Here is a 57156-nt window from a genome sequence, read left to right on the forward strand (position 1 = left end):
GCGGGTGCCCGCGGTCGCCCAGGCGAGCGGCCGGTCCTGCTGGTGGCTCGGGCCGAGAGCAGTGACGAGCCGGGGGTTGGAGCCGTCGACCCAGGGCTGCGTCGTGTCGTAGCGGAAGATCTGAGCGTCGGTGTACGTGCCGAGGTACTGGGTGGTGCCGTGGAGGATGGTGCCCTCGACCTCGCCGATGACTCCAGTGCCGAAGGGCACCTTGGGGTACTGCTCGCCCGACAGGGTGCCGGGGTCGAGGACGCTGAGGCTCGAGCCGCCGTACCCGCCGACCCAGACCGTGCCGCCGGCGCCGGTGCCGATGGACTTGATCCGCATCTTGGTCGGCACGAAGCTGATCGGGTAGGTGGCCTCGCTCCGGTCCGCGAGGTCGATCGCGGCGAGCTCGCCGGACGTGTCGTAGGCGAGGACGTAGTTGCTGGTGCGGCCCCCGATCGTCGTCCGTAGGGCGAGGCGGTCACGTCCCGGCAGCGAGCTGACCGGGCCGACCTCCGTCATCGCGCCGGTCGAGCCGCTCACGGCCCACAGGCGGTTGTAACGGAAGTAGTAGAAGCTCCCCCACGAGCCGAGCGAGGACGGCTTCTGCGCCGAGTAGTTCGAGGTGACGTCCCACGAGCCGGTGACAGTGTCGTAGAGCCGACGCTCGCTCGACGTGGTCAGACCAGTGGCCGTCGTGCCGGCCGGGAGCCGGACCTGCAGGTAACGGCCGAGCGAGTCGAGCTCGACGATGTTGCCGCTGGAGACCGACGTGGGAAGCGGCACGATGACGCGCTGCGACGGGTCGGCCAGGGAGACACGCATGATCGCGGGGTCCGTCGAGCCGAGGCCGACCCAGGCGTAACGGGAGTCGACGGCGAGGCTTCGGGCGTACTCGTGGCGCGAGCTGAGCCTGCCGACGTTCGTGATGTGGTCGGTCGTGGGGTCGAGGACCCAGAGCTCGGACGCGGGATAGGACACGCCCCAGATGCGTCCGTCGGGAGCGGCCTCGACGTCCCAGACGAAGGTCGCCGTCGGTGTGACCTTGCCGAGATCGGTCAGGCTCGCGTCGCCGGGCCGCCAGCGCTGCAGGTGCCCGTCGTTGCCGCCCACGTAGATCGAGCCGTCGACGGCGGCGGTCAGGGCCCAGCCGACGGTCGAGGTGCCGAGCGGCAGCCGGGTCTCGACCGTGCCCGTCTCGACGTCGGCGAGCTGGAACTCCGCCGGGCTGCCGTTGACGACGGTGAAGACCTTCGCGCGGCCGGCGATGGTGGTTGCTTCGACGGTCATCGTGTTGGTGAAGGAGTCGACCGGTTGCACGGCGGCAGTCGGCGCGAGGGTGCGGATCGCGGCGCCACGGGTGGGCCGGAGGTCGAGCACGTCCCAGTACGCCGAGCCGGTGGCGGCCGCGCCCGAGGACAGCTCGATCGTCGCCCAGTGGGCGTCGGTCGGTGCCACGAGCTGGGTCGCCACGAGGCTCCACGTGTCGCGCGCCTTGGAGACCTCGATGCGTTTCGTCGCGCTCAGGCTGCGGTCGGCGCGGAGCCAGCGGACGGTGACGGCGTGCGTGCCGCCCGTGGGTCGGATCCAGGCGCGCAGGTCGTGCGTGACGCCCGGGAAGACCGGCGAGGGTGTGCTCGTCGTGCGGACGTAGCCGGTCGTCGAGCTGTCGACGAGACGGACGCTGCGGCGTCCGGAGCGGGCCGCGCCCGTGCTGAGGTAGGCGCTGGTCCCGGATGCCGCGGCGATGGTCCAGCCGGGGATGATCCCGACGAGGCCGACGGTCTCGAAGCTGCTGTTCGTGACGTCGGGGCGGATGAGGGACAGGGTGTCCCACGTGACCTTCGAGATGCTCGTGCTGTAGGACGAGACCTCGATGGCGGCGCTGGTGGCGCCGGCCGGGGCGACGGCCCTGACCTCGACACGTGACCACACGGAGACGGCTCCCGTGGTGGGCGTGACGGTCCGGCCCAGCTGCCGGCCGAGCACGTCGTAGAAGCGGATCCCGAGGTTCTGGGTGCCGGACCACGTGAACGTGTAGGCCTGTACGTGGTACTCCGCTCCGGCCACGACACCGAAGCCCTTGCGCAGTGCGGTGACGGACGCCGTCGACGACGAGTCGACGAGGTGCATGGCGCGGATGCCGGTGAAAGCGGTGCCCGTGGAGACGTACGCGCGGTTCGGTGTCGGAGCGCTCACCGTCCAACCGGCAGGAGCCGAGCTCGTCGACGACTCGAAGTCACCCCACGTGGCGTTGGACGTGACCGTCTGCAGCGCGGACGTCGGTGTCGCTGGCTGGACCAGGACGGTCAGCAGCGCGCCGATCGCGGTGAGGACGGCGACCCTGCGGCGCCTGCCGCGGCCCTGGACGGTGAGACGGTCGATCAACACGGCATACCTTAGGAAAGGGACATATGCCTCTTAGGGTACGTCGATCGTTGACCGATGTGTCCGTTATGGGATATGGGGTCGATCAGCCCAGGGTCAGTTCCGCGTGCCCATCCTCTGCAGGCGTGTCTCGAGGGAGGCGCGCCGGTGGGCGTTGCCCTCGAGGTCGAGGTAGCGGGTGCCGAACGTGGCGAGGAGCGCGTCGTCGAGCCGGCGCACGGCACCGGGCGGATAGGTGTAGCCCAACCGCTCGCTGAGCTCCGCGCTGTCGACAGGGCTGATGACCTCGGCCAGCGCCTCGACCGTGGTGATGCCGAGCTCGAGGAGCAGGCCCGAGACCCACGTGTAGTGGTCGGTGCGGGACCAGCCGGCGTCCTCGTAGGTGGCGGCGAGGAACTTGGCGAGGTCCTGCGCCCCGATGCGCGAGTCGGGCTCGCTCGGCTGCTGCCCCTCCTCGGGCGGCGCGGAAGGGACCGCCATCTGGAGCCGGTCGCGGATGGCGGAGAACTCACGGTCGGCGAGCTCGATGAGACCTGCCGCGAGGGTGAAGCGGCGGTCGAGGTCGCTGGCGTGCTCCTCGGGGACGCTGCCCTTGTAACGGATGTCGTGCTCGAACTCGGCCCAGGCGTGCTGGAGCACCGTGCGGATCTGGACCGAGACGCTACGTCGCCGCAGGGACTCGTAGGCCGCGGGAACGGTGCGGCTGGCGTCGACGGCGACGAGCAGGTGGCGGCTCGCGTAACCGAAACGTCCGGCCCGGGCCGTCTCCATGCCCATGTCGCGGTCGTCGAGGACGGCGAGCTCCTCGCTCAGCAGGTCGGCGACGGCCGCGACGTCGTCGTGGACGTAGGTGATGACGCGAACCCCGATGAGGTCGGTGATGTCGGTGAGGGGGTGGGGGTAGATCAGCTCGCCGTCGCGCCGGCGCTGGGCCTTGGACGCGAACGAGCCGACCGACTTCGTGCGGCCCGTCACGCTGAGATAGGTGATGCCGGCTTCGTCGAGGAGCGCCGTCACCATCTCGACGAAGAGGGCGGTCGCGTTCTCGAGCTCGGGGCGGAGCGCGGCGTACGCCTCGGCCGGGGTTTGCGCGGACATGCCGTCATCCTGCCGTGCGAGCAGCTCGGGCGGCGACCGGTGGTCCTGCTGCCACCACGTGTCGCCGCGCTCCGAGCGGCCCCAGCCGTGGCGCGCGCCCCACCACGTCGGGTGGTTTCCGACGCGCAGCGCCCCGTGCGCGGGGAAGGCGCGCCAAGCGGCGTCGACGTTGGCGACGGCGCCGTCGTCCTGCCACGTGGCGCAGCGCGGCGTCACGTCCGCGCTCGCAGCGCAGGGGTGGACGTGCGAGAGGCCGACGCTGAATCCGAGGGCGCGGTAGAGGCCGATGGCCGACTCGAGCGTGATGCCGAGGTGCCCCGCCTCGAGGCGGGAGATGCGGCTGGGCGGCACGCCGAGCCGGTCGGCGAGGGCACGCTGGCTCAGCAGGTGCGTCCGTCGGATGTGGCGCAGCGCGTCGCCGAACGCATCGGCGCCGTCGGCGTGTGTCATGGGTCCACGGTGGCTGCCGAGCGGTGCTATCGCCATGCGGATGCCGTCCCTGTGGAGGGCCCCGTCACGACCCCGGCGGGTGTGGACGACGGCGGCTCCAGGTCGAGCCGCGTGCTCATGCCACGTGCCCCCCGCGACTGTGCACTGCGTCGCGACGTGACTCAGCGGACGCTCCCAGCGCCTCGGGCCGGAGTGAGTCACCTGGCGACTCACTGCACAGGGACTGAAGGCACAGGGACTCGGTAGCGCGTCTACCGCACGACTTCCGAGCGCTGGGCCGACCGAGCCTGAGCGCGGGACTGGTAGAGCAGCGAGAGGGCAACGAGCCCCAGCGCCCACAGCGCGTGCAGGCCGTTGACCACGAGCAGCACGACGACCGACGCGAACGCGATGACCGCCGTCCACCAGCCGCCGCTGCCGCGGGGGAGCAGGCGCAGGGCCGAGGCCGTGCCGAGCACGTAAACGAGGGTGAAACAGCCCGTCGCGAGCAGCATGAGCGGCGTCAGCCCGAGGTCCAGCGCGACGGTCAGGACGAGCGCCAGGGTCGAGGAGGTCGTGATGACCACGATGCTGCGGCGCGGCACCTGGCCCGCCTCGCCGCCCTTCGCCAGCCAGTGCGGCAGCGCGCCGTCGCGGGCCAGCGCCGCCCCGAGGCGTGAACCGCCGGCGTAGTACGCGTTCATGGCGCCGACGGTGAGCAGCACCGCCACGACCGCCGTCACGACCCGGGCCTGATCGCCGAGCGCGACCGCCATGAGGTCGGACAGCGGAGCCTGGCTGCTGCCCGCCCGTGCTCCCAGCACGAGGACGCTGGTCGCCGCCAGGCCCAGGTAGAGGACACCGACGACGGTCACGGCGATCGCCGTCGCACGCGGCACGTCGTGACGTGGGTTGCGGTAGTCGCCGGCGAGCGAAGCGACCGCCTCCCAGCCGGCGAACCCCCACACGAGGACGGCGGCGGCCGTGCCGACCGCAGCCCAACCATTCGGGGCGAACGGCGTCAGCGACTCAGCGCTGCCATGCGGCAGCGCCACGGCCATGGTCGCCGTCATGAGGAGTGCCAGGACCGTGGCGAGCCCGAGCTGCACGCGCCCGGAGAACCGCAGGCCCGCGAGGTTCATCAAGCCCGTGCCGACGATGAGCGCCGCCCCGACGGCGACGGTTGTCGTCCGGCCGCCGCCGACGACGTCCGCAACGTAGCCGCCGGCCATCATCGACGCCGGCGGAGCACCGACCGGAATCGCGAAGTAGAAGCACCACCCGACCGCACCGGCAGCCCGCTCGCCGAAGGCACGGCGGACGTACGTCGCGACGCCGCCGCCGTCGGGGTGACGCGCACCGAGCGCCGCGAACGTGCTCGCGAGCGGGACCGAGAGCAGCACGAGCGCCGCCCAGGCCACGAGCGAGGCCGGTCCGGCCACCTGCGCCGCGAGTGCCGGCAGCGTGATGACGCCCGTGCCGAGGACCGCGCCGACCGACAGGGCCGAGCCCTGCGCGATGGTGAGCGAGCCGCCCCTCGGATGCGTGGGGCCGGTGGTCGTGCCAATCGTCGTGGTCGTCGCGCCCAGGCCGCTCGGGCCGGCGGGAGTCGCTGCGGTGGGGGCCATGGCTCCAGCGTGGCCGTGGAGTGGACTGGCCAGAAGTGCCACTTCTTGCCGGTCAGTTTGGTCCAATCTAGGCTGGCCACGTGGACCTGCATTTCACCCTCACCGGATCTGGGGACCTCACCGCCCAGATCTACGCCCAGCTGCGGGCCGCCGTTCTCGACGGTCGCCTCACCGGTGGTGACCGCGTGCCGGCCACGCGCGACCTCGCGACGACGCTCGACGTCGCGCGTGGCACCGTGACCGCTGCGTACGACCGTCTCATCGCCGAGGAGCTGCTCGAGAGCAGGCGCGGCGCGGGCACGTTCGTCGCCGCCGGCTGCGTGCCACCAGCCCACGCGACCGGCCGGCGAGCCCGCGCCGGCGCCGTGAGGCCGGTGCCGCTGTGGGCCACGCCCACTGCGCCTGCCCCGGGGCCCGGCCGGACGGCATACGACTTCTCCGTCGGCGTGCCCGACGACTCGCTCTTCCCGCTCGCGACGTGGCGCAGGCTCGTCAGCGGCACCCTTCGCAGGGGCCGACTGACCGCGGGGACCTACGAGGCGCGCGGCACGAGCCGACTCGAGGTCGAGATCGCCAGGTACGCGGGTCTGTCCCGCTCCGTGGTCGCGGCCGGTGACGACGTGGTGACCACCGCCGGTGCGCAGCAGGCGCTCGACCTCGTGGCACGGGTGCTCGTCGAGCCCGGTGACGTCGTCGCCGTCGAGGACCCCGGCTACACCGCCGCTGCCCGGCTCTTCGCGACCCACCGTGCCGTCGTCCGCGGCGTGCCGGTCGATGGTGAGGGGATCGTCGTCGACGCGCTGCCCCCGGCCGCTCGCCTCGTCTACGTCACGCCCTCACACCAGCACCCCACGGGCGTCGCCATGTCTCGCGCGAGGCGGATCGCCTTGCTGGAGTGGGCGGTGCGGCACGGAGCGGTCATCGTCGAGGACGACTACGACAGCGAGTTCCGCTTCGCCGACCGGCCGCTCGAGCCCCTCCAGAGCCTCGACCGTGACGGCCGGGTCGTCTACGTCGGGTCGTTCTCCAAGTCCCTCCTGCCGTCGTTGCGGGTGGGCTACGCCATCGCACCCGCCACGCTCACCGCCGCCCTGCGCGAGGCCAAGCGGGTCACGGTGTGGGACGGCGACACCGTGACGCAGGGAGCCCTCGCCGACTTCCTCGCCGAGGGCCACCATGCTGCCCACGTCAAGCGCGCGACGAAGGTCTACCGCGCGCGACGAGAGGCCTTGCTCGCCGGCCTGACCAGTCCCGGTGGCCTCGCCGACTGGCTCGAGGTCATCCCGTCCGCGGCCGGGCTCCACCTCTGCACGCTGCTGCGCGACCCGGTACTCGACGACGTCTCGATTGCCGAGGCCGCCCTGGCCGCAGGAGTTTTCGTCGAGCCTCTGTCCGTGCGACACCTCGAGCAAGCACCTCACCATGGACTCGCGTTCGGCGTCGGCGGCATACCCCTGGAGCGCATCGGTCCGGCGCTCGCCGCGCTCCGGCAGGTCCTCAGCGCGAGCCGACCGGCACGCCGCGTCGACGGATGATCGCGAACTGCGTCGCGAGCGGGACGATCCCGAGGATCAGCACCATCGGCACCGCGAAACCGAGGCGCAGGTCGTCGGAGCCGACGGCGCCCGTGAGCACCGCGCCGAGGAGCGCTCCGACGTAGTTGAACTGGTTGAAGCGCGCGACGACCTGGTCGGTCTTGTCGATGCGCTCGCCGGCCGAGTCGTCATCACCGCTCGCGATGGCGCCGGCTGCCGAGAAGCTGAGCGGTGCGATCGTCGCGACCGCGCCACCGAGAAGGGTGAACCCGATGACGGCGACGACCCACGTCGGCGCGAAGACGATGACGGCGAGCGCCGCGGCCGCGACGACGCCGCTGATCCGCAGCAGCGACACGGCGCCGTGCCGGTCGACGAGGCGGTCTCCGACGGCGCGGGCCAGGAGGGTCGCCCCGAGGTACGGCAGGGTCGCGAGGGCTGCCAGGCCGGAGGGGGCGTCGAGCGTGCCGTCGAGGTAGACCGGTCCCCACGTCGTCGCAGCGGTGTCGACCATGTAGAAGAGCACCATCGCGACACCGAGCAGCGCGATGCGGCGCCACGGCACATCGACCGTGGCGTCGGACTCGGCGAGCCGGTCGCGGCGCACGAACGGGGCCGCGATCGCGGCGACCGGCAGAATGAGGAGCGGCAGCAGTCTCGGGCCGAGCTCGACGCTCGCGGTGGCGAGGGTGACGATCGTGGCGAGGATGCCACCCGCAGTCCAGAAGGCGTGGAACGACGGGAGGATCGGGCGGCGGTAGAGGTGCTCGACGGTGACCGCCTGCATGTTCGAGGACGCGTCGACGAGACCGAGGGCGAGGCCGTACACCGCGAGGCCGGCGACGAAGACGGCGAAGGCCGGCGCGACGAGAAGCGTCGCGAAGCCGACCGTCGCGGTCACGAGGCCGACCCGCACGACGACCGCGCTCGACGACCGAGCGGCGACGAGCTCGGCGAGGACCGATCCGACCCCCGCGAGCAGCACGACCATGAGCAGCAGACCGCTCGTGGCGAGCTCGTCGATCGACCACTTCTCCTGGATCTGCGGGAGCCGGGTGGTCAGGGTGATGAACAGCAGTCCCTGCACGAAGAAGGCGGTGCCGGCGGCGAGCCGGGCGCGGAGCAGGGGAGAGGACTCGGCCCGAAGTGTCACGGTTGGTCACACTGGCGGTCGCGGCCCACGCCGTCAAGAGACCGGGCGGTCAGCAGCAGGCGTCACCGCGCCAGCTGGACCCTCCCTCCCGGACTGCGACCCCGGCGATGACGAGAGCGGCGACGGCATCGAGCCACCACCAGCCGAGCAGCGCGTTGGCGAGCAGGCCGACGAGGAGCACGGCGGACAGGTAGGTGCAGAGCAGCGTCTGCGTGCCGTCGGCGACCACGGCACCCGAGCCCAGCTCGCGGCCGGTGCGCCGCTGCCACCGCGAGAGCAGCGGCATGACCGTGAGCGACAGGGCGGCGAGCACGATGCCGACGAGCGAGGTGTCGGGCTGCTCGCGCAGGACGAGCGCGCGCACCGACTCGACGGTGACGTAGGCGGCGAGCGCGAAGAACGACACCGCGATGAGGCGACGCGCCTGGTGTTCGCGGTCCTCGGGGATGGCGTGCCGGAACTGCCAGAGGATGACGAGCCCGCTCATCACCTCGACCGTCGAGTCGAGGCCGAAGCCGACGAGGGCCGTCGAGTCCGCCGCGCGCCCCGCCCAGATCGCGATGACCGCCTCGGCGACGTTGTACGCCACCGACGCGCCGGCGAGCAGCTGGGCGCGCCGGAAGAGCGCGGTCCGCCGCGAGGGCGCCAGGATCGTGAACACCGGCCGGTTCGGCGCGCTCACCAGTCCGCCCCCGTGCATCGGCCCCGGTCGGTCGTCTCGACCTGCAGTGTTGCGTGGGCCACCTGGAACTGCTCACGCAGCATCCGGCTCGCGGCGGCGAGGACGTCGGGTCCGGCATCGGCCCGCGACGTCACGAGGTGCGCTGTGGCGACGTCCATGCCGGACGTCAGGGTCCAGACGTGCAGGTCGTGCACGCCGGTGACACCGGGCACCTCGCCCAGTGCCGCGAGCATCGCGGTCGGCTCGATGCCCGTCGGTGCGTGCTGACCGAGCACGGCGACGACCTCGCGGCCCAGGCCCACGGCCCGCACCGCGACGAAGACGGCGATGGCGAGCGCGACGCCGGTGTCCCACCACGCGCTGCCGGTCGCGCCGACGAGGAGCGCGGCGACGATGACCCCGAGGGAGCCGACGGTGTCGGCGACGACCTCGAGGTAGGCGCCCCTGACGTTGAGGCTCTCGCCCGCCCCGCCGCGAAGCAGGGTGAGCGCGACGAGGTTGACGACGAGCCCGATGACGCCGACCGCGAGCATCGTGCTGGAGGCGACCTGGGGGCTCGAGCCGATGCGCCCGACCGCCTCGACGGCGATGTAGGCGGAGACGCCGAGCATGAGGAGGACGGCGAGGCCCGAGGCGAAGACCTCCGCGCGGTACGAGCCGAAGGTGCGGCGGCCCGTGGTGTCGGCGCGGGTCGCGATGCGCGTGGCCACGAGGGCGGCCCCGAGCGTCACGACGTCGGCGGCCATGTGGCCGGCGTCGGACAGCAGCGCGAGCGACCCGGACACGAGACCTGCGACGAGCTCGACGCCGAAGTATGCCGCGACGAGACCGAACGCGACCGCGAGCCGCCAGCGGTGTCGTCCACCCGCGTGGGCCGAGGTCGGACCGTGGTCGTGGCTCACCGCGCGGTCCCGTCGTGGAGGGCGTGCTCTCGTGTCACGTCGAGCAACAGCCGGACGTGGGCGTCGGAGAGCCGGTAGAAGACGTTGCGGCCCTCGCGCCGCCCGGTGACGACGCGCGAGGCACGGAGCAGCCTCAAGGCCTGCGACACGGTGGCCTCTGCGGTCGCGGTGGCGGCGGCGAGGTCGCACACGCACAGTTCGCCGGCCTCGAGCAAGGCGTAGAGCAGCCGGGCACGGGTCGGGTCACCGAGGAGCTTGAAGACGCTCGCCACACGCGAGAGCTCTTCTGCGCCGGGGGCGTTCGCGGTCGCCAGTGCGACCTTCTCGGGGTGCACGCATGATGTCGCGCAGCCGTCCAGGCCCGTGACGGTGCTCATCGTCGCCCTCTCATCTGACCGAATGTTCAGATGTCACTGTCGTCCGGTCTGCGCCGGTATGTCAACCCGGGCCCGTCCACCGGGCGGCAGACTGTCGGCATGCTGAGACTGACCGTCACGGTGCCGAGCGAGCTGACCGAGCAGGTCACGCAGGTGCTGGCCGACTCGACCGCCGTGAGCAGCCTGACGCTCATGCGGGGCGTCGCCATCCGGCCCCGGGGCGACGTCGTGCAGGCCGACGTGGCCCGCGAGGGCGCCAACGCGCTCGTCGACCAGCTCCGCGAGCTCGGTGTCCACCAGGGGGGCACCCTGCAGATCGAGCCGGTGAGCACGTGGGTGTCGCGGGCGGGCTTCGAGGCCGACGAGGAGACCCCGGGCAGCAGCGCCGACGCGGTCGTGTGGGCAGAGGTCGCACAGCGGTCCTACGACGACAGCGAGCTCAACTGGACGTTCCTGTCGTTCATGTCACTCGCGACGCTCATCGCCGGCATCGCGATCGTCCTGGACTCGCAGATCCTCGTCATCGGCGCGATGGTTCTCGGTCCCGAGTTCGGGGCCGTGGCCGCGCTCGGCGTCGCGCTGGTGCGCAGGCGGGCGCTCCTGCTCGGCGTCGCCGCACGGGCGCTCGTCGTGGGGTTCGCGGTCGCCATCCTCGTGACCTGCGGCGCGAGTCTCGTAGGCCGCGCGTTGGGCTGGGTGACGCTCCAGGACGTCACCGGCGAGCGCCCCGCGACCGACTTCATCTACACGCCCGACCGGTGGTCGTTCATCGTCGCGGTGCTCGCGGCCGCGGCGGGGGTCCTGTCCCTGACGTCGTCGAGGCTGGGCGGCCTCAGTGGCGTCTTCATCTCGGTCACGACGATCCCCGCCGCCGGCAACGTCGCGCTCGGGCTCGCGTTCGGGGCGTGGCACGAGGTGCGCGGCAGCGGTCTGCAGCTGGTGGTCAACCTGGCCGGCATGGCCGTGGCCGGGTGGCTGACCCTCCTGCTCCAACAGGCGGTCTGGTCGCGCGTGCCGGCTCCGCGGTCGCACTCCCGGCTCAACCGGCACGTCCACGCCGAGCCGCCACCGCGCCGCCGCTGAGGCCCGCTCACGCGCCGCCGACGCCAGGCCGGGTCGATGTACTTCCGAGGGCCTGGCGCCTCGGTCATACATCGACCCGGTGGTGGTGGGGTTCAGGAGAGCTGGCCGCGTACGGCTCCGCCCGGGAACTCGAGCGTGTGCACGTTGACGTAGTAGGCCGAGGGCTGCGACACGATGGCGACGGCGAGGTCCCTATTCACGGAGACGCAACCGCCGGAGGAGCCGCTCGTGGGCGCCTGGAGCGGGACAACGACAGGCCCGTTCTCGGTGGCGGCCCCGACGTGGATGTGCGCGAGAGTCACGTCCGCCAGGCCCGTGACGGTCAGGTCGTAACAGATCTCGTCGAGTCCGGGAGTGACCCAGACGTGAGCGGTGCCCGCCCCGTCGGGATCACCGCCGCCGAGCTCGTTCGCGCCCAGCAGCTGCGCCGTGAGGGGGCGACCCACGGCTGTGGCTGTGCTCGGGACAGAGAGTCCGGCAACGGCGAGGAGCGCTATGGCGACGGACGCGGTACGGGTGGTGCGCTTCATGGCTTGGTCCCTTGGGTCCTGGACGCGAGCTGGCGTCGGGTGGGTGATGGCTGGTCGCGGCGCACCCGCCGACGAACGCGCCCCCCGGGCCGGTGTCGCCGCGGCCACGACCAAGGACGCCCGGGCGGTTCGACCGGTTCAGAGGAGCGTTCGCCGGATAGCCGACACGGGGAGGACAGGGGGTTGACACCGCAGTGGGCGCTCCATATGTTAACGCTCACATCACGCGCTCGGACTGGGTAGGGGGACGGCCGGAGCGCTTGCGGTGCCACACCCGGACGCACTGCCCTCGCTCGCGGCTGCCCTGCCGCGCGCCCGACAAGGAAGTCACCGGCATGTCCGACTCGTCGAGCCCCCACGCCCGAACCACGACGCGCGAGCGCAGGACGCGGCGTCCGCTCGCGGCCGTCACCGCGCTCGCCGTCGTCCTCACCACGGCCCTCACCGCTCTCACCATCGCGGCGCAACCCTCGGCGGCGGCCTCGCTCGACGACGGCCTGGTGGCTCGCTACGCCCTCGACCAGACGAGCGGTTCGAGCGTCACCGATGCCTCGGGTCACGGGCGCACCGCGACCGTCAGCGGCGACACGACATGGCTCGGCGCCGACGGCCTTCGCCTCGGTGGCACGAACGGTCACCTGCGCCTGCCCAACGACCTCATGAAGGGCCTGACCGACATCACGGTCTCGACCCAGGTCCTCATCGACCCGGCCCAGGCGACCCCCTACTTCATCTGGGGCCTCGGCAACACGACGAACGGGATGGGCAACGGCTACCTCTTCACGACCGGCAACGCCTACCGGACGTCGATCGCGAGCGGCAACTGGTCGACCGAGCAGACCGCGTCGGCCGGCCGCAACGTCGACCGTGGCCAGTGGCGCACGCTGACCTACACGCTCTCGGGTGGCACCGGCATCCTCTACGAGGACGGTGTCGAGGTCGGCCGCAACACGGGCATCACGATCACCCCCGGGTCGATCGGCGGGGGCACGACGACGGCCAACTACCTTGGCCGCTCGGTCTACACGGCCGACAGGTACCTCAAGGGCCAGGTGCGCGACTTCCGCGTCTACGACCGGGCCGTCACGCCGGACGAGGTGAAGCAGCTCGGCGCCCAGACGGCGGCCGTGCGCGTCACCTCCGACGCCGCCGCACTCGACCTCGGCGACACGTCCGCCGTCACGGACAACCTGCCGCTCGCGGCGAAGACCGCCGGTGGCTCGACCGTCACGTGGGCCTCGAGCGACGAGTCCGTCGTCGCCACCGACGGCACGGTCACCCGTCCCGCGCCGGGCGCCGGCAACGCGACCGTGACCCTCACCGCGACGGTGTCGTATGCCGCCGCGTCCGCCACGAGGACCTTCACCGTGACCGTCCTGCAGGACATCACCGACGACCAGAAGGTCGCGAACGCGCTTGCGGCCGTGAGCATCCCGGACGCCGATGCGGTCCGCGGCAACGTCACGCTCCCGACGTCCGGCGCGCGTGGGGTCACGCTGACGTGGACGACGAAGGACCCGGCCGTGGTCACGGCGACCGGCGAGGTCCGCCGGCCGGCATACGGCAGCACCGCGGTCAAGGGCCGCCTCACGGTGCGCGCGACGCTCGGCGCCGCTTCGGGCACCCGCACCATCACGCTGACCGTCCTGCCGCTGCCGAAGAAGGAGGCCCTCGAGGGGTACGCGTTCGCGTACTTCACGGGTGAGGGCACTGCCGACGGCGAGCAGATGTACATGGCCGCGAGCCGGGGCAACGACCCGCTCCACTGGGACGAGCTCAACGGCGGGCGCCCGATCCTCACCTCGACCGAGGGCGAGCAGGGCGTGCGCGACCCGTTCATCATCCGCAGCCCCGAGGGCGACAAGTTCTACCTGATCGCCACCGACCTCAAGATCTACGGCAACGGCGACTGGGACCGCAGCCAGCGCCACGGCAGCCGCTACATCGAGGTGTGGGAGTCGACCGACCTGGTGAACTGGGGCCAACAGCGGCACGTCCGCGTCTCGCCCGACGAGGCCGGCAACACGTGGGCACCCGAGGCGTACTACGACGACTCGATCGGCGCGTACGTCGTCTTCTGGGCCTCGAAGCTCTACGCGTCGAGCGACCCGCAGCACACCGGCAACACGTACAACAAGATGCTGTACGCGACGACCCGCGACTTCCGCACCTTCAGCGCGCCGAAGGTCTGGGTCGACCCCGGCTACTCCGTCATCGACTCGACCGTCATCAAGCACGACGGCGCGTACTACCGCTTCACCAAGGACGAGCGGAACAACACCTCGACGACGCCGTGCAGCAAGTTCATCCTCGAGCAGAAGTCGACCTCGCTCCGCTCGACCGACTGGGGCTTCGTCAAGGACTGCATCGGCAAGGCGACCACCACGAGCCCGGGCATCAACCAGGGCGAGGGCCCGACGGTGTTCAAGTCGAACACCGAGGACAAGTGGTACGTCTTCATCGACGAGTTCGGCGGGCGCGGCTACGTCCCGTTCGAGACCACCGACCTCGACTCGGGCGCCTTCACCATGTCGCAGAACTACGAGCTGCCCGGCCGGCCGCGCCACGGCACCGTCATGCCGGTGACCAAGGCCGAGCTCGAGCGGCTCAAGGCCGGTCCGACGAAGGCCCCGGCGACGAAGGACGGCGTCATCGCCGACTACGCGCTCGGCACGCAGGCCGGGACCGGCACGACGGTCCTCGACCGGGCCGGCCAGGCCGGCCCGGCGACGATCAAGGGCGGCGCGAAGCGCACGACCGACGGCGTCGAGCTCGGTGGGGTCGACGGCTACGTCGACCTGCCCGACAACCTCCTCGCCGGGCTCGACGCCGTGACGGTGTCGACCCGGGTGTGGATCGACCCGAACCAGCAGACGGCCTACTTCATCTGGGGCATGGGCAACAGCCTGGGCGGTGCCGGCTCCGGCTACCTGTTCACGACGGGCAACGCCTACCGCACGGCCATCGCCTCGGGGAACTGGTCCACCGAGCAGAGCACCGGATCCGGGCGCGACGTCTCGCGCGGCGCGTGGCACACCCTCACCTACACGCTCTCGGGTGGGACGGGCGTGCTCTACGACAACGGGGTCGAGGTGGCGCGCAACACCGGCGTCACGACGACACCCGGCGAGCTCGGGGACGGGACGACGACGGCCAACTGGATCGGGCGCTCCCTGTACTCGGGCGACCGCTACCTCAAGGGGACCGTGCGCTCGTTCACCATCTGGGACCGTGGTCTCACCGCGCAGCAGGTGGTCTCGCTGCCCGGCAACGAGACCCAGGTCGGGTCGGTGAAGCTCGACGAGCTCAAGGTGCCGGCCATCATCGACACCGCCGGCGGCAGCGTCGTCCTGCCGGTCAAGCCGGGCACGGACGTCACGCAGCTCGCGCCGGAGCTCGGAGTGCCCGACGACGCCGAGGTCACGCCCGCCAACGGCTCGACGCAGGACCTCACCTCCCCGGTCACCTACCGGGTCACCGGCGTGGACGGCTCGACCCGGGCGTGGACCGTGAAGGCCGTCGTCATGAACAGCCCCGTGCTGCCGGGCTACAACGCCGACCCCAACATCGTGCGCTTCGGCGACACGTACTGGATCTACGCGACCACCGACGGCTTCGACGGCTGGAGCGGCACGACGTTCAAGACGTGGTCGAGCACCGACCTCGTCCACTGGACCGAGCACCCGGTCATCCTCGACCTGGGTCCCGACGTGACGTGGGCCGACGGCAGGGCGTGGGCACCTGCTGCCATCGAGAAGAACGGGAAGTACTACCTGTACTTCTGCGCCGACGCGAAGATCGGCGTCGCCGTGGCTGACTCGCCGACGGGCCCGTTCCGGGACGCGCTCGGCAAGCCGCTCGTGGCCAGCAACCCCGACGGTGGGCAGGCCATCGACCCGGCCGTCTTCACGGACGACGACGGCCAGAGCTACCTCTACTGGGGCAACGGCAACGCCTACGTCGTGCCGCTGAACGCCGACATGACCTCGTTCGACCCCGCGAAGGTCAAGCGGCTCACGGGCCTCACCGGCTTCCGGGAGGGTCTGTTCGTGCACAAGCGCCAGGGCACGTACTACCTCAGCTGGTCGATCGACGACACCCGCAGCGAGAACTACCGCGTCGGCTACGCCACGATGACGAGCCCGCTCGGCGCCGGCCTGACGAACCGCGGCGAGATCCTGACGAAGGACACCTCGCTCGGCATCCTCGGCACGGGCCACCACTCGATCGTCCAGGTGCCCGGCACCGACGACTGGTACATCGCCTACCACCGGTTCGCCATCCCGGGCGGTGACGGCACCCACCGTGAGGTCACCATCGACCGCCTCCGGCACAACGCCGACGGCACGATCGCGCCGGTCGTGCCGACGCTCGAGAGCGTCCCGCCGCTGTCCTGAGCGGCGCCGCCCACGTATGCCGCCGGGCCGGGGGCGCACCCCTCCCACGCTCCCGGCCCAGCGGCATACCCCTTCGAAAACCCTTGCCATCCCAGGAGATCCTTCATGCCCGCGTCCGCTGTGACGACCAACCCTGCCTCGGCACCCGACCGCGCGCCTGCCCCGGCGACGTGGTCCGTGCGGCCCTTCGCCCTCGGCGACGTCAGCCTCGGTGACGGCCTGCTGGCCCGCAAGCGGCAGCTCATGCTCGACCACGGCCGCGGCTACGACGTCGACCGCCTGCTGCAGGCCTTCCGCGCCAACGCCGGCCTGCCGACGCTCGGTGCCGTCGCGCCCGGCGGCTGGGAGGGGCTCGACGGCGAGGCCAACAGCAACCTCCGGGGCCACTACACCGGTCACTTCATGTCGATGCTCTCGCAGGCGTACGCGAGCACGCGCGACGAGACGTACGCGGAGCGGCTGCGCCACATGGTGGGGGCGCTCGTCGACGTGCGCGCCGCGCTGCGGGCGGAGCCGTCGGTGCTCTCAGCTCCCGGGCGGGTCGGCGGAGGCGTCGAGCTCCAGCGCGGTGCCCACCACTTCATCGACCTGCCGCCGACTGCTGTGGGCGCCCCGGTGGACTTCACGTTCGCGGCCTGGGTCCGGCCGACGCACGACGCGCGATGGACGCGGCTGTTCGACTTCGGCACCAGCACGTCCCGCTACGCCTACCTGACCACGGCCGACGAGGCCGGGGTGCCCCGCTTCGCGATCACGACCTCTGGGGCGGGCGGCGAGCGCGCGGTCAACGGCACGGCGCCGCTGCCGGTCGGGCAGTGGAGCCACCTTGCCCTCACCATCGCGGGGACCACGGCGACTCTCTACGTCGACGGGCTGCCCGTGGGCGCCGACACCGCGATGTCCGTCAACCTCGCGACCCTCGGCCAGCTCGCCCACCACTGGATCGGGCGGTCCCACTACCCGGACCCGACGTTCGCGGGCGTCGTCGACGAGGTCAACCTCTGGTCACGGGGTCTCTCGGCGACCGAGATCGACTCTCTGGGCAAGGGACCAGCGGCAGCGTCGCTCGCGGGGCGTGGCGACCTCGCCTCCTACGACCTCGACGAGACGACCGGTGCGACGCTCGCGGACGCGTCGGGTCGCTCGCAGGACGCCACCCTCCGTCGGACCTGGGGCCAGCCGAGCCACCGCGGTTTCCTCGCCGCCTACCCCGAGACGCAGTTCATCACCCTCGAGTCGATGACGAGCTCCGACTACACGGTCGTCTGGGCCCCGTACTACACGGCGGACAAGATCCTGCGCGGCCTGCTCGACACGTACGTCAACATCGGCGACGAGCGCGCTCTCGACCTCGCCGAGGGCATGTGCGACTGGATGTACTCGCGCCTGTCCACGCTGCCGGCCTCCACCCTCCAGCGGATGTGGGCCCTGTTCAGCTCCGGTGAGTTCGGCGGCATCGTGGAGGCGATCTGCGACCTCCATGCGGTCACCGGCAGGCCCGAGCACGTCGCGCTCGCACGCCTCTTCGACCTCGACCGCCTCATCGACAGCTGTGCCGCGGGCACCGACATCCTCGACGGCATGCACGCCAACCAGCACATCCCGATCCTCACGGGGCTGCTGCGCCTGCACGACGAGACGGGGGAGCAGCGCTACCTCGATGCGGCGCGCGGCTTCTGGGGCATGGTGGTGCCACCGCGGATGTACAGCATCGGCGGCACGAGCACCGCTGAGTTCTGGCGGGCGCGCGGCAGCATCGCCGGCACCCTCAGCGAGGAGACCGCCGAGACGTGCTGCGCCTACAACATGCTGAAGCTGAGCCGCATGCTCTTCTTCCACGAGCAGGACCCGACCTACATGGACTACTACGAGCGCGCCCTCCTCAACCAGGTGCTCGGCTCGAAGAAGGACCAGCCCGACGCCGAGAAGCCCCTCGTGACCTACCTCATCGGCCTCACCCCGGGGCACGTGCGCGACTACACGCAGAAGGAGGGCACGACGTGCTGCGAGGGCACCGGTCTCGAGAGCGCCACGAAGTACCAGGACTCCGTCTTCTTCGCAGCCGCAGACGGCTCAGCCCTGTACGTGAACCTCTATGCGCCCGCCACGGTCACGTGGGCCGAGCGGGGGGTCGCCGTCGCGCAGGCGACCGACTTCCCTTACGAGCAGGGCACGACGTTGTCGGTCCGCGGCTCGGGTGCCTTCGACATGCTGCTGCGGGTGCCGGCCTGGGCGCGCGGAGGGTTCACCGTCACGGTCAACGGTGACGCGGTCACGGGCACGCCCACGCCGGGCACGTACTTCCGACTGAGCCGCACGTGGCGCTCCGGTGACACCGTCCGCGTCTCGATGCCGTTCACGACACGCACCGAGTCGGCTCTCGACGACGCCACCCTCCAGACGGTCCTGCACGGCCCGCTCGTCCTGGCCGCCCGCGATCCCCGGCGTGAGCTCATCCCGCTCAGCCTGTCGCGCAACATCGGTCTCTCGGGCGACCTCGGCCCGTCACTGGTCCCGGTCGCCGGCAAGCCGCTTCACTTCACCGTCGGCGACGTCGAGCTCGCGCCCTTCTTCGAGGGCACCGAGGACCCGACGCACGTCTACATCCGCCGCTCCGAGCCGACGATCGTCTTCGCCGGCCTCGACTCCGGCGTGCCCAACACGGCCCGTGGCGATGGCGTCACCTTCCTCGACCTCGCGTGGGAACCGGCTCCGTTCGTGGGCGAGGCCGAGCTGCGCGAGCACGTCGAGACCCTGGCAGCCGTCTGGGTCGCCGACGGGCTCATGACGTCGGCCCAGCGAGACGGAGTGCTCGACACGGTGCGCGACGCGACGTTCGCGGTCTAGGGACCCCTCTGGCGGCACACGCAGCCGTTCGCGTGCCCCGCGGAGGTGTCGCTCGGTAGCGTCGGCTCCGTGATGTCGCCGTGCTGACCCCGCCGCCGGACTTCTCGACCGGCCTGCTGACCGCCGCCCTCCACGAGATGTGGGGCGTGGAGGTCGCGCAGATCGACTACTCCCCGGTCGGGTTCGGCAGCCATCACTGGTCCGTCGTGGACGCCTCAGGTCAGCGCTGGTTCGCCACCCTCGACGACTACGCAGGCGACGGCGCGTCCATCGGCGCGTCCGTCGCGTCCGTCGGCCGAGGGGCGGTGCTCAGCTCGGCCTACCGGTCGGCCCGCGCCCTGGCCGACGCCGGACTCGAGTTCGTCGTGGCGCCGACGCCGGCGCGGGACGGCTCGGTGCCCTTCGAGCTCACACGCCACCGCTGGCTGTCCGTGACGCCGTGGCTCGACGCCGAGCACCTCCCCGCTCCAGAGGCACAGTCGGCGGAGCAGCGCCGGGCGGTCGTCGAGGTCATCGCGCGGATCCACGCGGCGACGCGCCACGTCGTCGGCATCGCCGTGGCCGACGACCTCGCGCTGCCGCAGCGTGCCGTGCTCGACCGAGCCCTCGCCGGCGCCGTGCAGCCCGGGGCCGGGCCGTACGGAGAGCGCGCCCGCGCGGCCCTCGCCCAGCAGGCTCTGGCCGTCCGGTCGGCGCTGACGAGCTGGGAGGAGGCGGCCCGGCGGGCGTACGACTCCCGGGAGTCCTGGGTCGTGACCCACGGTGAGCCGCACTGGCGCAACGTTCTCGCAGGCGCAGGCGGCCTCCACGTCGTCGACTGGGACACGGCGCTGCTCGGGCCGCCGGCGCGCGACCTGTGGCACGTCGCCGGAGCCGACGGAGCCGCCGCCGAGGCGGTCCTCGACGACTACGTGGAGCTGACCGGCCGCGCCGTCACCCTCGACGACCTCGCAGCGCAGTCCCTGCGGTGGGACCTCACCGAGGTCGCGCTCTACGTCGCGTGGTTCAGCCGACCACACGCGGACGACGCCGACGGGGAGGTCGCCTGGGGCGGCTTCACCGAGTCGTTGTCGTCGCTCGCGGCACCGCCGGAGGGAGCGTGAACGTCGTGGCGAGCGCGCCGTTGACGAGGGAGAGCAGCACGGTCGTCTCCTGCCGGATGACGGCGTAGCGGCTCTCGGCGACGGGCGAGCTCGCTGCCGCCTCGTCGGAGGCTGCCCGCGCGAACAGCCCCAGCGACACGATCCGCCCGAAGTAGCTCGGGGCGTCGAGGCCCGGTGGCGCTCCGTTCGCACCCAGCCGGGCCAGGTGGGCGGCGAGCAGGTCGAGCTGCAGGGCTGCGGCGTTGCCTGCGAGCGACATCCGGTCGAGGACCCGCACGTCGCCGACGAGGGTGGCGTAGTCCGCGAGCGCCGCCGCGCGGTTGAAGACGATGCTCGTCGTGAGGCTCGGACGCGGCAGCGCCGTCACGGTGACCGTCGGCGTCGCGGTCACGGTGGCAGTCCTGACGACCGTCGTCGTGGCGGTGACGGTCCGTGTGTCGATCTCGGTCACGGTGACCGTCTGCGTCGGGACCGGTGTGCCCGTCGCGCCCCCGGCCTGGCTCAGCTCGACCTCGGGCCGGTTCGCCGAACAGCCGGCCAGCGCGAGGGCAGCCGCCAGCGCGAGCGCTGCGATGGGCTGGGCTCGGCGCACGGTCGACTCCGGTGTTCGACGTGGACAGTGGGTTGATTGTGGTCTGTGGGTCGCGGCCGTGGTGACCGAACGCGTGAATCGTCACGGCTCAGGTGTGCGCGGCCGCGAGCTGCGGTCTGGTGAGGAACAGGGCGTCGTCGAGGCGGGTCCCGCGCAGGTCCGCGTCGCGCAGGTCGGCCCCGAGCAGGTCGGCCCAGCGCAGGTCGGCGCCGCGCAGGTCGGCGGCGATGAGCAGCGCACCGCGCAGGTCTGCCGCGCGCAGGTCGCGGCCGCGCAGGTCCGCGCCCACGAGGTCGGCCCCCGCCCGGATGCGTCGCGGTGGCCGGGGAATGCCGTCACGTCGCCGTCGCTCGTGACGTGCCGTCGCGCTCACGGTGCGGAGCAACCCGCCGACCCGTCCGCGCAGGTCGACGAGGTCCACGGCGAGCACCTCGTCGGGGGTGCCCGCGGTGGCGGTGTCGACCTCGGCGCGCGCCGCCTCGAGGGCCTCGACGATCGTGGTGTCAGGACCGAGCCCGAGGGCATCGCGGAGGTGGGCGAGCATCTCGTGCAGCTGCCGCATGACGGGAAGGACGGCATACATCGTCGGGGCGGCCCCGGGCGCCTCGCGCCACGAGACCCCACGGAAGGTCACCTGCGACACCTGCTGGCCCGCACCGAAGCAGTCGAAGGTGACGCACCCACGCCAGCCGCCCTCCGGGAGCCGGTCGTGGATGCCGCAGCGGTGGTCGACGAGCAGGTTGCGGCACGGCTCGCCGCCGGGCTTGTCGACGGGGAAGTCGGCCGACCTCGCGAAGGGCAGGGCGACGCAGCAGAGTCCGAAGCAGCGGCTGCAGTCGGCCTCCAGCCGGGGCGTCTCGTCGCTCATCCCGCCAGTATCACGGCCGGTCGGCGACCCCGTCACCGTCGAGGTCGACGACGAGCTTGCCCAGGGTGCCGGACGCGAAGTCGGAGAGCGCGGCGGGTGTCTCGTCGAGGGAGTAGGTGCGCTGGATCGTCAGCGAGGTCAGGCCGCTCGTCTGGTTGTCCGCCAGCCGGTGGAGAACCTCGGGCGTCGGGTTCGCGGCGATCGGCACGAAGACGTCGGGGGCCACCGCGAAGCCCTCCGTCGAGAAGACGAGCGTCGACACCAGGGTCCCGCCCTGACGCAGGACGGGCACGAGCGCGGCTGCGTCGCCGGCGAGGTGGATCGCGACGTCGACGCCGCCGGGGTGCGCGGCGAGCACCGCCGCGGGGAGGTCCGCGTGGTAGTCGACGACCTCGGCCGCCCCGAGCCGACGGACGAGCTCCTGCTCGGGCTCCGACGACCCGGTCGCGATGACGTGGGCACCGGCCTGCGACGCGAGCTGCACGACCTGGTTGCCGACGCCTCCCGTGGCGCCGGCGACGAGGATCGTGCGACCCTGCGCGGGGTCGGCTGCGTCGATGCACGCGAGCGCGGCGGCCCCGGCCAGGCCGAGCGCCGCTCCGTGCACGAAGTCGACGTCGTCGGGCAGGCGTGCCACGCCGACCGACGTCGGCACGGTGACGTAGTCGGCGAACGAGCCGTCGCCGAGGTAGTCCTTCGTGACGACCCCGAACACGCGGTCTCCCTCGGCGAGGTCGCTCACGCCCGGGCCCACGGCGTCGACGGTGCCCGCGAAGTCCTTCCCGAGGACGAGCGGGAACCGGTGCTCGAACCAGCCGGTGAGGAAGCCGTGCATCTCTCCGATGTCGAAGCCGTTCACAGCGGCGGCGTGGACCCGGACCCTCACCTCGCCCTCTGCCGGCTCCGGGACGTCGATCTCCTCGACGGTGGGGGTGGTGTGGAACTCGTTGACGACGACGGCGCGCATGGCGACCTCCTTTGACACGGCACTTCAGGTGGAGGGCGGCCTGATGACGGGCACCCCCTGCCGTGCTCGAGTCGAGCCACTTCGACGCTACGCCGGTCGCCGATCGGTGTGCGCGCCTCGGCGATACCCGCCGTCAGAGCAGCGAGCTCGGGTCGTCCGGAATGTCGGCGGCATACGCCTGGAGCAGCTGGAGCGGCACGACCTCCAGTGCCCGCTCGTGCGTGGCGGCGAGGAACACCGGCGCGGCGGCGCCGTCCTGGTGGGCCTGCAACCACCGGCTGGCCACGACGCACCACCGGTCGCCCGGGGTCAGGCCGGGGAACCGCCACTCGGGGCGTGGCGTCACGAGGTCGTTGCCGACGCTGCGCTGGTGCTCGAGGAACTCCGGCGTCGCGACGACGCAGATGGTGTGGCTGCCTCGGTCCTCGGGACCCGTTGTGCAGTAACCGTCGCGGTAGAAGCCGGTCATCGGGTCGGTGCCGCAGGCCTCGAGCGCGCCACCGAGCACGTTCCGTTCACGCGCTGCCATGGGCCCAACCTATCCGCCGTGGCGCTCGCTACGCTGGGCCCATGCTGGGCATGAGGGAGTACGAGCAGGACTACATCGACGCGTGCCGGTCCCGGGTCGAGACGCAGGTCGCGATGTTCCACGAGGTCGCCCAGGCTGCGCGCGACCACGGTGACGCGGACGTCTCCCGCCTCGAGGGGGCCCTCGAGTCGCTCGAGTACGAGTACTTCAACAACATGCTGCTCGTTCTGGAGGGCTACTTCGTGCACCGCCTGCGCGGCGTCGAGGGCAAGGACGGCAACGCCCTCAACGAGGTCCGCGTGCTCGCCCGGTCGCTCATGGAGAACGGCGGCACGGTCATGTCCGACCCGCAGATCCCGCTCGACCCGGCCCACAGCGTGCTCGGCCTCGCCGTCGGCGACCCGATCACCCTGACGCTCCAGCAGTTCCGCCGGATCTCGGACGCGTTCCTGCGTGAGATCGAGAGCCGGTTCTCGAGCCAGGACGACTGACACGATAACCGCCTGCTGATCGAGATACGCTGAGGCTGAAGGAGACCCGCAGTGCCCCGTGCCCCCATGCCCGTCGAGGTCGTCGACTTCCTCAGCCGGCCCAACCACGCGACGATCAGCTGCGTGCGGCCCGACGGCCAACCGGTCTCCGTGCCGACCTGGTACATGGTCGAAGGCGGCCTGATCGTGGTCAACATGGACGCCGGCCGCAAGCGTCTCGACTGGCTGCGCGCCGACCCGCGCGTCAGCCTCAGCGCCATGGACCCCGACAACTGGATCACGCACGTCAGCGTGCAGGGCCGCGTCGTCGAGCTCATCGACGACCTCGACCTCGCGGACATCGACCGGATCGCCACGCACTACACGGGGCAGCCCTACCGGGTCCGCGACCGGTTGCGCATCACGGCCTACATCAGGGTCGACCGCTGGCACGGGTGGGGCCGTCTGCGGGACATCGCGTGACCGATGTGCGGCGCGATGCCGTCGGCGTGCCGCACCTGCGGGCCGACGACGTCATGGGTCTGGCCAGGCTGCAGGGCCGGGTGACCGCGCTCGACCGGGGTTGGCAGATCGAGCACCACCGTTGGCGCATGGAAGGCCGCACGGCGGAGTACGTCGGCCCGGCCGGTGCGACGTGGGACCGCTTCTCCCGTCAGGTGCTTCTCGAGCCGACCGTCCGGCGGTGCTTCGAGCGCCTCGACGCCGAGACGCAGACGTGGCTCACGGCATACGTGGGCGGGGTGAACGACACCCTTGCGGAGGGTCTCGCCGGCCTCCCGGAGATCGAGGCGCTCGGGCTGCAGGCGTATGCCGCCCAGCCGCGTCCGTGGGAGCCGTGGACGCCGCTCGGCATCTTCTGGGGCATCCACCTGCTCTTCGGCACGTTCCCGTCGAAGCTCTTCAACGCCCACGTGGCCGACCGGCTCGGCGAGGACGTGCTGCCCCTGCTCAACGCCGAGGGCGTCGAGCGCGCCGAGGCATCGGGAAGCAACGCGTGGGTCATCGGCGGCCACCGCACGGCGGGCGGGCTGCCGCTCATCGCGGGCGACCCGCACCGCAACATCGAGCTGCCCGGCTGCTACCAGCAGGTGGGCCTCGCCTGCCCCGAGTTCGACGTCGTCGGCTTCACCTTCCCGGGGGTGCCGGGCGTCCAGCACTTCGCCCACACGGGCACGGTGGCGTGGGGCATCACGAACGCCATGGCCGACTACCAGGACCTCACCCTCGAGTCGCTCGCGCACGCGGGCGTGGCCGACGACGGGTCACCCGTGTACCGCGCGAAGGGCCTCGACGGGTGGGAGGAGGTGCAGTCCTGGACCGAGACGATCCGCGTGCGGGGCGAGCACGACGTCACCGTGCCGGTCGCGGTCACCGCGCGCGGGCCCGTCGTGACCGGGCTCGAGGCGGAGGTCGAACGGCTCGCCGCCGAGGCCGACGCACCGCCGGCGTGGGCTGACGAGGGCGAGCAGCAGCGTCGGGCGGTCATGGCCCCGTACAGCCTGCGCACCCCGACGCAGTGCGAGGAGGACCTCGGGTTCGGAGCGCTGCTCCCGCTCCTGCGCGCCCGCACGCTCGACGACGTCGAGCAGGCGCTGTCGCGGTGGGTCGAGCCGGTCAACAGCGCGCTCGTGGCCGACGTGTCGGGCCGGATGCGCCACCTGGTCGTCGGACGCGTTCCCGAGCGCGACCCCGCGGGCACGGTGCTGCCGCTGCCCGCGTGGGACGCGCGGCACCAGTGGCACGGCTACCGGCGCGGTCCCACCACCGAGGTGCGCGACGTCATGGTCAGCGCGAACGACCGCGCCAGCGGCGGCGGGCTGGGAGTGGAGTACGCCACTCCCTTCCGCGCCGAACGCATCCGCGACCTCATCGGTGAGCGCGACGGGCTGACGGCGGCCGACTGCGCCGCGATCCACGTCGACACCCTGAACGGGCAGGCCGAGCTCATGCACGAGCTCGTCGAGGCCGTCGAGGTCGACGGTCCGGCGGCCGACGTGCGGGCCGAGCTGCTGGCGTGGGACGGCCGCAGTGACGCGGGAAGCCGAGGGGCCGCCGTGTTCGCCGCGTGGCGCACGGCGCTCGTACGCTGGTTCGCCGAGCAGCCGGCTCTCGCGGCCCTGCACGAGCCCAGCGGTCACTCACGCCTCTTCCTGCCGTGGACCGACGTCACGACGCAGATCGGCGTGGGCTGGCACTCGATGGCACGCGAGGGCGCGAGCATCGGCATCGACGTGGCTGCAGGGGTCCGCGCAGCGCTCGAACGCGTTGCCGCGCAGGACACCCGAGCCACCGTGTGGGGGGAGCGGCACTGGCTCGACCCGCTCCACGCGCTCGACGCGGTCGGCGGCGCGCCACCCGTCGCACAGGACCCCGTCGGTGGCGACAAGGGGTGCGTCTTCGCCGCAGCGAGCGCGCCGGGCGTCACCGACCGCTGCTACGGCGGACCCGCCGCGCGCTACGTCTGGGACCTCGCGGACCGCGAGGCGAGCGGGTGGGTCGTGCCCTTCGGGGCGAGCGGTGACGCGCGCGACCCGCACTTCGCGGACCAGACGCCTGCGTGGCTGACCGGAGACCTGCACCCGGTCGAGGCGTCGGAGAGCCTGAGTTAGCCCACTCGGCCGCGTCGTTTTGTGGCGCGACCGGCCGATGGCGAAAACTTTGCCTTCTTTTTACCATTTATGGGACAAAGCGTGACTCATCGCCCTACTGTTCTCGGGTAACGGCACCGTTCCCCTCGGTGTCGTCCGCGTACACCGCAGGAGTAGTGAGTCAGGTGACGACGAGCATGATGCCAACACACGGCGATCCGCTGCGCCACGACCCGCTCGACTTCATGGACTCTGACCCCGAGCGCTGGCTGCCCGACCCGTCGTGGCCCGTGCCGCCCCGGGGTTGGCAGCTGTGGGCCGCGGCGGGGCCGGCCGCCCGCTCCGGCGTGGCCAGAGGCGACGCGTCGTTCACCGCTGCGGGCACGGTTGTCGGCCACACTGACGGCGTGACCTCCGACCCGTCCCGGTGCGCGGTGCTCGAGGACACCTCGTTCACGCTGCCGACCCGTCCCGTGCTCGACCGCTGCGAGACCGTCGACCTGCTCGCGGACCTCCCTCGGCGGCGTCTGCCCGAGGGCACCGTCCCCGGCTTTGCGATCCTCGGCGGCCTCGTCGTCTTCAGCTCGCTGGTCGGCGGCCTGACCGGCGGCCTCGTGGTCACCGGCGTCTCCACGCTGCTCGCCGCGAGCGCCGCCCTCGTGCGTGGCCGCGTGACCCTCGCCCAGGTCGGTGGCCCGCGCGGCGCCGGCCTGCTGCTCGGGATGGCCGTCACCGCCCTCATCGTCGGCACGGTCGCGACGCACGAGCGCAGCTCGCGCCTCCCGTCCGTGCCAGCCGCGCCGATGCCCGCCAGCTCTCCGCGCGTCAGCCAGGCCCAGACCTCGTATGCCGCCGTCCCGCCGTCCGGGGTCGACGCCTCGGTTCCGTCGCCGGCGGCCACCGCCACGACCGCGCGGGCCGCCACGGCGACCGCGCCCGAGACGGTGTCCTCGACCGCTTCGGCCCGACCGTCCGCGACTGCGTCGGCCGCCGCGGGCTCACCTGACGCCGCAGCGGGGTCGCCCAGGGCCGGCGGTGGGTTGACGCTCTCACCCGACGTGCTCAGCCCGAAGCCGACCGGCGTCGCAGCCGTGCCCGGTCCGGAGAAGCCGATCACGGCCAACGACCCCAAGGACGACAAGGGCGCCAAAGACCCCAAGGCCGCCAAGGATGACAAGGCCCCGAAGGCCGCCAAGGCGGCCAAGGACAAGGGCGGCGCCGACCCCAAGGGCCCGGCCGGCCTGATCGAGCTGGCCACCGGCAAGGCGGGCAAGACCGGCAAGGCCAACCCGGGCAACGGCCACGGGACCAGCACGCCCCGCACGCCCGGCACTGCCGCAGGAGCCGCGAGGTCCGTCGTCGCCCGATGAAGGGGTGACGGCGCGGCCGGGCACGGCCGCGAAGCTGCTCTCGGGCGAGGCACACGTGTGCCACAGTGACCCCGTGGGGATATCAATGACCCGGGCCACGATCATCTGGTTCGTCGGCGCCGCGGTCGTGGGGGCGGTCGCCGGTGGCCTGCACCTGCTGCGTTCCGACATCGGCGGCGCACACACCGGCGTGCTGCTCGCCGTGGGCGCCTACGCCCTCACCGGCCTCTCGGCCGCCCTGCTCTACCACGGCGTCGTGGTGGCGGCCCGGGAGCAGGACGGCGCCGCCGGGCCGGCTCCCCGCGACGAGACCGGTGACCCGGCATACGACGGGACGAGCGACTCCGTGCCCGCCGACAACCCGACCGTCTACACCTTCCGCCGGGGCAAGCCGGTCGTCGACCGCTCGCGACGCCCGGCCGGTCGCGACTGACGGCAACACCGCAGACCGGGCGCCGTCGGCACTGCCGGGCACAATGGCGACATGAGCGCAGGCCCCGCCCACTGGGTGCTGCACGTCGACCTCGACCAGTTCATCGCCGCGGTCGAGGTGCTGCGCCGACCCGAGCTCGCCGGCAGGCCCGTCATCGTCGGCGGGCGCGGTGACCCCACGGAGCGGGCCGTCGTGTCGACGGCGAGCTACGAGGCCCGGAAGTTCGGGGTCGGGTCCGGTATGCCGCTGCGGCTGGCCGCGCGCAAGGTGCCCGACGCCGTCATCCTCCCCGTCGACGCACCGGCCTACACCGAGACGTCCGGTCACGTCATGGACGCGCTGCGCGACCTCGGCGTCGTCGTCGAGGTCCTCGGCTGGGACGAGGCGTTCCTCGGCGTCGACACCGACGACCCCGAGGCGTTCGCCCGCCAGGCGCAGGCCGCGGTGCTCGAGGCGACCGAGCTGCACTGCTCGGTCGGCATCGGCGACAACAAGGTGAGGGCCAAGATCGCGACAGGGTTCGGCAAGCCCCGCGGCGTCTTCCGGCTGACGCGTGAGAACTGGTTCGAGGTCATGGGCGACCGCCCGACGATCGACCTGTGGGGCGTCGGCGCCAAGGTCTCCAAACGCCTCGCGCGCCACGACATCGTGACCGTCCGCCAGCTCGCCGAGACCGTCGAGGAGGTCCTCGTCAGTGAGTTCGGCCCGCGCATGGGCGTCTGGTACTCCCAGCTCGGGCGGGGCATCGGCTCGGCCGTGGTCGACGACACGCCGTGGGTCGCGCGTGGCCACAGCCGCGAGACGACCTACCAGCGCAACCTCACGACGCCCGACGAGGTGCGCGAGGCCGTACGCGAGCTCGCGTCACAGGTCTTCGACGACACCGTCGCCGAGGGGCGCCCGGTCTTCCGGGTGACGCTCAAGGTGCGCTACGCGCCGTTCTTCACCCAGACGAAGGCGCGCAAGCTCCCTGCGGCGACGACCGAGCGTGCCGATGTCGTCGACGCCGCCGTGGCACTGGCGCAGACCCTCGACCCGGAGCGGGAGGTGCGCCTGCTCGGTGTGCGCGCCGAGATGGTCATGCCCGAGGAGGGCGACCCCGTCGAGCGAACACCGGTCCGAGGACGGCTCTGACCGGGAGTCCGCGGTCGGCCGGCCTGCCAACGGGGGCGCACGCGAAGACCGCAGCGCGTCGCCTACGGTCGTGGCCATGCGCTCTCGAGATGACGCCCGGGTGGACGTGCGGCGACGCCTCGGCGACGGCCCGGCGTCGGGGGCGGCGTCGGGGGTGGTCGTCGCCGCGGTGCTCGTCGGGCTGCTCTTCGCGGTGCGCGACGCGGCATACCGGGCAACGGTGTCCGGCGCGGTCGCGCTGCCAGGTGTCGTCGGGGGTGCGTTCGAGGTCGTCGGCGAGCTGGGCCTCGTGGCGCTCGTCGCGCTCGCGGTCGTCCTTGCCTGGCGCGCCCGGTCGCACGACCTCGAGCACCTGACGGTGGCGCTCGTCGCCGCAGTCTCGACGGTCGTGGCCTACGCGCTCAGCGAGGGCGTCAAGGGCCTCGTGCGCGAGGAACGACCCTGCCGCATGCTGCACGTCGGCACGCTGGCGGCCTGCCCCGCACCGGGCGACTGGTCGTGGCCGAGCAACCACGCCACCATCGCGGGGGCGCTCGCGACAGCGGTCGTCGTGCTGGCCCCCGTGTGGTGGCGCCTCGTCGCGCCGCTCGCCCTCGCCGTCGCCGCGTCCCGGGTGCTGACCGGCGCTCACTACTGGCACGACGTCGTGGCCGGTCTCGCGGTCGGGGTCGTCGTCGTGTGGTTCGGCACCTGGGCCCTGGCTCCCGTGGCGCATCGCCTGCTCGTCCGGTCGGTCGACACGGGCCCGCAGGCGTGGCGCCGGCTCGTCGGTGACCTCGAACCCGCTCGCCGGGAGCTGTCATGACTGCGCCCCCGGCCGGGCCGGACCCGGCCCGCGGCTCTAGAGTCGTTCACCTGACGACATCATGGTCGTCGTGGGCGGAGTCGGATCGACCTCGGGAGGAGCGGTGGGCGCAGTGACCGGACAGGAGCGGGCCACGTCACCCGCCGAGGACCGGACCCAGGGCGTCACGCTGCTCTACCTCATCAAGCAGGTGGAGCTCGCCGTACGCCAGCAGCTCGACGAGGTGGCCGCGACCGACGACCTCACCGCAATCCAGTACACCGCGCTCACCGTGCTCGAACGCCATCCCGGCATGACGTCCGCCGCCTTGGCGCGCAGCTCGTTCGTGCGCGCCCAGACCATGGCGGAGATGGTGACCTACCTGCTCGACCGGGGGCTGGTGACGCGTGAGCGCGACGCGGACAACCGCCGGCAGTACCTGCTCTCGCTGACCACGGAGGGCCAGGCGGTCATCCACCGGCTGCGCGCCCCGGTCGCCGCGATCGAGGAGAAGATGGTCGAGGCCCTCGACGCCGGACAGGTCGAGACGCTGCGCAGCTACCTCATGCGGTGTCGGCGTTCGCTGAACCAGCACCCGCTGCACTGACGTTCAGCCGACCTGTCGGGGCCGTTGCCGACCCGTCGTGCGGAACCACAACCTCTGACCCGGCCGGGCCTGGGCGGCCAGGTGCAGGTCGTCCTCGGTCACCGCCGCGATCACCGGGTAGCCACCGGTGACCGGGTGGTCGGCGAGGAAGAGGATCGGCTGCCCGTTCGGCGGCACCTGCAGGGCGCCTGCGACGGTGGCCTCCGGTTTGAGCTCCCGCTCGATCCGGCGGGTCAGCAGCGGACCGTCCAACCGGATCCCGACCCGGTCGCACCTGTCGGTCACGGTGTAGGGCCCGAGGCACAGCGCGGCCAAGGCCTCCGCGGTGAACCAGTCGTCGCGTGGTCCGAGGACGACGTCGAGATGGATCTCGGACGCGTACGGCGCCTGGGGAGCGATGTCGACTCCCGGATGAGGCTGTGTCGGTGCGCCGACCGGCAGCCGCGTTGCCGGGCTCAACGGCGCAGGGCCGAGCGAGGCCATGGTGTCGGTGCTGCGTGACCCGAGCACGCAGGGCACCTCGATGCCGCCACGGACGGCGAGGTAGGTGCGCAGACCCGCCTCGGGCATCCCGAGCTGAAGGGTCTCGCCGGCCCTCACGGGCAGGGGCGCGTACATGGCGGCACCTCGCCCTCCGACGGTCAGCGGACACGGCGCTCCGGTCAGCGCGACGAGCACCGCGGTGTCGAACCGGACGGTCAGACCGCCCAGGGTCGCCTCGAGCGCTGCGGCGCCCTCGGGGTTGCCCACCAACCGGTTCGCCAGCCGGAGGCTGCGCCGGTCGGCAGCGCCGGACTCGCCGACGCCGAGGTGGGCGAGGCCGGGGCGGCCGAGGTCCTGGACGGTGGCGAGTGGCCCGGGGGAGAGCACCTCGAGGGTCATGCCGTCACCTCGACGAACCGAACGGGGGTGCCGGGCGCGAGGAGCGTCGGCGGGGTGCGCTCCAGGTCCCACACGGGAGCGTCGGTGTGGCCGATGATCCGCCACCCGCCCGGTGACTCGCGGGGATAGACCGCGGCGTACTCGTCGGCGATCGCGACCGCCCCGGTGGGCACGCGGGTGCGGGGCGAGTCGCGCCGCGGCACCCACAGACTGCGGTGGAGCCCGACGAGGTAGGCGAACCCGGGGGCGAACCCGCAGAAGGCGCTCGTGTAGGCAGCGGCGACGTGCCTCTCGACCACCTCGCGAACCGGCAGGCCGCTCAGCGACGCGACCTCCTCGAGGTCCTCTCCGTCGTACCGGACCTCGATCGTGACCTCGTCGCGGTGGTGGTCCTCGGCCGGCCCGATGGGGCGCCCGCTCAGCTGTGCGGCGATGCGGTCCACGCCGGTGACCCTCCTGTCGAAGCGCACGAGCAGCGTGCGTGCCGCGGGGACCAGCTCGGTGACGCCGTCGAGCGGCTCACGTCGAAGCGTGGCGTACAGCCCCAGCACCTCGGTCAGGTCGGCGAGCTCCACCAGCGCGGCATGCTCCCCGCACGGGAGGACCAGCATCAGCCTGCCCCCACGAAGGGAGACAGCCGGACACCGGCTCCCTCGAGCGCCTTCCGGACCCGACGCGCGATCTCGACCGCTCCGGGCGTGTCGCCGTGCACGCAGATGGACCGCGCCCCGACCTCGACCGTGCTGCCGTCGACCGCGCGGACCGTGCCCTGCGTGGTCATCTCGACGCACCGGGCGACGACCTGGTCCACGTCGTGCAGCACCGCTCCCGGCCGGTTGCGCGGCACCAGGGTCCCCTCGGGCGTGTAGGCACGGTCGGCGAACGCCTCCGGCACGGTCGGCAGGCCCGCGGCCGCAGCCTTCCGCAGCAGCTGGGAGCCGGGCAGGCCGAGCACCGGCAGGCCGGCCTCGTAGCCGGCGACCGCTTCGACCACCGCGCCGGCCTGGCTCTCGTCGTGCACCACGGTGTTGTAGAGGGCGCCGTGCGGCTTGACGTAGCGCACCGCCGTGCCGGCGGCCCGGGCGAAGGCGTCGAGCGCGCCGATCTGGTAGAGGACGTCGTCGCGCAGCTCTGGCGGGTCGACGTCCATGCGACGCCGTCCGAAACCGGCGAGGTCCCGGTACGAGACCTGGGCCCCGACGGTGACGCCGTTCGCCGCCGCTCGCTCGCACACGCGCCTCATGGTGGACGGGTCGCCGGCATGGAAGCCGCAGGCGACGTTGGCGCTGGTGACGAGCTCGAGCAGTGCGTCGTCGTCGGTGAGCCGCCAGATGCCGAAGCCCTCACCGAGGTCGCTGTTGAGGTCGATGGTCACCATCACGACACCCGGAGGTCGACGTCGCGGACGTCCGTGACGAACATGTGGCCGGGCGCGTGCGTGATCGCGAACGGCGGCCGCGACTCCATGATCGCCACCTGCGGTGTGACCCCGCACGCCCAGAACACCGGGACGTCGCCGTCGTGGAGGTCGACGGGGTCGCCGAAGTCGGGCTCGGACAGGTCGGTGATGCCCAGCCGCCCGGGCTCCCCGACCTGCACCGGCGCGCCGTGGACGGCCGGGACCGCCGCGGTCACCGTCACGGCCGTGGCCACGAGCTCGGCGGGGACCGGCCGCATCGAGACCACCAGGTCCCCGTGGAGCCGGCCGGCGGGTCGGCAGCGGCGGTCGGTGCGGAACATCGGGACGTTGCGGCCCTGCTCGAGGTGCCGCACCGGGACGCCGGCCTCGAGCAGCGCGGCCTCGAACGTGAAGCTGCAGCCGATGAGGAACGTGACGAGGTCGTCACGCCACCAGCTCCGGACGTCGCCCGCCTCCTCGACCAGCTCACCCTGCGCCCACACGCGGTAGCGAGGCAGGTCGGTGCGCAGGTCGGCCCCCGGCGCCACGGCCGTGGACCACGAGCCGGCCTCGGTCACGTCGAGCAGGGGGCACGGCTTGGGGTTGCGCTGGGCGAAGAGGAGCACGTCGTACGCGAAGTCCTTCGGCACGCTGACGAGGTTGGCCTGCGCGTAGCCGTCGGCCCACCCGGTCGTCGGGGCCACCTGACCGTCGCGGAAGGCGGCCCGTGCCCGCTCCGGTGTCATGGCCGCACGGTCCACGGTCACGTCAGCTCCCGTGCCGCGGTCTCCGGCAGCCAGAACAGCGCAACGACGACGAGCCCGTATGCGGCGGCGCCGAACGTCATGGCCCCGCCCATCCCGTAGTTGGCGGCGAGGAACCCGATGGCCGTGGGGAAGAACGCCCCGATGCCGCGGCCGACGTTGTAGGTGAACCCCTGGGCCGTGCCCCTGACCCGCAACGGGAACAGCTCGGCGAGGTAGGCCCCGAACCCGGCGAAGATGGCGCTGGAGCAGAACCCGAGTGGGAAGCCGAGGATCCGCACGTACTCGCCTGCGCTCGCGGGCAGCTGGGTGTAGAGGACGATCAGCACGGCGCTCAGGACGGCGAAGATCCGGAACGTGTTCTTGCGGCCGATGCGGTCGGTGAAGTAGCCGCCGGTGAGGTAGCCGGCGAAGGCGCCGGTGATGAGGAACGCGAGGTAGCTGCCGGTGCCGACCACGGTGAGGCCTCGCTCGGTCTTGAGGAACGTCGGCACCCACGTCGCGAGGGTGTAGTAGCCGCCCTGGGCGCCGGTCGCCAGCACCGAGGCGAGCAGCGTCGTCTTGAGCAGGTCCGGCTTCCAGATCGAGGCGATCGCGACCCGGTCGACCTGGCTCCGGTTCTCCTCGAAGGCCGGGGCGTCCTTCATGTTGCGCCGGACGTAGAAGACGAGCAGCGCGGGCAGCGCGCCGGTGAGGAAGAGCAACCGCCAGGCGGTCCCCTCGTCGGCCAGGGAGAAGATCACGGTGTAGGCGAGGACGGCGAGGCCCCAGCCCACCGCCCAGGAGCTCTGGATCAGCGCGACCGTCCGGCCGCGGTGTCGAGCCGCGGCGTACTCCGACATGAGCACTGCTCCGGCGGCCCACTCGCCTCCGAACCCGATGCCCTGCGCCGCGCGGAACACGAGGAGCATGTCGTAGTTCTGGGCCAGCCCGCAGAGCGCCGTGAAGATGGCGTAGGTGGCGACGGTCAGCATCAGCGTCCGGACGCGCCCGATGCGGTCGCACAGGATGCCCGCGATCACTCCGCCGAACGCGCTGGCCACGAGCGTGGTCGTTGCGAGGAGCCCGGCCTGCGGGGTGGTGAGCCCGAAGGCCGCCGTGATGGCGGCCAGGCCGAGGGGCAGCACCCAGAAGTCGTAGGAGTCGAGCGCGTAGCCGAGGAACGAGCCGGTGAAGGCGCGACGGCCCGCGGCGGTCAGCGAGCGCCACCAGGCGAAGGCTCCGGTGTCCACGGCGGCGTCGGGGCCGGAGGAAGGTGGATCGGCTTCGGCGACCGGTGTGTTCATCGGCTCGTCGCTGGTCGGTGTTGCCATGCGGGACCTCCAAGGGAGCGGCGTGATGCATCCACGGTAGAGATTGTTCAACAATCCCACAAGGGAAAAGATGAAGGAAAATGTCTAGACTGGGCATCGACCGACGTTGGGAGGCGTGATGGCGCAGAACGAGGTGGCACTGATCGCCGCCCTCGAGCAGGAGCGGGCCCTGTTGGGCCGCACCAGCACCGCCGAACGTGTCGCCGGCCTCCTTCGCGAACGCATCATGGCCGGTGCGATCCCACCGTCCACCCGGCTCTCGGAGGACGCCATCAGCCGGGCGCTCGGGGTGTCGCGCAACACGCTGCGCGAGGCGTTCCGCCTGCTCGCGCACGAGCGCCTCCTCGTCCACGAGCTCAACCGCGGGGTCTTCGTCCGGCGACTCACTCCGGAGGACCTGAGCGACCTGTTCCAGGTGCGCCGCCTCGTGGAGCTGGGGGCGCTGCGCGGCGTGCGGGCCGTGGGCCCGGAACGCGTGGTGGCGTTGCGTGCGGCGTTGGACGAGGCTCGGCAGGCCGCGGTGGACGGCCGCTGGATGGACGTGGGAACGGCGAACATGCGCTTCCACCTCGCGATCGCCGCCCTGGCGGGCAGCCCGCGCGTCGGCGAGCTGATGGAGCACGTGCTCGCCGAGCTTCGCCTCGTCTTCCTCGTGATGCCTGACCCCCGGCGCTTCCACGAGCCCTACATCGAGCGCAACGCCGAGATCTGCCGACTCCTGGAGGCCGGCCAGGTGGATGCGGCCCATGACGCGCTGGTGCGCTACCTCGACGACGCCGAACGCGAGCTGCTCCGGGCGCTGTGACCTGACCGTCGGCGCCGGTCAGCCATTGACAGGCTTCCTGACAAACCCCACACTGGGATTAACAGGAAGCCTGATAATCGGCGCGTGTGGACCTACCGCGGGCGAGGCTCCCAAGAGGAGGATCAGCGTGACGAACACCCAGACCAGCGCCACGGTCGAGACCGTGACGGCTCACGTCACGGATCACATGGAGGCTCAGGTGGAGGCCGGGACTCCTGGCGTGGCCCTCCTCGACGACGGCCGGCTGTTCATCGGCGGCCAGTGGCGGGAAGCGGCCGAGGGCCGCCGCCGTGACGTGGTCGACCCGTCCACCGGCAGCGTGGTCGGCACGGTCGCCGAGGGCGACGCCGCCGACGTCGACTCCGCCGTCGCCGCAGCCCGTGCGGCCTTCGACACCGGCCCGTGGCGTGGCATGAGCGGTCGCGAACGCGCTCGCATCCTGCACCGGGTGGCCGACCTCATCCGCGAGAACGCCGACGAGCTCGTGCGCCTCGAGAGCCTCGACGTCGGCAAGCCCGTGTCGCTCTGCCTCCCCGTCGACGTCATGACCGCCGCCGAGGTGTACGAGTACTACTCGGGCCTGGCCCAGTCCGTCGAGGGTGCCACCCGCGACACCCCGCTCAACGCGTTCGCCTACACCCGCCGCGAGCCGCTCGGCGTGGTCGGCGCGATCACGCCCTTCAACTTCCCGCTCATCCTCTCCAGCTCGAAGATCGCACCGGCGCTCGCCGCCGGGAACGTCGTCGTGCACAAGCCCGCCGACGACACGCCGCTCAGTGCGTTGTTCATGGCGAGGCTGTTCGCCCAGGCGGGCGTGCCCGACGGTGTGGTCAACGTCGTCACGGGTGCCGGTGCGGTCGCGGGCGAGGCACTGCTGCGTCATCCGGGCGTCGACAAGATCGCGTTCACCGGCTCGACGGCCATCGGCCGGCACGCCGCGGCCGTCGCGGGCGAGGCGCTGACGCCGGTCACCATGGAGCTCGGCGGCAACGCCGCCCAGATCGTGTTCGAGGACGCCGACGTCGAGAAGGCGGTCGGCTCGGTGATCAAGGCCTTCGTGTTCAACACCGGCCAGTTCTGCATGGGCGGACCCCGCCTGCTGGTCGCCCGGCCCCTCTACGACACGTTCGTCGAGATCCTCGGCCAGGCGGTGCCCGGCGTGCCGGTGGGTGACCCTCGACGGCCCGAGACCGTCGTCGGCCCGATGGCCGCGGAGCGGCACCTGGCCAAGGTCGAGGACTACGTCGCGCAGGCGGTCCTCGACGGGGGCCGCGTCGTCTGCGGCGGGGAGCGGCTCGACCTGAACGGCGGCTTCTACTACAAGCCGACCGTGATCGCCGACCTCGCCAACGACTCCCGGGTCGTCCAGGAGGAGATCTTCGGCCCGGTCCTGACCGTGCAGCCGTTCGACACCGAGGACGAGGCGGTGGCGATGGCGAACAGCACCCCCTACGGGCTCGCCTCCGGCATCCAGACCACCGACCTCGCGCGGGCCCACCGCGTGGCGGCGAGGCTCGACGCCGGGATCGTCTGGGTCAACGACTGGGCGATGCTCGACCCCGCCGTGCCGTTCGGAGGCGTGAAGTCGTCCGGCTTCGGCCGCGAGTACGGCCCGGAGGGCCTCGCCGCCTACACCCGCGACAAGTCCGTCGTCATCTCGCTCGACTGAACCCTCCACGAGACGAAGCAAGGAAGCCTCATGACCAGCACCGAAGCAGCCGTCGTCGAGACCGGCGGCGCGCCCTTCACCCTCAGCCATGTCGACCTCGCGGACCCGCGGCCGGACGAGGTCCTCGTCCGGATGGTCGCCGCCGGCCTCTGCCACACCGACCTCGGGGTGGCCAGTGGCGGGCTGCCGTTCCCGCTTCCCGGGGTCCTCGGGCACGAGGGTGCCGGCGTGGTGGAGGAGGTCGGCTCCGACGTCACCCGGGTCAAGCCCGGCGACCAGGTGCTCCTGTCGTTCACCTCGTGCGGCAGCTGCCGCAACTGCCGTGACGGCCACCCGGCCTACTGCCAGACCTGGCTGCCGCGCAACCTCATCGGCGGGCGCCGTGACGACGGGTCGTCCACGATCACGCGCGACGGGGAGCCGATCGGCGGGCACTTCTTCGGCCAGTCCTCCTTCTCGCGGCTCGCCCTGGTCGACGAGCGCAGTCTGGTGAAGGTCGACCCCGACGCCCCGCTCGAGCTGCTCGCGCCGCTCGGCTGCGGCATACAGACGGGCGCCGGCGCGGTGTGGAACGTGCTGAAGCCCCGGCCCGGCAGCGCCGTCGTCGTGCTCGGCGCCGGCGCCGTCGGTCTCTCCGCCGTGATGGCGGCCGCGCTCACCCCGGCCACCACGATCATCGCCGCCGACAGGGTCGCCTCGCGGCTCGACCTCGCGCGCGAGGTCGGTGCCACCCACGTCGTGGACGTCACCGCCCAGGACCTCGTCGCCGCGGTCACCGAGATCACGGGCGGCGGAGCGGACGGCGTCGTCGAGACCACCGGCAGCGTCGCGGTGCTCCGTCAGGGCGTCGACGCGCTGGCCGCACGCGGCACGGTGGTCGTCGTCGGCGCCCCGCCGTTCGGCACGGAGGTCGCCCTGGACGTCAACGGCATGCTCGCCGGGAAGCAGGTCGTCGGGCTGACGCTGGGCGACAGCGAGACGCAGACGTTGATCCCCGCCCTCGTGAGCCTTGTCCGCAGTGGCCGGCTGCCGATCGACAGGCTGGTCAAGGAGTATGCGTTCGCCGACATCCAGCAGGCCGTCGGCGACGTCGCCAGCGGCGCCACCATCAAGCCGGTGCTGAGGTTCTGACCTTGACCGCGCTGCAGCCCAGCGGCAACCAGGGTGTGGGGAGCTGGCCGTGGCGGCGCGCCCGGATGTCGCCGCACGCCACCGCTCTGCGCCAGGGCGACCGCGCCCTCAGCTACACGCAGCTGGCCGACCGGGCGGGCCGACTCGCGACAGCGCTGAGGCAGATGGGGGTCGAGTCCGGCGACCGGGTCGCCTTCCTGGGCACCAACGACCTCGCGACGTTCGAGACGTTCTTCGCCAGCGGGCTCCTCGGCGCGGTGTTCGTGCCGCTCAACACGCGGTTGGCGGCACCCGAGCTGGCATACCTGCTCCAGGACTGCGGGGCCGGCATCCTCGTCGTCGGCAACGGCGTCGATGCGGTCGCCGCTCGCCTCTCCAGCGACCCGGAGCTCTCCGCCGTCATGACCGTCGGGGCGGCCGACGTCGACGCGCTCCTGCCGACCGTGGCACCGCTCGAGCCGCAGGTCGACGTGACCCTCGCCGACCCAGCCCTGCTGCTCTACACGTCCGGCACGACGGGCCGGCCGAAGGCCGCGACGCTCACCCACGGCAACCTCACGTGGAACACCGTCAACCAGCTCGCCCACTTCGACACCGTGAGCAGCGACCGCGCCCTGTGCATCGCACCCCTGTTCCACGCCGTGGGCCTCGGCCAGGTCACGCTGCCCACGCTCTTCAAGGGCGGCAGCGTCGACGTGCTCGACAAGTTCGACGCGGCGACCGTGCTGCGGCTCGTCGGGCAGCACGGCATCACCAGCTTCTCCGCCGTGCCGACGATGCTGCAGCTGATGGCGGAGGACCCGGCCTGGCCCGACGCCGACCTGAGCTCATTGCGCCACGTCGTCTACGGCGGCTCGTCCGTCAACGAGTGGGTCGCCCGCGCCTGGCTCGACCGCGGCGTCCGCGTGCTGCAGGGCTACGGCATGACCGAGGCTGCACCGGGCATCTACATGGCGCTGCACGACGGCGCGGCCACGCGACCGGTATCGGTCGGTGTCCCGCACTTCTTCACCGACGTCGCCGCGCTCGAGGGCGACGGCACGGTCGGGCCGGTGCCGCACGACGGGCCCGGGCTCGAGCTGCTCGTGCGGGGTCCGAACGTCTTCGCCGGGTACTGGGACCACCCCGAGGAGACACAGGCCAACGTGGTCGACGACCGGTGGTTCCGCACCGGCGACATCGTCCGGGCGGACGACGACGACTGGGCGTACGTCGTGGACCGGGTCAAGGACGTCATCATCTCCGGCGGCGAGAACATCTACCCCGCCGAGGTCGAAGCCGTCGCGGTCACCCTTGCCGGCATCCGGTCCGCGGCGGTCGTCGCGTTGGCCGACGACTCCTGGGGCGAGGTCGGCGTCGCGTTCGTCGAGACCGTGCCGGGCGCGACCGTGACCGAGGACCAGCTGCGTGCGCACTTCGAGGCCAACCTCGCCCGCTTCAAGATCCCCAAGCACATCCGGTTCGTCGACGCGCTGCCTCGCAACGCGACCGGCAAGATCAGGCGCGTCGACCTGCGGGAGCGCGCCGCCCGTACGCCCCACGAGGAGACCCGATGACCGTGACCGATGCAACCACCGGCCCCGGCCCCGGCGCAGACGCCGACTCCCACCTGCAGGCCGTGCTGCCGTCCTCGCTCGTGCTCGAGCGGCACGGCGCGGTAGGCGTGCTGCGGCTGTCCCGGCCGGCCAAGCGCAATGCCCTCGACGACGCCACCGTTCTCGGGATCGAGACGTTCTTCGCGGCACCGCCCGCGTGGGCACGGGCCGTCGTGCTCGACGCCGAGGGCGACCACTTCTCGGCGGGCCTCGACCTGGCCGAGCTGACCGAACGGGACACCCTCGAGGGCCTCGACCACTCGATGATGTGGCACCGCGCGTTCGGCCGCCTCGAGCAGGGGAACGTCCCCGTCGTCGCGGTCCTGCGCGGAGCCGTGATCGGCGGAGGGCTCGAGCTCGCCAGCTCGACGCACATCAGAGTGGCCGAGCCGTCGGCGTTCTACGCCCTGCCCGAGGGCCAGCGCGGACTGTTCGTCGGCGGTGGGGCCTCCGTGCGGGTGCCCCGGCTGATCGGCGTGAACCGCATGGCCGACATGATGCTCACCGGGCGCGTGTACGACGCTTCGGACGGTCACGCCATCGGCCTCTCGCACTACCTTGTCGGCGAGGGTGAGGGCCTCGCCAAGGCACTCGAGCTGGCAGCAAAGATCGCGAGCAATGCGCCTGTGACGAACTTCGCTGTGCTGCAAGCCCTTCCGCGCATCGCCGAGTCGAGCCCGAGCCAGGGCTACCTGCTCGAGGCCCTCATGGCTGCCGTCGCCGGGGGCAGCGACGAGGCGAAGTCCAGGATGAGCGCATTCCTCGACGGCCGCGCCGCCAAGGTCGGCCGAACCGGCGAGGGCGGCCGGTGAGCGCCCATACCCGGGCGGGCCAGGTCATCTGGTCGCCGGCACCCGACTGGCGTGACACCACCCGCATCGGCGCGTTCGTGCGCTTCGTCGAGCGCAGCCGCGGGCTGCGGTTCGAGGACTGGGACGAGCTCTGGACCTGGTCCGTCAACGACCTCGAGGGGTTCTGGGCGGCGGTCTGGGAGCACTTCGAGGTCGAGTCGGACGCCCCCTACCGCAGGGTCCTCGGGTCCGACGCGATGCCGGGCGCCCGCTGGTTCGAGGGGGCGAAGGTCAACTACGCCCGGCACCTGCTCGCCGACACCTCGCGTGACGACGAGGTCGCCGTGGTCGCGTACTCACAGACCCGCGACCGCGTCGAGATGACCTTCGGTGACCTCCGCCTCGAGGTGGCGCGGGCCCGGGCGGGGCTCGTGCGACTCGGCGTCGGGCGCGGAGACCGCGTGGCGGCATACCTGCCGAACGTCCCCGAGACGCTGGTCGCGTTCCTCGCCACCGCCAGCCTCGGCGCGATCTGGTCGAGCTGCGCCCCGGAGTTCGGCGCTCGCAGCGTCGTCGACCGGTTCGCCCAGGTGGAGCCGAAGGTGCTGCTCGTCGTGGCCGGCTACCGGTTCGGCACCAAGGACGTCGACCGCACGGCCGAGGTCGCCGAGATCCGCGCCGGCCTGCCGACCGTCGAGCACGTCGTCCAGGTCCCGTACGGCGGGGGCGACCTCCCTGACACCGTCGCGTGGCCGGACCTCCTCGACGACGGCGAGGGCGTGCCGCTCGCGTTCGAGACGGTGGCCTTCGACCACCCGCTCTACGTGCTGTTCTCGTCGGGCACGACGGGCAGGCCGAAGGCGATCGTCCACGGGCACGGCGGCATCCTGCTCGAGCACCTCAAGAACCACGCGCTGAGCTGGGACCTCGGGCCGGGCGACCGCCTGCTGTGGTTCACGACGACCGCCTGGATGATGTGGAACGCCCTCATCTCGGCACTGCTCGTGCGCGCGTCGATCGTCATGATCGACGGCAACCCGATGTTCCCCGACCTCGACCACCAGTGGCGGCTCGCGGCGGAGACCGGCGCCACGCTGATGGGAGCCAGCCCCGGGTTCCTCATGGCCAGCCGCAAGGAGGGCCTGCGCCCGGCCCGTGACCACGACTTGTCGCGGGTCCGGCAGATCGGTGCGGCGGGAAGCCCACTGCCGGTCGAGGGCTATGCGTGGGTGCGCGAGAGCTTCGGCCCCGACGTCCTGCTCAACGTCGGGTCGGGTGGCACGGACGTCTGCTCCGGCATCGTGCAGGGCAGCCCGCTGCAGCCCGTCTGGGCCGGTGAGATCTCGGGTTCCTGTCTGGGCGTGCGTGCGCAGGCGTTCGACCCCGACGGGCGGCCGGTGGTCGGCTCGCTCGGTGAGCTGGTGATCACGGCACCGATGCCGTCCATGCCCGTGGCGTTCTGGGGTGACGACGACGGTGCCCGCTACCGATCGACGTACTTCGACGTCTTCCCGGGCGTCTGGCGACACGGGGACTGGGTCCGCTTCGGCGAGAGCGGCTCCTGTGTCATCGCCGGGCGCTCCGACGCCACCTTGAACCGTGGCGGCGTGCGGCTGGGCACCGCTGAGTTCTACCGCGTCGTGGAGGAGATGCCCGAGGTCGACGACAGCCTCGTGGTCCACCTCGAGGACCCGGCGGGTGGCAACGGCGAGCTGATCCTCTACGTCGTGCCCGCGCGGGGCATCGACCTCGACGACGTGCTGCGGGCCGCGATCGGGCGCACGCTGCGCGCGGCGCTGTCACCGCGGCACGTGCCCGACACCGTCATCGCCGTACCGGCCGTGCCGCACAACCGCACCGGCAAGAAGCTCGAGCTGCCGGTGAAGCGGCTCCTGCAGGGTGGTGCGCTGAGCGAGGTCGCCACGACGGACTCCCTCGCCGACCCGTTCGCCCTCGACGCGTTCGTCGAGCATGCCCGGGCGCGACGCGCGGGGGAGCGGCCATGAGGTCCGACGTCCATCGGGTCGCCGTCGTGGGGGCCGGAGTCATCGGCAACGCCTGGGCCGCCCACCTGCTCGCGCACGGGCTCGACGTCAGCGTCACGGATCCCGCGCCGGACGCCGAGGAGCGCCTGCTCCGGGACGTCGAGCACGCGCTGCCGATGCTCGCGCGGCTGGGGCTGGAGACCAGCGGCTGGCGGCACCGGCTGACGTTCACCGCCGACCTGGGCACGGCGGTGGCCGGCGCCGACTTCGTGCAGGAGAACGGACCCGAGCGCGAGGACGTGAAGGCCGAGCTCTTCGCAGAGCTCGATCGGCTCGCGCCGCCGGACGTCGTCATCGCGAGCAGCTCGTCGAGCATGCTGCCGAGCCGCCTCGCCGCGATGTGCCACCGGCACCCGGAGCGCGTCGTCGTCGGCCACCCCTTCAACCCCGTGTACCTCATCCCGCTCGTGGAGGTCGTCGGCCACCCGGGCACCCCGGCCGCCGTCGTCGAGGCGGCGATGGCGTACTACACCCGAGTCGGCAAGCGTCCGGTCCACGTGCACCACGAGGTCCCCGGCCATCTCGCGAACCGGCTGCAGGCCGCCCTGTGGCGCGAGGCCTACTCGCTGGTCGAGCGCGGCGTCGCGACCGTCACCGACCTCGACACCGCGATCTCGCACGGCCCGGGCCTGCGCTGGGCGCTGCTCGGACCTCTCGCGAACCAGCACCTGTCCGGTGGCGACGGCGGGCTGGCCCACGTGCTCGAGCACCTCGGGCCACCGACCCAGACGCTGATGGACGACCTCGGGGCGCCGCAGCTCACGCCCGACCTCGCCGACGCGCTCGTCGCCGGCGTCGACGACGAGCTCGACGGCATCGACATGGTGAGGCTGGCCGCCCAGCGCGACGCGCTGCTCGTCGACCTGCTCGCCGCCAAGGCCAGGGCCGACGCCCTGCCGTGACCTCACAGGAGACTCCGTGACCACCAGGTACGAGCCGGCCATCGACCTCGACGCGGTCGTCGCCATCGACATGCACACCCACGTCGAGGCCGACAGCCACGGGCACCTCTCGCTCGACGACGAGCTGATGGGCGCCTCGGCGGCGTACTTCAAGGCCGACCAGCTGCGCACGCCGACGCTCGACGACATCGCGGCGCACTACCGCGAGCGCTCGATGGCCGCCGTCGTCTTCACCGTCGACGCGGGCTCGGCGACCGGCCACCCGGCGCTCTCGAGCGAGGAGATCGCCGAGGGCGCCGCCCGCAACAACGACGTGCTCATCCCGTTCGGGTCGGTCGACCCGCGTGCGGGCGCCGATGCCGTCGCGCGGGCACGCAAGCTCGTCACCGAGTACGGCGTCCGCGGCATCAAGCTGCATCCGAGCCTGCAGGCGTTCTCGCCCAACGACGAGTCGCACTACCCGCTCTACGAGACGCTCTCCGAGCTCGGTGCCGTCGTGCTCTTCCACACCGGGCAGACCGGGATCGGCGCGGGGCTCCCCGGAGGGCGTGGGATCAAGCTGCGCTACTCCGACCCCATGCTCATCGACGACGTGGCCGCCGACTTCCCCGACCTGCCCATCGTCATGGCGCACCCGGGCGTGCCGTGGGCGGACGCGGCCATCGCCATCGCCACCCACAAGTCCAACGTCCACATCGACCTGTCCGGATGGCTGCCGAGGTACTTCCCGCCGCAGCTGGTCCGCCAGATGAGCACCCTCCTGCGCACCAAGGTGCTGTTCGGCTCGGACTTCCCGGTGCTGACGCCAGACCGCTGGATGGCGGCGTTCGACGACCTGCCGGTCAAGGACGAGGCGAAACCGCTGATCCTCAAGGAGAACGCGGCCCGCCTCCTCGGGCTCACGTAGCCGGGGACCCCCGCCCCGTTCACAGACGCAGCAGGCAGGATCAGGGAATGCAGACCAGGACAGGCGCCATGGCCACCGACCGCCCCGAGCGCTACGCCAAGCAGCTGGCCAGCCACTGGGCGCGGCGTGGTCCGGCCGGCGACGAGGACGGAGCCACGGTGCTGCGTTGGGAGACCGGGCAGGTGATCGTGCTGCGCCCGGTCGAGGGCGCCCTCGAGGTCGAGGTCTCGGTGCCCGACGACGCCGACCCCGACCGGTTCGCCCAGGTGGTCAAGGAGCACCTCGAGCGCTTCGGGCAACGTGACGAGCTCGACCTCGTCTGGGCCGCCGGCTGAGGCAGCCCGGCGAGGCCGCTATGGCAGCCTGACGTCGAGGACGGCCGGTGCCGAAGCGCCGGGCTCGGCGACGGCCCGCGACACGCACAGGCAGAGGCGCTCCCCGCGTTGCTGCTGGGCAGTGCTGAGGAAGACGTCCCGGTGGTCGATGCGTCCGCCCGCCACATCCACGTCGACCACGCACAGCCCGCACTCACCCTTGCGACAGTCGTACATGAGGTCGGCGCCCGCGGCGGTGAGGGCGTCGAGCAATGTGGTGCCCGTGCCGACCGTCGTCTCGATGCCGAGCTGGGGCAGCCGGACGACGAACGGCTCGGGTGCGAACCACCCACTGTTGCCGAAGGTCTCGTAGCGCAGGTTCGTCGGTGGCAGGGCCGTTGCGGCCCAGGTGCGGCGTACGGCGTCCATCAACCTGATGGGGCCGCACATGTACAGCTCGGTGCCGCCGGCCAGGTCGTGGCCCGCGACGGCGTCGACGAGCCGGTCGACGTCGAGCGGCGTGCCCTCGTCGTCCACGTGCAGGGCCAGCCGCTCGCCGTGCAGGTCGGCCAGCAGGTCCGCGTATGCCATGACGTGACGGCTCCGCCCCACGTACACGAGGTCGTAGTCGGCACCGAGCGACCTCAGCACCCGGGCCATCTCGATGACCGCGGTCACCCCGATACCGCCGGCGAGCAGCACGTAACGCGGTGCGCCGATGCGCAGGTGGAAGTTCTGCAGGGGCTGGGTCGTCTCGATCGTGTCGCCCACCTCGAGCCCGTGCATGAAGACCGAGCCACCTCTCGAGGCCGCGGCCCGCTGGACGCTGATGGTGAGCCGGCTCCCGTCGGTGTTCGACTCGACGATCGAGTACGACCGGGTCGCCATGGCCTCGCCCAGCCGCACCCGGACGTCGAGGTGCGCGCCGGGCGCAGCGCGCACGCTCCCGGGCCGCTCGACGGTGATCCGCCGGACCCCCGAGGCGACCGGGCGCGACTCCACGACGCGGCTCTCGCTCCAGGCCGGCTGGCCGTGCGTGCTCATCGGCGGGCCTGCTCGGCCTCGAGCATCCGGTCGAGGATGCGGCGGACCCACATGCCGCCCGCGTCGATGTTGAGGCTGTAGAACTCGTGCCCGGGGTTCGCGTCGATGGCCGCCTGCTGTGCGGTCAGCATCGCCTCGTCCTCGGCGAACACGCCCTGCACCCCGTCCCGCAGCCTGGTTGTGATGAGCTGGCTGTCGAGGCGGTAGTTGCGCATGAACGCCCAGAAGTAGTGGCTGGTGCGGTCGGTCTCGGGGGTGATCGTGTTCATCACGTAGCCGTTGACACCCTGGGAGCGGTCGCCCTGCGGCGCCCCGGTGCCCGCCTTTGCGACACCCACGTCGATGCAGATGGTGGACGGCGCGTAGTAGTGGATGATCTGCCAGCGGTCCACGCGCCCGGTGAAGCCGGGGAACCTGTCGCGCATGTTCCCCAGCCAGAACGGTGGCGGCTCCACGTCGCGCATCCACCGCTCGACGGTCACGCTGCCGTCGTCCTCGCGGCGGGTGTGGAACTCCGACTCGCTGAGCTCGGCCTGCCCGATGGTGCTGCCGTGCACGAACTCCTCGTGCGTGAGGTCCATGAGGTTGTCGAGGACGAGCTGGTAGTTGCACCTCGCCTCGATCGTGAGGCCGTCACCGGCCCAGTCGGGGTGGTCCATCTGGTGCATGTCCGGCAGCTTCGCCGGGTCCGCGAGCGTCGGGTCACCGAGCCAGACCCAGACGTAGCGGTAGCGCTCGACCGTCGGGTAGGAGGGCACCATCGCGCTGGGGTTCACCGTCTCCTGGGCCGGCATCTGGGTGCAGCGGCCCGCGGAGTCGTAGCGCAGCCCGTGGTACGGGCACTGGATCTCGTCGTTCCCGACGAGCCGACCCATCGACAGCGGCGCCAGACGGTGCCAGCAGGCATCGGCCAGGGCGACCGTCCGACCGTCCGACGTGCGGTAGAGCGCGAGCGGCTTGCCGGCGACGGTCCGCCCCAGGACGCCCCTGGTCGTGACCTCGTGATCCCATCCGGCGGCATACCAGGCGTTGAGAGGGTGGGGGAAGATCGTGGCGGTGACGGTCCGCTCGGGCTGCAGGGTGGTCATCGTCGACTCTGGTTCGCTGGGGCTGCTGGCCCCTGCAGGATCGTGCTGGCTGCGGGGTCCCGACTACGCCGTTTCCGCCTGACGGAAGTCCGGCGTCGGCGCGCCCAGCGCGCGGGAGATGCCACGGCTCGCGGCCCGCAGGGCCGGAGCGAGCGCGAGGGGTGAGACGGTGCCGTGGCGGGCCACGACGGAGAGCGCGGCGACGACGTCGTCGTTCGCGTCGTGGATCGGGCACGCGACCGACACGGCGTCGAGGGTGACCTGGCGGTCGCTGACGGCGACGCCCGTCCGACGCACGTCGGCGAGCACGGCGCGCAGCTGGTCCGGGTCGCCGATGGTGTGTGCGGTCCACGTGCGCAAGGGGCGGGCGAGCACCTGCTCGCGCACGTCGGACGGGGCGTGGGCGAGAAGTGCAAGACCGACGCCCGTCGCGTGCAGGGCGAACCGGTCACCGACCCTCGTGAGCACGGTGACCGACCGGCGTCCCGTCAGGCGCTCGATGAACACCGCTTCGGTCTGCTCCCGCACGGCGAGCTGGACGTTCTCCGCGGTGGCGACGAAGAGATCCTCCATGTACGGCAGCGCGACCTCGCGCAGGCCGAGGCCGCGCGGGGCGAGCGAGGCGACCTCCCACAGCCGCAGCCCCACCTGGATACGACCGGCAGGTGTGCGCTCCAGCGCACCCCAGGAGACGAGGTCGCTGACGATGCGGTGCGTGGTGGTGAGGGGCAGACCGCTCTCCCGGCTGACCTCCTGCAGAGTGCGGGTCGGGTGGTCTGGGGTGAACGCGGCCAGCACGTCGAGCGTGCGGTTGGTCAGCGACATGGCCGCCCCCGTATGCCCGTCACGCCCGAGGGCGGGACGCGCTCGAGACGAAGGCCGCCGACAGTGACGTGGCCATGAGCGCGATCGTCTCGAGCGCCGGCTCGACCGGGCCGCGGTGGGTGAAGGCGTGGTCGACGCCTTCGACCATGCGATGCGTCACGGGTACGCCGGCAGCAGCCAGGGCACGCGCGTACGCGTCGCCCTCGTCACGCAGGATGTCGTACTCCGCGGTGATGACGAGGGCCGGGGCGAGCCCGGTGAGGTCGTCGGCGAGCAACGGGGAGACCAGCGGGTCGGCGCGACGGGAGGCGTCCGGCACGTACGACGAGTCGAAGAGGCGCCCCATGCCAGGAGTGAGCAACGGCTTGTCGGTGCGGGCCCGCTTGTCGCCGGGGTCGACCGTCAGGTCCAGTGGCGGGTAGTCGAGGATCTGCAGCAGGGGGCTCGGCTCGCCCCGGTCGCGCGCGGACAGGCACACCCCGGCGGCGAGGTTGCCTCCGGCGCTGTGGCCGCCGACCGTGACCCGCGACCCGTCCCAGCCCTGCGCCTCACCATGCCGGGTCACCCACACGGTGACGTCGTACGCCTGGGTGGCCGCCACCGGGAAGGCTCGCTGCGGCGCCACGTCGTAGTCGACGTTCACGACCACGCAGTGCGCGTGCGCCGCGATGTAGCGGCAGATGTGGTCGTCGGCCTCGGGATGGCGGAACACGAAGCCGCCCCCGTGGAAGTTGACGTACACCGGGGGCGGCAACGGGGACCAGACGGGTGGCCGGTAGATCGTGCAGGAGACGTCCCCGACCGAGGTGGGCACCCGGATCTTCGTCACGCGCTTCGGGATCTCCTCGAAACGGAGCCCCCGCGGCGGCTTCTGCATCAGGAAGGACAGCGCCTGCATGGCTCTGACCGTGACGGCATCCATGGTGCCCATCGCACGCTCCTCAAACGTTCAGGAATCCTGACGATGAGCTTAGCGCACAGGACGAGCTCCGGGTAGCCCCCGGGAGGCCTCCTCGCGGGCGCGAGGTGCCGGGGCAGCCACCGGCTGCCCCGGCCACCCTCGACTCGGCGGCTCAGACCGCCGCGTGCCGCTGCGCCTCGTCGGAGCCGGTGTCGGACCCGGTGCCGGAGCTCGCGTCGGAGCCCGAGTCGGAGCCGTTGCCGGAGCTCTTGTCGGAGCTGGACCCGATGGCCTGGTGCGAGCCGGCGTGCGAGACCGAGATCTTGCGCGGCTTCGCCTCCTCGGCGACCGGGATCTTCAGGGAGAGGACGCCGTCGCGGTAGTCGGCCTCGATGCGGTCGAGGGCGAGGCCGCGCCCGAGCGAGAGCTGGCGCGCGAAGGTGCCCGTGGGCCGCTCGCGCGAGAGCCACTGGGCTCCCTCTTCCTCGGGGCCGGTGCGCTCTGCGCGCACGGTGAGGGTGCGGTCCTCGACGTCGATGTCGATGCTGCCCGGGTCGACGCCCGGCAGGTCGATGTGGGCGACGAAGCTCTCGCCGGACCGGTAGAGGTCCATCGGCATGATCGCGTTGCCCGTCGTGCCGCGCAGGCTGTCGTTGAAGAGCCGGTCGAACGTGCGGTCGAGGCCGCGGAACGGGTCGAAGGTGCTGGTGCTCATGGTTACTCCTGGGATGAACGGTGAGGCCGATCTGATCGGCCCCGACGGACCTTTCTTGAGTGGTAGCCGCTCAACTTCGTGCTGTGTTCCCAGTTTTAGACGAGGACATCGGTGTCGTCAAGCGTGCACGACCGACGTCCTAGCGAGGGTCGTCAGAGCGCCGCGGCGACCGAGCGACCGGCGGTGCGCCCGCTGAACAGGCAGCCTCCGAGGAAGGTCCCCTCGAGCGAGTTGTAGCCGTGCATGCCGCCCCCGCCGAAGCCGCTGACCTCGCCGGCGGCGTACACACCGGGCAGGGGCTCGCCGCCGGGTCGCAGGACCCGTCCGGCGAGGTCGGTCTCCAGCCCGCCCAGCGTCTTGCGGGTGAGGATGTTGAGGCGCACGGCGATGAGTGGGCCGGCCTTCGGGTCGAGCAGCTTGTGCGGGGTCGCGACGCGGATCAGCTTGTCGCCGCGGTAGTTCCGCGCGCCTCGGATGGCCGTGATCTGGGCGTCCTTGGTGAAGTCGTTGTCGATCTCGTTGTCACGGGCGACGATCGTGCGGCGCAGCGACTCGAGCTCGATGAGCCCGTCGCCGGTCAGCGCGTTCATGCCCCTGACGAGCTCGTCGAGGGAGTCGGCGACGACGAAGTCCTCGCCGTGCTCCTTGAACGCCTCGACGGGACCCGGGGCTCCCTTGCGGACGCGGCCCAGCACCTGCCTGACGTCCTTGCCGGTGAGGTCGGGGTTCTGCTCCGAGCCCGACAGGGCGAACTCCTTCTCGATGATGCGCTGCGTCAGCACGAACCACGAGTAGTCGTGACCGCTGCGCATGATGTGCCCGAGCGTGCCCAGCGTGTCGAAGCCCGGGAAGTAGGGGGCCGGGAAGCGGCGGCCGCGCGCGTCGAGCCACAGCGACGAGGGGCCGGGGAGGATGCGGATGCCGTGGTTGTCCCAGACGGGGTCCCAGTTGCGCAGGCCCTCGGTGTAGTGCCACATGCGGTCGGGGTTGATGACGTGGCCGCCCGCGTGCTCCGTGATCACGAGCATTCGCCCGTCGACGTGAGCGGGGACGCCGGCGACCATGCGGGCGGGCGGGGTGCCGAGCCGCTCCGGCCAGGCCTTGCGGACGAGGTCGTGGTTCCCTCCGATGCCGCCGCTCGTGACGACCACGGCCTGGGCGGCGATCTCGAAGTCGCCGATCCCGTTGCGGTTGCTGGGCTTTCCGCGCTCGACGGCGTCCGGTGCAAGCACGGTGCCGCGCACGCCGGTGACGCCTCCGCCGGACGTCACGAGCTCGTCGACGCGGTGGCGCAGGGCGAGGGTGACCCGTCCGGCGTCGACACCGGCGCGGACCCGTCGCTCGAAGGGCTCGACGAGACCCGGGCCCGTGCCCCACGTGACGTGGAAGCGCGGCACCGAGTTGCCGTGGCCGTCCGCGCGGCCGTCGCCGCGCTCGGCCCAGCCGACGACGGGGAAGAGCCGGTGTCCCTGCTCGTGCAGCCACGATCGCTTCTCGCCCGCCGCGAAGTGGAGGTACGCCTCGGCCCACTTGCGGGGCCAGAAGTCCTCGTCGCGGTCGAACTGTGCCGAGCCCATCCAGTCCTGGGTCGCGAGCTCGAGGCTGTCCTTGATGCCCATGCGGCGCTGCTCGGGGCTGTCGACGAGGAAGAGCCCGCCGAAGCTCCAGAACGCCTGGCCGCCGAGGGACTGCTCGCCCTCCTGGTCGACGAGGACGACGCGCTTGCCGCGGTCCGCGAGCTCGGCGGTGGCGACGAGACCGGCCAGACCGGCTCCAACGACGACGACGTCGGCTTCCATGGGTCCCTTTCCTCGGCGTGCCCGCAGTGTTGTCCGCAGTGGTGCCCGCTGACGTGCCCGCTGAGGTGCCCGCGGTGCTCGCCCAGCCTCTAGGTCACGACCGCACGGGTCAACCACCGTGGCCGAGTTGACAGCAAGAAGATGTAATGAGAATCATTCTCGCATGACTCGCCGAACGATGTCCCTCCTCCTTCCGCTCCTCGCCGGAGCCCTGACTGCCTGCGCCACACCGGCGTCCCCCGGAGCGGCGGCGCCGACCAGCACTCCGTCCTCACCGGCTCCGACGGCGCAGGCGCAGGGCCCGAGCCCGCGCCTCGCCGTGAGCCATGCGAGCGGGGTGGCTGTCCTCGACGCACGCACGCTGAAGGTCCTCGCCGACCTGCCGACGACGGGTTTCGTGCGGCTCAACTCCGCGGGGGACGGCCGCCACGTGCTCGTCACCTCGGGCGATGCCTGGCGCGTCCTCGACCTCGGTGCGTGGACCGAGCCGCACGGCGACCACGGTCACTCCTTCACCACGGCGCCGCGGTTCACGGGGGCGGCCTTCGCCGGCTCGCACCCGGGTCACGTCGTCGTCCACGGCGGCCGCACCGTGCTCTTCGCCGACGGCACCGGTGAGATCCAGGTGCTCGACCCGGCGAAGCTCGCGACGTCGAGCGCACCCTCGGTCGTGCGCCACCGGACGCCGGAGCCGCACCACGGCGTGGCCGTCCAGCTGCCGGACGCGACCCTCGTGCACAGCCTCGGCGACGACGAGGCGCGCACCGGCGCCGTCGCGCGCGACGTCTCCGGCCGTGAGGTGGCCCGCACCGACGCGTGCCCCGGGCTTCACGGCGAGGCCGTCGCCGCCGGCCACGCAGTCACGCTCGGCTGCGAGGACGGCATCCTCGTCTTCCGGGACGGCGCCTTCACCAAGGTGGCGAGCCCGGACGCGTACGGCCGCATCGGCAACCAGGCCGGCTCCGAGGCGTCTCCCGTCGTCCTCGGCGACTACAAGGTCGACCGTGACGCGAAGCTCGAACGCCCGACCCGCATCTCGCTCACGGACACGGCGACGGGCCGCCTGCGCCTCGTCGAGGTCGGGGCCAGCTACTCCTTCCGCAGCCTCGAGCGCGGGCCGGGCGGCGAGGCGCTCCTCCTCGGCACCGACGGGCGGCTGCGCGTCATCGACCCCGGCACCGGGCGCACGACGCGGTCGATCCCCGTCGTCCGGCCGTGGAGCGAGCCGCTCGAGTGGCAGGACCCGCGACCGGCGGTGCGGGTCGTGGGCGACCGCGCCTACGTCACCGACCCGACGGCATCCGGGCTCGTCGCGGTCGACCTGGCGAGCGGCCGCGTCGTCGGCCGCGGCACGCTCCCCGGCGTCCCCAACGAGATCGCCGGCGTCAACGGCTGACCGCTCGCCGACGCAGCGCTCCACCCATGGGTGGATGGTTGTGGCGAATGACAGACGATTGCCGCAACGATCCAGCCACGGGCGGATGGTCGTGCGGACCGCGACGGTGCCAGCAGGACGGGCCGGCTGCGTCGCGGCTGGCTCGGGCTTGCGCGCTGGTTACGATGCGATGGTGCTGGCCCCGGATGACGCCGGTCGCCCTGACCCCACCACCGACCGTGTCCAGCAGGGAGCGCGGCCGGACCGACCGGATCGACTCCCTCCGCTGGCTCATGGTCCGGTGAGGCGCTCCCGCCTGCTCGACGGCCCGGTCCCGGTGCTGGTCCTGGTCGTCGCCGCGGTCGTCGCAGGTGGGCTGCACGGCGGCTTCACGGACCTGTACGTGTACCAGCACGCGGGTCGCAGGGTGCTCGAGGGGCTGCCGGCTCTCGGGTCCAGCGACCCGGTGACCGGGCTGTCGTTCACCTACCCGCCGTTCGCCGCGTTCGTCATGGTGCCGCTGGCGCTGATGCCGGCGTGGCTCGCCGCCGCGCTCTGGACCGGGGCGTCGGTGGGCGCGCTCGCGGCGGTCGTCGTGCTCGTGCGTCGCGCACTGGACCGGCCCGCCCCGGGGTGGCTGGTCGCGCTCCTCACCGGCGGTGCGCTCGCCATGGAGCCGGTGTGGCAGAACCTCGTCTTCGGACAGGTCAACGCGTTCGTCATGGTGGCGGTGCTCGTCGACCTGCTCTTGCCGGGCCGGCGCTGGTCCGGTGTGCTGCTGGGGCTGGCGGCCGGCGTGAAGCTGACCCCCTTGGTTCTCGTCGCGCTGCTCGTGCTGGTCGGGCGGCGTGCGACTGCGGGCCGAGCGATCCTGGCCTTCGCCGGCACGGTCGCGGTCGGGTTCGTCGCGGCGCCGGGCTGGGCCACGAGGTACTGGACCGATGGCCTCGTCGACGCCGGCCGCATCGGGCCACCGGCCTTGGCCCACAACCAGTCGGTGCACGGCGCGCTGACCCGGCTGCTCGAAGGCCGACCGCCGACCCTGCTGTGGCTCGCGCTCGCGGTGCCCCTCTGCGTCGCCATCCTGCTCGTGGCGAGAGCCTGGTGGCGCCGCGGCGACCACGTGCTCGGCACGTGCCTGGCGGCGGTGGCCATGCTGGTCGCGTCGCCGATCTCGTGGTCGCACCACTGGGTGTGGGCGGTGCCGATCGCGCTGGCCCTGTGGGAGCGCAGCCGGTGGGCGGCCGCCGCGTGGACCGCGGTGTTCGTGACCCGTCCCGTGCTCTGGCCCCCCTGGGGTCGGAGTCTCGAGTACGGCTGGAGTCCGTTCGAGCACCTCGTCGGCAACGCCTACCTCCTCGCCGCCCTCGCGCTCTCGGTGTGGGCCACGGTCGCCCTCGTGTCCCGAGCCGGGCTGTCGGCTCGCCCCAGGGACATCGCGCCGGCGCCATAGCGAGGGATCGGCTACTGCCCGGTCCTGCCGTCGATGCACTCGCGCAGCAGGTCGGCGTGCCCGCAGTGCCGCGCATACTCCTCGATCATGTGGACCAGGACCTCGCGCAGGTTGATCGGGTTCCTCGGGTCGAGGCTCATGAGGTCGAGCGACTCGGCGCGGTCGACGAACGCCTCCGCGTTGGCCACCTCCTCGCGCCAGCGCTCCCACGCCTCGGCCACGACCACGTCGTCACCGACGGCGCCGTTGAAGTCGGCGTCCCTGTCGTCGGTGCGGTAGAGGTACGGCACGTCCTCGCCGGCCATGACGCGCCGGAACCAGCTCTGCTCGACGTGGGCGAGGTGGCGCACGAGCCCGAGCAACGACATCGTCGAGGGCGGCACGGAGCGCATCGCCAGCTGCTCCGCCGTCAGGCCGGAGCACTTCATCTCGAGGGTGAGGCGGTAGCTGCGGAGGTAGTCGAGAAGCGTCGCGCGCTCGTCGCCGAGGACGGCGTCCTGCGAGCGGGGGTCGTCCTCGGGGTCCACCCACATGTCGGGGTACGTCTGTCCGGCCATGCGTGCCATCGTGGTCGCGCCGCGGCCCACGCGCCATCCGGTTTCCGCCGCGACGTCACCGGGCCGCCTACGCCGAGGGCGAATCAGCCTGCAGCAGAGTTGGATCCCCAGTAGACACCCCCCCGGGCACGCTGGGTCCATGACCGACATCCTCACACCAGCACCGCTGGACGACCAGCTGTCGATGCAGCTGCTCCACCAGCGGATCATCGTCCTCGGGGCGGAGGTGGACGACCCGATCGCCAACCGGATCACTGCCCAGCTGCTCCTGCTCTCGGCGCGCGACCCACGCGCCGACATCAGCCTCTACGTCAACAGCCCGGGCGGCTCCGTCACGGCCGGGCTCGCCATCTACGACACGATGCGGGTCATCCCGAACGACGTGTCCACTCTCGCAGTGGGATTCGCGGCCTCCATGGGTCAGTTCCTGCTCGGGGCGGGCACCCCCGGCAAGCGCTTCGCCCTGCCCAACGCGCGGATCATGATGCACCAGCCGTCGGCGGGCATCCAGGGCACGGCCGCCGACGTCGAGGTGCAGGCCAACAACCTCAAGGTGGTCAAGCGTCGGGTCAACGAGCTCCAGGCGGAGCACACCGGCCAGACCGTCGAGCAGATCACGCGGGACAGCGAACGCGACCGCTGGTTCAGCGCGGAGGAGGCGGAGGCGTACGGCATCGTCGACCACGTGGTCAGCTCTCTCGCCGACGTCCGCCCGGTCGGCGTCGAGCGGAAGGTGGGTCTGCGGTGAGCAGCTACACGATCCCCTACGTCATCGAGCGGACTCCGGCCGGCGAGCGCAGCTTCGACATCTACAGCCGGTTGCTCCAGGAGCGGATCATCTTCGTGGGCACGGAGATCGACGACGGTGTGGCGAACGTCGTCATGGCGCAGCTGCTCCATCTCGCCGACGTGGCCCCCGATCGCGAGGTCTCCCTGTACGTCAACAGTCCCGGCGGCTCGTTCACGGCGCTGATGGCGATCTACGACACGATGCAGTTCGTCCAGGCGCCTGTCGCGACGTACTGCCTCGGGCAGGCCGCCTCGGCCGCGGCGGTGCTGCTCGCGGCCGGCGAGTCGGGGCGCCGCTTCGCCCTGCGCCACTCGCGCGTGCTGCTCCACCAACCCTCGGCCGGCGGGCAGGGCACGGTGAGCGACCTCGCGCTCCAGGCCGACGAGCTGCTGCGCGTGCGGTCACAGGTCGAGGAGGTGCTGAGCCGGCACACGGGACGCAGCATCGAGCAGCTGCGCCTCGACACCGACCGGGACAAGGTGCTGACCGCCGAGCAGGCCGTCGAGTTCGGCATCGTCGACCAGGTCATCGAGCGCGCGTCGGAGGCCGAGCGGCCCGAAGGCTGAGCCTGCCGATGCTCCGCTTGCGTCGGTCCGCTGTCATCCCTGACCGGTGGGACGCTGTCGAACCACCCAGGAGGCGATCTGCGACCGAGAGCGGAAGCCGAGCTTGGTCAGGATGTGCTGGGCATGGGTCTCGACGGTCCGCACGGAGATCGACAGACGAGTCGCGATCTGCCGGTTGCTCAGCCCCTCTGCGATCAGCTCTGCGGTCTCGCGCTCCCGAGCCGTGAGCGTGGTATCTGCCTCCGGCACCGGGGGCGCTGCCGGGGCCGGGTACTCGCCGAGCGCATACGCGATGCCCTCGTCGATGCTGAGCGCACGCCCGCGCTCGAACGCCGCCTCGAAGGGCGTGGTGCCGAGCTGCTCCTCCGCACTGCGCACGCAGGCCTCGTGGGACGGGTACAGGTGCTGGTACGTGCGAAGGGGGCGGCCCATGATCTCCCAGAGGCGGTCGGCCGCACCCAGCAGCGTCGCCGCACGTTCGTGGTGACCGAGGGCGGACTCCGCCCAGGCCAGGGACTCCTGCGACCAGCCGAGCCCGGTGAGGTCGCGGATGGTTCGGCGCAGGTCGATGCTCTGCTGGATCAGCGCCACGGCCCGCGGCAGATCTCCCTGTTGCATCACGAACAGACCGAACGTCCACAGCGCGTACGAACGGTGGAACGACTCGTCGGCAGGCTCGGTGATGCGCAGGAACTCGTCGTGGCACCAGGTGGCGCGTTCCGCGTCACCCAGCAGCGCGAGGGCTGACGCGTAGGACAGCAGCAGGTCGAGGCGCACGGTCAGCTCGCGACCGGGCTCGAGCAGCCCGAGACCCCTCTCGAACGCGGCCGTCGCCGCAGGGAGGTCGCTCGTGTACAAGCCGACCGACCCATCCACCCACCAGGCGAAGGCGGCGCTCCCCGCGTCGCTCACCGTGGTGAGAATGGCCCTGGCTGCCTCGAGCCGTTGCCGGCCGACGTCGAACTCCCCGTCCGCGAGGGCCAGTGAGGCGTCGGTGAGCAGGGCTCGAGCGCGGGCGGCGGACGG

Annotated in this window: 51 protein-coding genes (1 of these 51 only partly in view); 26 read left to right on the forward strand and 25 right to left on the reverse strand. The window is 72.1% G+C overall.

Annotation, left to right across the window (positions count from 1 at the left end; translation table 11 throughout):
• The 3 genes from ACFQU3_RS16925 to ACFQU3_RS16935 all read right to left on the reverse strand — a co-directional run.
• Positions 1–2376, reverse strand: a 2376-nt coding sequence (locus ACFQU3_RS16925) for a hypothetical protein (RefSeq protein WP_385911852.1), incomplete at its 3' end; no start/stop codon positions are given.
• Positions 2377–2469: 93 nt separating this feature from the next.
• Complete coding sequence (locus tag ACFQU3_RS16930) at positions 2470–3921, reverse strand: helix-turn-helix domain-containing protein (protein ID WP_385911854.1); 1452 nt, start codon at positions 3919–3921, stop codon at positions 2470–2472.
• A 251-nt stretch (positions 3922–4172) separates the two neighbouring features.
• Positions 4173–5528 carry an amino acid permease gene (locus ACFQU3_RS16935; protein WP_385911856.1) on the reverse strand — a complete coding sequence of 452 codons (1356 nt, stop codon included), beginning with the start codon at positions 5526–5528 and terminating at the stop codon, positions 4173–4175.
• Positions 5529–5608: 80 nt separating this feature from the next.
• On the opposite strand from ACFQU3_RS16935, the gene ACFQU3_RS16940 reads away from it, so the two are divergent.
• Complete coding sequence (locus ACFQU3_RS16940; RefSeq protein ID WP_385911858.1) at positions 5609–7063, forward strand: PLP-dependent aminotransferase family protein; 1455 nt, start codon at positions 5609–5611, stop codon at positions 7061–7063.
• On the opposite strand, the gene ACFQU3_RS16945 is transcribed toward ACFQU3_RS16940, so the two are convergent.
• From ACFQU3_RS16945 to ACFQU3_RS16960, 4 genes are read right to left on the reverse strand one after another with little or no spacing between them, the layout of a single operon-like run.
• On the reverse strand, positions 7026–8216 hold the full coding sequence (locus ACFQU3_RS16945; protein WP_385911860.1) for an MFS transporter: 1191 nt from the start codon (positions 8214–8216) through the stop codon (positions 7026–7028). The two genes, ACFQU3_RS16940 and ACFQU3_RS16945, sit on opposite strands and share 38 nt — an antisense overlap.
• 49 nt (positions 8217–8265) lie before the next feature.
• Entirely contained in the window at positions 8266–8898 is a 633-nt protein-coding gene (locus tag ACFQU3_RS16950) for a cation diffusion facilitator family transporter (RefSeq protein WP_385911862.1), read from the reverse strand.
• Positions 8895–9800 carry a cation diffusion facilitator family transporter gene (locus ACFQU3_RS16955; RefSeq protein WP_385911864.1) on the reverse strand — a complete coding sequence of 302 codons (906 nt, stop codon included), beginning with the start codon at positions 9798–9800 and terminating at the stop codon, positions 8895–8897. Before ACFQU3_RS16955 ends, ACFQU3_RS16950 begins: the two co-directional genes overlap by 4 nt.
• Positions 9797–10177, reverse strand: a complete 381-nt coding sequence (locus ACFQU3_RS16960; protein ID WP_385911866.1) for an ArsR/SmtB family transcription factor — start codon at positions 10175–10177, stop codon at positions 9797–9799. The genes ACFQU3_RS16955 and ACFQU3_RS16960 overlap by 4 nt, the downstream gene beginning before the upstream one ends.
• Before the next feature lie 99 nt (positions 10178–10276).
• Between ACFQU3_RS16960 and ACFQU3_RS16965 the strand changes: the two genes are divergently transcribed.
• Complete coding sequence (locus tag ACFQU3_RS16965; protein WP_385911868.1) at positions 10277–11260, forward strand: DUF389 domain-containing protein; 984 nt, start codon at positions 10277–10279, stop codon at positions 11258–11260.
• 92 nt (positions 11261–11352) lie between these two features.
• On the opposite strand, the gene ACFQU3_RS16970 is transcribed toward ACFQU3_RS16965, so the two are convergent.
• Positions 11353–11790: a CHRD domain-containing protein gene (locus tag ACFQU3_RS16970; protein WP_385911870.1), complete on the reverse strand. Its 438-nt coding sequence runs from the start codon at positions 11788–11790 to the stop codon at positions 11353–11355.
• Positions 11791–12125: 335 nt separating this feature from the next.
• Between ACFQU3_RS16970 and ACFQU3_RS16975 the strand changes: the two genes are divergently transcribed.
• From ACFQU3_RS16975 to ACFQU3_RS16985, 3 genes are all read left to right on the forward strand, one after another.
• Positions 12126–16187 (forward strand): family 43 glycosylhydrolase, encoded by a 4062-nt coding sequence (locus tag ACFQU3_RS16975; RefSeq protein WP_385911872.1) that lies wholly within the window; start codon positions 12126–12128, stop codon positions 16185–16187.
• 105 nt (positions 16188–16292) lie between these two features.
• Positions 16293–19034, forward strand: a complete 2742-nt coding sequence (locus ACFQU3_RS16980) for a beta-L-arabinofuranosidase domain-containing protein (RefSeq protein ID WP_385911874.1) — start codon at positions 16293–16295, stop codon at positions 19032–19034.
• 80 nt (positions 19035–19114) lie between these two features.
• On the forward strand, positions 19115–20137 hold the full coding sequence (locus ACFQU3_RS16985; protein WP_385911876.1) for a phosphotransferase: 1023 nt from the start codon (positions 19115–19117) through the stop codon (positions 20135–20137).
• On the opposite strand, the gene ACFQU3_RS16990 is transcribed toward ACFQU3_RS16985, so the two are convergent.
• The 4 genes from ACFQU3_RS16990 to ACFQU3_RS17005 form a co-directional block, all read right to left on the reverse strand.
• Complete coding sequence (locus tag ACFQU3_RS16990) at positions 20091–20729, reverse strand: hypothetical protein (protein WP_385911878.1); 639 nt, start codon at positions 20727–20729, stop codon at positions 20091–20093. The genes ACFQU3_RS16985 and ACFQU3_RS16990 overlap by 47 nt on opposite strands.
• Positions 20730–20817: 88 nt before the next feature.
• Positions 20818–21597 carry a pentapeptide repeat-containing protein gene (locus tag ACFQU3_RS16995; protein ID WP_385911880.1) on the reverse strand — a complete coding sequence of 260 codons (780 nt, stop codon included), beginning with the start codon at positions 21595–21597 and terminating at the stop codon, positions 20818–20820.
• Between the two features lie 10 nt (positions 21598–21607).
• Positions 21608–22564, reverse strand: a complete 957-nt coding sequence (locus ACFQU3_RS17000) for an NADP-dependent oxidoreductase (RefSeq protein ID WP_385911882.1) — start codon at positions 22562–22564, stop codon at positions 21608–21610.
• A gap of 133 nt (positions 22565–22697) precedes the next feature.
• The gene (locus ACFQU3_RS17005) at positions 22698–23093 is read right to left on the reverse strand and encodes a DUF2237 family protein (RefSeq protein ID WP_385911884.1); all 396 of its coding nucleotides are present in this window, start codon (positions 23091–23093) and stop codon (positions 22698–22700) included.
• Positions 23094–23134: 41 nt separating this feature from the next.
• Here ACFQU3_RS17005 and ACFQU3_RS17010 point away from each other — a divergent pair, with 41 nt between their 5' ends.
• The 8 genes from ACFQU3_RS17010 to ACFQU3_RS17045 all read left to right on the forward strand — a co-directional run bounded on the left by ACFQU3_RS17010 (position 23135) and on the right by ACFQU3_RS17045 (position 30500).
• Positions 23135–23584 (forward strand): hypothetical protein, encoded by a 450-nt coding sequence (locus ACFQU3_RS17010; protein WP_385911886.1) that lies wholly within the window; start codon positions 23135–23137, stop codon positions 23582–23584.
• Between the two features lie 51 nt (positions 23585–23635).
• On the forward strand, positions 23636–24046 hold the full coding sequence (locus tag ACFQU3_RS17015; RefSeq protein ID WP_385911888.1) for a TIGR03618 family F420-dependent PPOX class oxidoreductase: 411 nt from the start codon (positions 23636–23638) through the stop codon (positions 24044–24046).
• A complete protein-coding gene (locus tag ACFQU3_RS17020; RefSeq protein ID WP_385911890.1) occupies positions 24043–26193 on the forward strand; it encodes a penicillin acylase family protein in 2151 nt (716 codons plus the stop codon). The genes ACFQU3_RS17015 and ACFQU3_RS17020 overlap by 4 nt, the downstream gene beginning before the upstream one ends.
• A 164-nt stretch (positions 26194–26357) precedes the next feature.
• The gene (locus tag ACFQU3_RS17025; protein ID WP_385911892.1) at positions 26358–27542 is read left to right on the forward strand and encodes a hypothetical protein; all 1185 of its coding nucleotides are present in this window, start codon (positions 26358–26360) and stop codon (positions 27540–27542) included.
• A gap of 85 nt (positions 27543–27627) precedes the next feature.
• Positions 27628–27975 carry a hypothetical protein gene (locus ACFQU3_RS17030; RefSeq protein WP_385911894.1) on the forward strand — a complete coding sequence of 116 codons (348 nt, stop codon included), beginning with the start codon at positions 27628–27630 and terminating at the stop codon, positions 27973–27975.
• 51 nt (positions 27976–28026) lie between these two features.
• Positions 28027–29109, forward strand: a complete 1083-nt coding sequence (locus ACFQU3_RS17035) for a DNA polymerase IV (RefSeq protein WP_385911896.1) — start codon at positions 28027–28029, stop codon at positions 29107–29109.
• A 76-nt stretch (positions 29110–29185) separates the two neighbouring features.
• The gene (locus tag ACFQU3_RS17040) at positions 29186–29914 is read left to right on the forward strand and encodes a phosphatase PAP2 family protein (RefSeq protein WP_385911898.1); all 729 of its coding nucleotides are present in this window, start codon (positions 29186–29188) and stop codon (positions 29912–29914) included.
• 112 nt (positions 29915–30026) lie between these two features.
• Entirely contained in the window at positions 30027–30500 is a 474-nt protein-coding gene (locus ACFQU3_RS17045) for a MarR family winged helix-turn-helix transcriptional regulator (protein WP_385911900.1), read from the forward strand.
• 3 nt (positions 30501–30503) lie between these two features.
• Here the strand turns inward: ACFQU3_RS17045 and ACFQU3_RS17050 are convergent, their stop codons facing one another.
• Genes ACFQU3_RS17050 through ACFQU3_RS17070 form a run of 5 tightly spaced genes read right to left on the reverse strand, consistent with a single transcriptional unit; the run spans position 30504 to position 34858 of the window.
• Positions 30504–31382, reverse strand: a complete 879-nt coding sequence (locus ACFQU3_RS17050) for a biotin-dependent carboxyltransferase family protein (protein WP_385911902.1) — start codon at positions 31380–31382, stop codon at positions 30504–30506.
• Positions 31379–31993, reverse strand: coding sequence for an allophanate hydrolase subunit 1 (locus ACFQU3_RS17055; protein WP_385911904.1), 615 nt, complete (start codon positions 31991–31993; stop codon positions 31379–31381). The genes ACFQU3_RS17050 and ACFQU3_RS17055 overlap by 4 nt, the downstream gene beginning before the upstream one ends.
• Positions 31993–32760 (reverse strand): LamB/YcsF family protein, encoded by a 768-nt coding sequence (locus ACFQU3_RS17060; RefSeq protein ID WP_385911905.1) that lies wholly within the window; start codon positions 32758–32760, stop codon positions 31993–31995. Before ACFQU3_RS17060 ends, ACFQU3_RS17055 begins: the two co-directional genes overlap by 1 nt.
• Entirely contained in the window at positions 32760–33527 is a 768-nt protein-coding gene (locus ACFQU3_RS17065; protein WP_385911907.1) for a putative hydro-lyase, read from the reverse strand. Before ACFQU3_RS17065 ends, ACFQU3_RS17060 begins: the two co-directional genes overlap by 1 nt.
• Positions 33528–33544: 17 nt before the next feature.
• Entirely contained in the window at positions 33545–34858 is a 1314-nt protein-coding gene (locus ACFQU3_RS17070; protein WP_385911909.1) for an MFS transporter, read from the reverse strand.
• 118 nt (positions 34859–34976) lie between these two features.
• Here ACFQU3_RS17070 and ACFQU3_RS17075 point away from each other — a divergent pair, with 118 nt between their 5' ends.
• The 9 genes from ACFQU3_RS17075 to ACFQU3_RS17115 all read left to right on the forward strand — a co-directional run bounded on the left by ACFQU3_RS17075 (position 34977) and on the right by ACFQU3_RS17115 (position 45038).
• The gene (locus ACFQU3_RS17075) at positions 34977–35663 is read left to right on the forward strand and encodes a GntR family transcriptional regulator (protein WP_385911911.1); all 687 of its coding nucleotides are present in this window, start codon (positions 34977–34979) and stop codon (positions 35661–35663) included.
• 127 nt (positions 35664–35790) lie between these two features.
• Positions 35791–37332: an aldehyde dehydrogenase family protein gene (locus ACFQU3_RS17080; protein WP_385911913.1), complete on the forward strand. Its 1542-nt coding sequence runs from the start codon at positions 35791–35793 to the stop codon at positions 37330–37332.
• Positions 37333–37362: 30 nt separating this feature from the next.
• Positions 37363–38463, forward strand: a complete 1101-nt coding sequence (locus ACFQU3_RS17085; protein ID WP_385911915.1) for an NAD(P)-dependent alcohol dehydrogenase — start codon at positions 37363–37365, stop codon at positions 38461–38463.
• Positions 38464–38465: 2 nt separating this feature from the next.
• The gene (locus ACFQU3_RS17090) at positions 38466–40019 is read left to right on the forward strand and encodes a long-chain fatty acid--CoA ligase (RefSeq protein ID WP_385911917.1); all 1554 of its coding nucleotides are present in this window, start codon (positions 38466–38468) and stop codon (positions 40017–40019) included.
• Positions 40016–40870 (forward strand): crotonase/enoyl-CoA hydratase family protein, encoded by an 855-nt coding sequence (locus ACFQU3_RS17095; protein ID WP_385911919.1) that lies wholly within the window; start codon positions 40016–40018, stop codon positions 40868–40870. Before ACFQU3_RS17090 ends, ACFQU3_RS17095 begins: the two co-directional genes overlap by 4 nt.
• Complete coding sequence (locus ACFQU3_RS17100) at positions 40867–42855, forward strand: acetoacetate--CoA ligase (protein WP_385911921.1); 1989 nt, start codon at positions 40867–40869, stop codon at positions 42853–42855. The genes ACFQU3_RS17095 and ACFQU3_RS17100 overlap by 4 nt, the downstream gene beginning before the upstream one ends.
• On the forward strand, positions 42852–43796 hold the full coding sequence (locus ACFQU3_RS17105) for a 3-hydroxyacyl-CoA dehydrogenase NAD-binding domain-containing protein (protein WP_385911923.1): 945 nt from the start codon (positions 42852–42854) through the stop codon (positions 43794–43796). Before ACFQU3_RS17100 ends, ACFQU3_RS17105 begins: the two co-directional genes overlap by 4 nt.
• A 70-nt stretch (positions 43797–43866) precedes the next feature.
• Complete coding sequence (locus ACFQU3_RS17110) at positions 43867–44703, forward strand: amidohydrolase family protein (protein WP_385912727.1); 837 nt, start codon at positions 43867–43869, stop codon at positions 44701–44703.
• A 47-nt stretch (positions 44704–44750) separates the two neighbouring features.
• A complete protein-coding gene (locus tag ACFQU3_RS17115; protein WP_385911925.1) occupies positions 44751–45038 on the forward strand; it encodes a DUF2218 domain-containing protein in 288 nt (95 codons plus the stop codon).
• A gap of 18 nt (positions 45039–45056) precedes the next feature.
• On the opposite strand, the gene ACFQU3_RS17120 is transcribed toward ACFQU3_RS17115, so the two are convergent.
• The 6 genes from ACFQU3_RS17120 to ACFQU3_RS17145 form a co-directional block, all read right to left on the reverse strand.
• The gene (locus ACFQU3_RS17120; RefSeq protein ID WP_385911927.1) at positions 45057–46061 is read right to left on the reverse strand and encodes a PDR/VanB family oxidoreductase; all 1005 of its coding nucleotides are present in this window, start codon (positions 46059–46061) and stop codon (positions 45057–45059) included.
• The gene (locus tag ACFQU3_RS17125) at positions 46058–47149 is read right to left on the reverse strand and encodes a Rieske 2Fe-2S domain-containing protein (protein WP_385911929.1); all 1092 of its coding nucleotides are present in this window, start codon (positions 47147–47149) and stop codon (positions 46058–46060) included. Before ACFQU3_RS17125 ends, ACFQU3_RS17120 begins: the two co-directional genes overlap by 4 nt.
• 63 nt (positions 47150–47212) lie before the next feature.
• Entirely contained in the window at positions 47213–47974 is a 762-nt protein-coding gene (locus ACFQU3_RS17130) for an IclR family transcriptional regulator (protein WP_385911931.1), read from the reverse strand.
• Positions 47975–47993: 19 nt separating this feature from the next.
• Entirely contained in the window at positions 47994–48905 is a 912-nt protein-coding gene (locus ACFQU3_RS17135) for an alpha/beta hydrolase (protein WP_385911933.1), read from the reverse strand.
• 142 nt (positions 48906–49047) lie between these two features.
• Positions 49048–49590: an Hsp20/alpha crystallin family protein gene (locus ACFQU3_RS17140; RefSeq protein WP_385911935.1), complete on the reverse strand. Its 543-nt coding sequence runs from the start codon at positions 49588–49590 to the stop codon at positions 49048–49050.
• Between the two features lie 152 nt (positions 49591–49742).
• A complete protein-coding gene (locus ACFQU3_RS17145) occupies positions 49743–51389 on the reverse strand; it encodes an FAD-binding dehydrogenase (RefSeq protein ID WP_385911937.1) in 1647 nt (548 codons plus the stop codon).
• A 163-nt stretch (positions 51390–51552) separates the two neighbouring features.
• On the opposite strand from ACFQU3_RS17145, the gene aztD reads away from it, so the two are divergent.
• Positions 51553–52785, forward strand: a complete 1233-nt coding sequence (gene aztD / locus ACFQU3_RS17150) for a zinc metallochaperone AztD (RefSeq protein WP_385911939.1) — start codon at positions 51553–51555, stop codon at positions 52783–52785.
• A 280-nt stretch (positions 52786–53065) separates the two neighbouring features.
• Positions 53066–54217 (forward strand): glycosyltransferase 87 family protein, encoded by a 1152-nt coding sequence (locus tag ACFQU3_RS17155; RefSeq protein WP_385911941.1) that lies wholly within the window; start codon positions 53066–53068, stop codon positions 54215–54217.
• A gap of 11 nt (positions 54218–54228) precedes the next feature.
• On the opposite strand, the gene ACFQU3_RS17160 is transcribed toward ACFQU3_RS17155, so the two are convergent.
• Positions 54229–54774 carry a DinB family protein gene (locus ACFQU3_RS17160; RefSeq protein WP_385911943.1) on the reverse strand — a complete coding sequence of 182 codons (546 nt, stop codon included), beginning with the start codon at positions 54772–54774 and terminating at the stop codon, positions 54229–54231.
• A gap of 139 nt (positions 54775–54913) precedes the next feature.
• On the opposite strand from ACFQU3_RS17160, the gene ACFQU3_RS17165 reads away from it, so the two are divergent.
• Positions 54914–55522: an ATP-dependent Clp protease proteolytic subunit gene (locus tag ACFQU3_RS17165; protein ID WP_385911945.1), complete on the forward strand. Its 609-nt coding sequence runs from the start codon at positions 54914–54916 to the stop codon at positions 55520–55522.
• A complete protein-coding gene (locus tag ACFQU3_RS17170; RefSeq protein ID WP_385911947.1) occupies positions 55519–56130 on the forward strand; it encodes a ClpP family protease in 612 nt (203 codons plus the stop codon). Before ACFQU3_RS17165 ends, ACFQU3_RS17170 begins: the two co-directional genes overlap by 4 nt.
• A 33-nt stretch (positions 56131–56163) precedes the next feature.
• On the opposite strand, the gene ACFQU3_RS17175 is transcribed toward ACFQU3_RS17170, so the two are convergent.
• A protein-coding gene (locus tag ACFQU3_RS17175; RefSeq protein ID WP_385911949.1) for an ATP-binding protein crosses the window boundary here: on the reverse strand, positions 56164–57156 show its end. The gene runs 1299 nt beyond the window's last position; 993 of the gene's 2292 nt are visible here — the last part of the coding sequence; its start codon lies beyond the right edge, outside the window; it ends in the stop codon at positions 56164–56166.

Source organism: Terrabacter sp. GCM10028922 (assembly GCF_042666095.1).
Taxonomy (GTDB): domain Bacteria; phylum Actinomycetota; class Actinomycetes; order Actinomycetales; family Dermatophilaceae; genus Terrabacter.

Excerpts from the sequence above, each read along its gene's own strand:
- ACFQU3_RS16930 (WP_385911854.1), bottom strand. The coding sequence starts at position 3,921 with ATGACACACGCCGACGGCGCCGATGCGTTCGGCGACGCGCTGCGCCAC.
- ACFQU3_RS17130 (WP_385911931.1), bottom strand. The coding sequence starts at position 47,974 with ATGTCGCTGACCAACCGCACGCTCGACGTGCTGGCCGCGTTCACCCCA.
- aztD (WP_385911939.1), top strand. The coding sequence starts at position 51,553 with ATGACTCGCCGAACGATGTCCCTCCTCCTTCCGCTCCTCGCCGGAGCC.
- ACFQU3_RS16980 (WP_385911874.1), top strand. The coding sequence starts at position 16,293 with ATGCCCGCGTCCGCTGTGACGACCAACCCTGCCTCGGCACCCGACCGC.
- ACFQU3_RS17050 (WP_385911902.1), bottom strand. The coding sequence starts at position 31,382 with ATGACCCTCGAGGTGCTCTCCCCCGGGCCACTCGCCACCGTCCAGGAC.
- ACFQU3_RS17075 (WP_385911911.1), top strand. The coding sequence starts at position 34,977 with ATGGCGCAGAACGAGGTGGCACTGATCGCCGCCCTCGAGCAGGAGCGG.
- ACFQU3_RS16995 (WP_385911880.1), bottom strand. The coding sequence starts at position 21,597 with ATGAGCGACGAGACGCCCCGGCTGGAGGCCGACTGCAGCCGCTGCTTC.
- ACFQU3_RS17085 (WP_385911915.1), top strand. The coding sequence starts at position 37,363 with ATGACCAGCACCGAAGCAGCCGTCGTCGAGACCGGCGGCGCGCCCTTC.
- ACFQU3_RS17060 (WP_385911905.1), bottom strand. The coding sequence starts at position 32,760 with ATGGTGACCATCGACCTCAACAGCGACCTCGGTGAGGGCTTCGGCATC.
- ACFQU3_RS17000 (WP_385911882.1), bottom strand. The coding sequence starts at position 22,564 with ATGCGCGCCGTCGTCGTCAACGAGTTCCACACCACCCCCACCGTCGAG.
- ACFQU3_RS17030 (WP_385911894.1), top strand. The coding sequence starts at position 27,628 with ATGACCCGGGCCACGATCATCTGGTTCGTCGGCGCCGCGGTCGTGGGG.
- ACFQU3_RS17035 (WP_385911896.1), top strand. The coding sequence starts at position 28,027 with ATGAGCGCAGGCCCCGCCCACTGGGTGCTGCACGTCGACCTCGACCAG.
- ACFQU3_RS16965 (WP_385911868.1), top strand. The coding sequence starts at position 10,277 with ATGCTGAGACTGACCGTCACGGTGCCGAGCGAGCTGACCGAGCAGGTC.
- ACFQU3_RS17105 (WP_385911923.1), top strand. The coding sequence starts at position 42,852 with ATGAGGTCCGACGTCCATCGGGTCGCCGTCGTGGGGGCCGGAGTCATC.
- ACFQU3_RS17125 (WP_385911929.1), bottom strand. The coding sequence starts at position 47,149 with ATGACCACCCTGCAGCCCGAGCGGACCGTCACCGCCACGATCTTCCCC.
- ACFQU3_RS17140 (WP_385911935.1), bottom strand. The coding sequence starts at position 49,590 with ATGAGCACCAGCACCTTCGACCCGTTCCGCGGCCTCGACCGCACGTTC.
- ACFQU3_RS17145 (WP_385911937.1), bottom strand. The coding sequence starts at position 51,389 with ATGGAAGCCGACGTCGTCGTCGTTGGAGCCGGTCTGGCCGGTCTCGTC.
- ACFQU3_RS16960 (WP_385911866.1), bottom strand. The coding sequence starts at position 10,177 with ATGAGCACCGTCACGGGCCTGGACGGCTGCGCGACATCATGCGTGCAC.
- ACFQU3_RS17010 (WP_385911886.1), top strand. The coding sequence starts at position 23,135 with ATGCTGGGCATGAGGGAGTACGAGCAGGACTACATCGACGCGTGCCGG.
- ACFQU3_RS17005 (WP_385911884.1), bottom strand. The coding sequence starts at position 23,093 with ATGGCAGCGCGTGAACGGAACGTGCTCGGTGGCGCGCTCGAGGCCTGC.
- ACFQU3_RS17160 (WP_385911943.1), bottom strand. The coding sequence starts at position 54,774 with ATGGCCGGACAGACGTACCCCGACATGTGGGTGGACCCCGAGGACGAC.
- ACFQU3_RS16975 (WP_385911872.1), top strand. The coding sequence starts at position 12,126 with ATGTCCGACTCGTCGAGCCCCCACGCCCGAACCACGACGCGCGAGCGC.
- ACFQU3_RS17055 (WP_385911904.1), bottom strand. The coding sequence starts at position 31,993 with ATGCTGGTCCTCCCGTGCGGGGAGCATGCCGCGCTGGTGGAGCTCGCC.
- ACFQU3_RS17065 (WP_385911907.1), bottom strand. The coding sequence starts at position 33,527 with ATGACACCGGAGCGGGCACGGGCCGCCTTCCGCGACGGTCAGGTGGCC.
- ACFQU3_RS17070 (WP_385911909.1), bottom strand. The coding sequence starts at position 34,858 with ATGGCAACACCGACCAGCGACGAGCCGATGAACACACCGGTCGCCGAA.
- ACFQU3_RS17120 (WP_385911927.1), bottom strand. The coding sequence starts at position 46,061 with ATGAGCACGCACGGCCAGCCGGCCTGGAGCGAGAGCCGCGTCGTGGAG.
- ACFQU3_RS17040 (WP_385911898.1), top strand. The coding sequence starts at position 29,186 with ATGCGCTCTCGAGATGACGCCCGGGTGGACGTGCGGCGACGCCTCGGC.
- ACFQU3_RS17165 (WP_385911945.1), top strand. The coding sequence starts at position 54,914 with ATGACCGACATCCTCACACCAGCACCGCTGGACGACCAGCTGTCGATG.
- ACFQU3_RS17135 (WP_385911933.1), bottom strand. The coding sequence starts at position 48,905 with ATGGGCACCATGGATGCCGTCACGGTCAGAGCCATGCAGGCGCTGTCC.
- ACFQU3_RS16970 (WP_385911870.1), bottom strand. The coding sequence starts at position 11,790 with ATGAAGCGCACCACCCGTACCGCGTCCGTCGCCATAGCGCTCCTCGCC.
- ACFQU3_RS16935 (WP_385911856.1), bottom strand. The coding sequence starts at position 5,528 with ATGGCCCCCACCGCAGCGACTCCCGCCGGCCCGAGCGGCCTGGGCGCG.
- ACFQU3_RS17115 (WP_385911925.1), top strand. The coding sequence starts at position 44,751 with ATGCAGACCAGGACAGGCGCCATGGCCACCGACCGCCCCGAGCGCTAC.
- ACFQU3_RS17110 (WP_385912727.1), top strand. The coding sequence starts at position 43,867 with ATGCACACCCACGTCGAGGCCGACAGCCACGGGCACCTCTCGCTCGAC.
- ACFQU3_RS17095 (WP_385911919.1), top strand. The coding sequence starts at position 40,016 with ATGACCGTGACCGATGCAACCACCGGCCCCGGCCCCGGCGCAGACGCC.